Source organism: Patescibacteria group bacterium, from assembly GCA_041651155.1.
GTDB lineage: Bacteria > Patescibacteriota > Patescibacteriia > CAIXNZ01 > CAIXNZ01 > JAPLYF01.
In genome coordinates this window covers 1-57,671 of record JBAZJU010000006.1, presented here as the reverse complement: position 1 = coordinate 57,671, position 57,671 = coordinate 1, and the positions used below count along the sequence as shown (strand labels likewise).

Annotated in this window: 62 protein-coding genes and 1 tRNA gene (1 of these 63 running past the window's edge); 3 read left to right on the top strand and 60 right to left on the bottom strand. The window is 37.2% G+C overall.

Annotation, left to right across the window (positions count from 1 at the left end):
- The 5 genes from WC460_05070 to WC460_05050 all read right to left on the bottom strand — a co-directional run.
- Positions 1-258, bottom strand: partial view of a hypothetical protein gene (locus tag WC460_05070; protein MFA5188704.1) — the beginning only. 450 nt of this gene lie to the left of the window's left edge; 258 of the gene's 708 nt are visible here — the first part of the coding sequence; it begins with the start codon at positions 256-258; its stop codon lies beyond the left edge, outside the window.
- A 182-nt stretch (positions 259-440) separates the two neighbouring features.
- Positions 441-932 carry an HNH endonuclease signature motif containing protein gene (locus WC460_05065; GenBank protein MFA5188703.1) on the bottom strand — a complete coding sequence of 164 codons (492 nt, stop codon included), beginning with the start codon at positions 930-932 and terminating at the stop codon, positions 441-443.
- A 74-nt stretch (positions 933-1,006) separates the two neighbouring features.
- Positions 1,007-1,915: a DMT family transporter gene (locus WC460_05060; GenBank protein ID MFA5188702.1), complete on the bottom strand. Its 909-nt coding sequence runs from the start codon at positions 1,913-1,915 to the stop codon at positions 1,007-1,009.
- A 95-nt stretch (positions 1,916-2,010) separates the two neighbouring features.
- The gene (locus tag WC460_05055; GenBank protein ID MFA5188701.1) at positions 2,011-2,721 is read right to left on the bottom strand and encodes a SurA N-terminal domain-containing protein; all 711 of its coding nucleotides are present in this window, start codon (positions 2,719-2,721) and stop codon (positions 2,011-2,013) included.
- 63 nt (positions 2,722-2,784) lie between these two features.
- The gene (locus WC460_05050; GenBank protein ID MFA5188700.1) at positions 2,785-3,291 is read right to left on the bottom strand and encodes a M15 family metallopeptidase; all 507 of its coding nucleotides are present in this window, start codon (positions 3,289-3,291) and stop codon (positions 2,785-2,787) included.
- A gap of 718 nt (positions 3,292-4,009) precedes the next feature.
- On the opposite strand from WC460_05050, the gene WC460_05045 reads away from it, so the two are divergent.
- Positions 4,010-5,443 (top strand): radical SAM protein, encoded by a 1,434-nt coding sequence (locus tag WC460_05045; protein MFA5188699.1) that lies wholly within the window; start codon positions 4,010-4,012, stop codon positions 5,441-5,443.
- Positions 5,444-5,477: 34 nt separating this feature from the next.
- Here WC460_05045 and WC460_05040 read toward each other — a convergent pair whose 3' ends face one another.
- From WC460_05040 to WC460_04995, 10 genes are all read right to left on the bottom strand, one after another.
- Positions 5,478-6,170, bottom strand: coding sequence for a class I SAM-dependent methyltransferase (locus WC460_05040; protein ID MFA5188698.1), 693 nt, complete (start codon positions 6,168-6,170; stop codon positions 5,478-5,480).
- A gap of 13 nt (positions 6,171-6,183) precedes the next feature.
- Positions 6,184-7,083: a phosphotransferase gene (locus WC460_05035; protein ID MFA5188697.1), complete on the bottom strand. Its 900-nt coding sequence runs from the start codon at positions 7,081-7,083 to the stop codon at positions 6,184-6,186.
- 176 nt (positions 7,084-7,259) lie between these two features.
- Positions 7,260-7,331: transfer RNA gene (locus tag WC460_05030), tRNA-Gln, on the bottom strand.
- 96 nt (positions 7,332-7,427) lie between these two features.
- Positions 7,428-9,101, bottom strand: coding sequence for a DNA polymerase III subunit gamma/tau (dnaX, locus tag WC460_05025; GenBank protein MFA5188696.1), 1,674 nt, complete (start codon positions 9,099-9,101; stop codon positions 7,428-7,430).
- A 209-nt stretch (positions 9,102-9,310) separates the two neighbouring features.
- Positions 9,311-9,931, bottom strand: a complete 621-nt coding sequence (locus tag WC460_05020; protein MFA5188695.1) for an alpha/beta hydrolase — start codon at positions 9,929-9,931, stop codon at positions 9,311-9,313.
- Positions 9,932-10,087: 156 nt separating this feature from the next.
- A complete protein-coding gene (locus WC460_05015; protein MFA5188694.1) occupies positions 10,088-10,843 on the bottom strand; it encodes a DUF5667 domain-containing protein in 756 nt (251 codons plus the stop codon).
- Entirely contained in the window at positions 10,836-11,372 is a 537-nt protein-coding gene (locus WC460_05010) for a sigma-70 family RNA polymerase sigma factor (GenBank protein MFA5188693.1), read from the bottom strand. The genes WC460_05015 and WC460_05010 overlap by 8 nt, the downstream gene beginning before the upstream one ends.
- Before the next feature lie 120 nt (positions 11,373-11,492).
- Positions 11,493-12,077 carry a hypothetical protein gene (locus WC460_05005; GenBank protein MFA5188692.1) on the bottom strand — a complete coding sequence of 195 codons (585 nt, stop codon included), beginning with the start codon at positions 12,075-12,077 and terminating at the stop codon, positions 11,493-11,495.
- A gap of 123 nt (positions 12,078-12,200) precedes the next feature.
- On the bottom strand, positions 12,201-14,756 hold the full coding sequence (locus WC460_05000; protein MFA5188691.1) for a type IV secretion system DNA-binding domain-containing protein: 2,556 nt from the start codon (positions 14,754-14,756) through the stop codon (positions 12,201-12,203).
- A 9-nt stretch (positions 14,757-14,765) separates the two neighbouring features.
- The gene (locus tag WC460_04995) at positions 14,766-15,305 is read right to left on the bottom strand and encodes a hypothetical protein (GenBank protein MFA5188690.1); all 540 of its coding nucleotides are present in this window, start codon (positions 15,303-15,305) and stop codon (positions 14,766-14,768) included.
- A 210-nt stretch (positions 15,306-15,515) separates the two neighbouring features.
- Here WC460_04995 and WC460_04990 point away from each other — a divergent pair, with 210 nt between their 5' ends.
- Positions 15,516-16,451, top strand: a complete 936-nt coding sequence (locus WC460_04990; protein ID MFA5188689.1) for a magnesium transporter CorA family protein — start codon at positions 15,516-15,518, stop codon at positions 16,449-16,451.
- Here the strand turns inward: WC460_04990 and dusB are convergent.
- From dusB to dnaK, 35 genes are all read right to left on the bottom strand, one after another.
- Positions 16,448-17,392, bottom strand: coding sequence for a tRNA dihydrouridine synthase DusB (gene dusB / locus WC460_04985; protein ID MFA5188688.1), 945 nt, complete (start codon positions 17,390-17,392; stop codon positions 16,448-16,450). The genes WC460_04990 and dusB overlap by 4 nt on opposite strands.
- A 120-nt stretch (positions 17,393-17,512) precedes the next feature.
- Positions 17,513-18,673, bottom strand: a complete 1,161-nt coding sequence (locus WC460_04980; GenBank protein ID MFA5188687.1) for a DUF3883 domain-containing protein — start codon at positions 18,671-18,673, stop codon at positions 17,513-17,515.
- A 23-nt stretch (positions 18,674-18,696) separates the two neighbouring features.
- Complete coding sequence (gene cysS, locus WC460_04975) at positions 18,697-20,073, bottom strand: cysteine--tRNA ligase (GenBank protein ID MFA5188686.1); 1,377 nt, start codon at positions 20,071-20,073, stop codon at positions 18,697-18,699.
- Positions 20,074-20,159: 86 nt separating this feature from the next.
- Entirely contained in the window at positions 20,160-20,423 is a 264-nt protein-coding gene (locus tag WC460_04970) for a hypothetical protein (protein ID MFA5188685.1), read from the bottom strand.
- 52 nt (positions 20,424-20,475) lie between these two features.
- Positions 20,476-20,802, bottom strand: a complete 327-nt coding sequence (locus WC460_04965; GenBank protein ID MFA5188684.1) for a hypothetical protein — start codon at positions 20,800-20,802, stop codon at positions 20,476-20,478.
- Positions 20,803-20,859: 57 nt separating this feature from the next.
- Positions 20,860-22,341: a prepilin peptidase gene (locus WC460_04960; protein MFA5188683.1), complete on the bottom strand. Its 1,482-nt coding sequence runs from the start codon at positions 22,339-22,341 to the stop codon at positions 20,860-20,862.
- Positions 22,342-22,343: 2 nt separating this feature from the next.
- Positions 22,344-23,237: a radical SAM protein gene (locus tag WC460_04955; GenBank protein MFA5188682.1), complete on the bottom strand. Its 894-nt coding sequence runs from the start codon at positions 23,235-23,237 to the stop codon at positions 22,344-22,346.
- Between the two features lie 11 nt (positions 23,238-23,248).
- A complete protein-coding gene (locus WC460_04950) occupies positions 23,249-24,097 on the bottom strand; it encodes a radical SAM protein (GenBank protein ID MFA5188681.1) in 849 nt (282 codons plus the stop codon).
- Positions 24,098-24,151: 54 nt separating this feature from the next.
- The gene (locus tag WC460_04945; protein MFA5188680.1) at positions 24,152-25,048 is read right to left on the bottom strand and encodes a radical SAM protein; all 897 of its coding nucleotides are present in this window, start codon (positions 25,046-25,048) and stop codon (positions 24,152-24,154) included.
- A gap of 172 nt (positions 25,049-25,220) precedes the next feature.
- Positions 25,221-26,102 (bottom strand): radical SAM protein, encoded by an 882-nt coding sequence (locus WC460_04940; GenBank protein MFA5188679.1) that lies wholly within the window; start codon positions 26,100-26,102, stop codon positions 25,221-25,223.
- Positions 26,095-27,075 (bottom strand): radical SAM protein, encoded by a 981-nt coding sequence (locus tag WC460_04935; protein MFA5188678.1) that lies wholly within the window; start codon positions 27,073-27,075, stop codon positions 26,095-26,097. Before WC460_04935 ends, WC460_04940 begins: the two co-directional genes overlap by 8 nt.
- A gap of 78 nt (positions 27,076-27,153) precedes the next feature.
- On the bottom strand, positions 27,154-28,293 hold the full coding sequence (locus WC460_04930; GenBank protein MFA5188677.1) for a radical SAM protein: 1,140 nt from the start codon (positions 28,291-28,293) through the stop codon (positions 27,154-27,156).
- Between the two features lie 93 nt (positions 28,294-28,386).
- On the bottom strand, positions 28,387-29,223 hold the full coding sequence (locus tag WC460_04925) for a hypothetical protein (GenBank protein MFA5188676.1): 837 nt from the start codon (positions 29,221-29,223) through the stop codon (positions 28,387-28,389).
- Between the two features lie 10 nt (positions 29,224-29,233).
- Entirely contained in the window at positions 29,234-29,734 is a 501-nt protein-coding gene (locus WC460_04920) for a hypothetical protein (protein ID MFA5188675.1), read from the bottom strand.
- Positions 29,735-29,815: 81 nt separating this feature from the next.
- Positions 29,816-31,297 (bottom strand): His-Xaa-Ser system radical SAM maturase HxsB, encoded by a 1,482-nt coding sequence (gene hxsB, locus WC460_04915; protein MFA5188674.1) that lies wholly within the window; start codon positions 31,295-31,297, stop codon positions 29,816-29,818.
- 101 nt (positions 31,298-31,398) lie between these two features.
- Positions 31,399-31,746 (bottom strand): four helix bundle protein, encoded by a 348-nt coding sequence (locus WC460_04910; GenBank protein ID MFA5188673.1) that lies wholly within the window; start codon positions 31,744-31,746, stop codon positions 31,399-31,401.
- A 122-nt stretch (positions 31,747-31,868) separates the two neighbouring features.
- Positions 31,869-32,069, bottom strand: a complete 201-nt coding sequence (locus WC460_04905; GenBank protein ID MFA5188672.1) for an HxsD-like protein — start codon at positions 32,067-32,069, stop codon at positions 31,869-31,871.
- Entirely contained in the window at positions 32,060-32,533 is a 474-nt protein-coding gene (hxsD, locus tag WC460_04900) for a His-Xaa-Ser system protein HxsD (GenBank protein MFA5188671.1), read from the bottom strand. Before hxsD ends, WC460_04905 begins: the two co-directional genes overlap by 10 nt.
- 17 nt (positions 32,534-32,550) lie before the next feature.
- Positions 32,551-33,369, bottom strand: coding sequence for a hypothetical protein (locus WC460_04895; GenBank protein ID MFA5188670.1), 819 nt, complete (start codon positions 33,367-33,369; stop codon positions 32,551-32,553).
- A 36-nt stretch (positions 33,370-33,405) separates the two neighbouring features.
- Complete coding sequence (locus tag WC460_04890; protein ID MFA5188669.1) at positions 33,406-34,362, bottom strand: hypothetical protein; 957 nt, start codon at positions 34,360-34,362, stop codon at positions 33,406-33,408.
- Positions 34,363-34,370: 8 nt separating this feature from the next.
- Positions 34,371-35,045 (bottom strand): hypothetical protein, encoded by a 675-nt coding sequence (locus WC460_04885; GenBank protein ID MFA5188668.1) that lies wholly within the window; start codon positions 35,043-35,045, stop codon positions 34,371-34,373.
- Between the two features lie 230 nt (positions 35,046-35,275).
- Positions 35,276-35,800: a hypothetical protein gene (locus WC460_04880; GenBank protein MFA5188667.1), complete on the bottom strand. Its 525-nt coding sequence runs from the start codon at positions 35,798-35,800 to the stop codon at positions 35,276-35,278.
- Between the two features lie 156 nt (positions 35,801-35,956).
- The gene (gene dnaJ, locus WC460_04875; protein MFA5188666.1) at positions 35,957-37,093 is read right to left on the bottom strand and encodes a molecular chaperone DnaJ; all 1,137 of its coding nucleotides are present in this window, start codon (positions 37,091-37,093) and stop codon (positions 35,957-35,959) included.
- 121 nt (positions 37,094-37,214) lie between these two features.
- Positions 37,215-38,315, bottom strand: a complete 1,101-nt coding sequence (locus WC460_04870; GenBank protein MFA5188665.1) for a hypothetical protein — start codon at positions 38,313-38,315, stop codon at positions 37,215-37,217.
- A gap of 99 nt (positions 38,316-38,414) precedes the next feature.
- Positions 38,415-38,711, bottom strand: a complete 297-nt coding sequence (locus tag WC460_04865; protein MFA5188664.1) for a DUF3467 domain-containing protein — start codon at positions 38,709-38,711, stop codon at positions 38,415-38,417.
- A 45-nt stretch (positions 38,712-38,756) separates the two neighbouring features.
- Positions 38,757-39,182 carry a hypothetical protein gene (locus tag WC460_04860; protein MFA5188663.1) on the bottom strand — a complete coding sequence of 142 codons (426 nt, stop codon included), beginning with the start codon at positions 39,180-39,182 and terminating at the stop codon, positions 38,757-38,759.
- Between the two features lie 14 nt (positions 39,183-39,196).
- The gene (locus WC460_04855; GenBank protein MFA5188662.1) at positions 39,197-39,889 is read right to left on the bottom strand and encodes a hypothetical protein; all 693 of its coding nucleotides are present in this window, start codon (positions 39,887-39,889) and stop codon (positions 39,197-39,199) included.
- 27 nt (positions 39,890-39,916) lie between these two features.
- Positions 39,917-40,702: a class I SAM-dependent methyltransferase gene (locus WC460_04850; GenBank protein ID MFA5188661.1), complete on the bottom strand. Its 786-nt coding sequence runs from the start codon at positions 40,700-40,702 to the stop codon at positions 39,917-39,919.
- Positions 40,703-40,736: 34 nt separating this feature from the next.
- A complete protein-coding gene (locus WC460_04845) occupies positions 40,737-41,123 on the bottom strand; it encodes a hypothetical protein (protein MFA5188660.1) in 387 nt (128 codons plus the stop codon).
- A gap of 54 nt (positions 41,124-41,177) precedes the next feature.
- Positions 41,178-42,029, bottom strand: coding sequence for a DNA damage-inducible protein D (gene dinD / locus WC460_04840; protein ID MFA5188659.1), 852 nt, complete (start codon positions 42,027-42,029; stop codon positions 41,178-41,180).
- A 54-nt stretch (positions 42,030-42,083) separates the two neighbouring features.
- Positions 42,084-42,293 carry a 4Fe-4S binding protein gene (locus tag WC460_04835; protein MFA5188658.1) on the bottom strand — a complete coding sequence of 70 codons (210 nt, stop codon included), beginning with the start codon at positions 42,291-42,293 and terminating at the stop codon, positions 42,084-42,086.
- 105 nt (positions 42,294-42,398) lie between these two features.
- Positions 42,399-43,112, bottom strand: coding sequence for a serine protease (locus tag WC460_04830; protein MFA5188657.1), 714 nt, complete (start codon positions 43,110-43,112; stop codon positions 42,399-42,401).
- A gap of 26 nt (positions 43,113-43,138) precedes the next feature.
- Positions 43,139-43,624, bottom strand: coding sequence for a hypothetical protein (locus WC460_04825; GenBank protein ID MFA5188656.1), 486 nt, complete (start codon positions 43,622-43,624; stop codon positions 43,139-43,141).
- Positions 43,625-43,646: 22 nt separating this feature from the next.
- A complete protein-coding gene (locus tag WC460_04820; protein ID MFA5188655.1) occupies positions 43,647-44,348 on the bottom strand; it encodes a hypothetical protein in 702 nt (233 codons plus the stop codon).
- Positions 44,349-44,385: 37 nt separating this feature from the next.
- Positions 44,386-46,314, bottom strand: a complete 1,929-nt coding sequence (dnaK, locus tag WC460_04815; protein ID MFA5188654.1) for a molecular chaperone DnaK — start codon at positions 46,312-46,314, stop codon at positions 44,386-44,388.
- Between the two features lie 167 nt (positions 46,315-46,481).
- Here dnaK and WC460_04810 point away from each other — a divergent pair, with 167 nt between their 5' ends.
- Complete coding sequence (locus WC460_04810) at positions 46,482-46,763, top strand: hypothetical protein (protein ID MFA5188653.1); 282 nt, start codon at positions 46,482-46,484, stop codon at positions 46,761-46,763.
- A 176-nt stretch (positions 46,764-46,939) separates the two neighbouring features.
- Here the strand turns inward: WC460_04810 and WC460_04805 are convergent, their stop codons facing one another.
- From WC460_04805 to WC460_04760, 10 genes are all read right to left on the bottom strand, one after another.
- Positions 46,940-47,419 (bottom strand): nucleotide exchange factor GrpE, encoded by a 480-nt coding sequence (locus WC460_04805; protein ID MFA5188652.1) that lies wholly within the window; start codon positions 47,417-47,419, stop codon positions 46,940-46,942.
- 163 nt (positions 47,420-47,582) lie between these two features.
- Complete coding sequence (locus tag WC460_04800; GenBank protein MFA5188651.1) at positions 47,583-48,278, bottom strand: hypothetical protein; 696 nt, start codon at positions 48,276-48,278, stop codon at positions 47,583-47,585.
- Between the two features lie 472 nt (positions 48,279-48,750).
- Positions 48,751-49,581 carry a hypothetical protein gene (locus tag WC460_04795; GenBank protein MFA5188650.1) on the bottom strand — a complete coding sequence of 277 codons (831 nt, stop codon included), beginning with the start codon at positions 49,579-49,581 and terminating at the stop codon, positions 48,751-48,753.
- Between the two features lie 257 nt (positions 49,582-49,838).
- Positions 49,839-51,107, bottom strand: coding sequence for an ABC transporter permease (locus WC460_04790; GenBank protein ID MFA5188649.1), 1,269 nt, complete (start codon positions 51,105-51,107; stop codon positions 49,839-49,841).
- A gap of 106 nt (positions 51,108-51,213) precedes the next feature.
- Positions 51,214-52,455, bottom strand: a complete 1,242-nt coding sequence (locus WC460_04785; protein ID MFA5188648.1) for an ABC transporter permease — start codon at positions 52,453-52,455, stop codon at positions 51,214-51,216.
- 180 nt (positions 52,456-52,635) lie between these two features.
- On the bottom strand, positions 52,636-53,361 hold the full coding sequence (locus WC460_04780) for an ABC transporter ATP-binding protein (GenBank protein MFA5188647.1): 726 nt from the start codon (positions 53,359-53,361) through the stop codon (positions 52,636-52,638).
- Between the two features lie 3 nt (positions 53,362-53,364).
- The gene (locus WC460_04775) at positions 53,365-55,206 is read right to left on the bottom strand and encodes a biotin/lipoyl-binding protein (GenBank protein ID MFA5188646.1); all 1,842 of its coding nucleotides are present in this window, start codon (positions 55,204-55,206) and stop codon (positions 53,365-53,367) included.
- 6 nt (positions 55,207-55,212) lie between these two features.
- Positions 55,213-55,449 carry an AbrB/MazE/SpoVT family DNA-binding domain-containing protein gene (locus tag WC460_04770; GenBank protein MFA5188645.1) on the bottom strand — a complete coding sequence of 79 codons (237 nt, stop codon included), beginning with the start codon at positions 55,447-55,449 and terminating at the stop codon, positions 55,213-55,215.
- A 14-nt stretch (positions 55,450-55,463) separates the two neighbouring features.
- The gene (locus WC460_04765; protein MFA5188644.1) at positions 55,464-56,210 is read right to left on the bottom strand and encodes an ABC transporter permease; all 747 of its coding nucleotides are present in this window, start codon (positions 56,208-56,210) and stop codon (positions 55,464-55,466) included.
- An 11-nt stretch (positions 56,211-56,221) separates the two neighbouring features.
- A complete protein-coding gene (locus tag WC460_04760; protein ID MFA5188643.1) occupies positions 56,222-57,007 on the bottom strand; it encodes an ATP-binding cassette domain-containing protein in 786 nt (261 codons plus the stop codon).
- Positions 57,008-57,671 lie beyond the last annotated feature (664 nt).

The following is a 57,671-nucleotide window of genomic DNA, read 5'->3' as shown; positions in this document are numbered from 1 at the left end:
GCCGACGCCGACAATTTCCTTTTCCTTTTGCAGAACCCAATTGCCTTCGGGAAAAATCTTGATGCGACTGGTCATCATTTCCTCAGTCATGGCCAGATCTTCTGCGCCAAAACTCTTTTTATCCACTTCCACTATGCGGGGGATGTCAGCCAGGGTGGCTTGCCGCAGACTAAAACTGTGGCTGAGCGGAATGGTAATTTGCCTGCAAATTGCGGACAAATCCTGCCTGCTCAAATCTAAGACCTTAAACAACTCCATAATTCCTCCTCTTTTTTGGTTTTTTGCTGTTTTGTCAAAATACAGCCTGTCTTAATAAGATATAAAAAAACTAATTAAATTTTGGTTAAAAATTTATTAAATCTCACTAATTGCCTTCTCAATAATAAATTTTACAATTAAGCAGGTATTAAAAAAAACGCCCCAATGCAGGAGCGTCTGACTTATTTTATGATTTGCTCGTAAACTTCAAGCCAGTTTGTCTGTATTTGTTTTTGCGCTTCAGCCAAAGTCATCTGGCCTGTGCAGACTTGCCTGTGCAAATAATTCTCCACCCTGTCTTTTTCATGAAACCCTGGCCGAGGTTCGGCTGGTTCAGGCCAGAGGTTTTTGAGGTCATTGGATCCGCCTAATTCCAGGGGAATAAAGTGATCAACCTCGTATTCGCCTTTGGCGTGCGTGGTAATGCCATATTCCTGAAAGACCAAGTTTTTTGTTTTGGCAGTCACATTGCGCACTTTTTTAGTGTACCCTTTGACGCAAATATCCTCTTCAGTCACCTGAAAAATCGCACCTGGCGTGCAAACTGGATCAGGCAACCTGTCCTGCATCTGGCAGGTTCCAAAAATAACTGTCGCAGTTGTTTTTGAATAGATGAAGTTTCCCGAAATTAACAAGGTGCTGACCAGCAAACAAACAAAAACTACTTTTTTCATTGGATCCTCCTTGAGGTGAAATTATCAGGTGAAATGGTTAATGTCAATTAACACTTGCATCTCAATCAATAATTCTATACAAAAAGAAAATATACCCCGATAAAAATAACAAAAATCGCAATTAGCTTTTGGACAATCACTTTTTTCGTCAAAGTTTCCTTGCCGATTTTCGGCAAAAAAATCGTAATCAAAATTCCGTAGACAAAAACAAAAAGAGGCTGAAAGCCATTAACCACCAAAACCAGAGTCAGCGGCGCTAAAAGGCTGGCGAAATTGACTAAAAGCTTGGCAATGATATTTAAAAGTTCAGCCAAAAAATTTATGCTAAAAACAACTAGCCTGCCTTTCGCAATCGTGGCTAAAAATTGTTTTCGGTATAAACCAATACAGGTGAACAAAAATAAGCCAAAAAACGCGCCACCGATATATTCCCAAAAAGCAGTCCCCCAGTAATTTTGCTCCAGCGCAATTATTTTAAAAATAAGCGCGCTTAAAGCGCTCATAAATGAAGAAACAACCATCAGCAGAAAAGGCCTTAATTTTAAATTTATTTTTTTTGAAAGATCCAGAGAAATAATAACCGCGCCTAAAAGTATTAGAAGCGAGGCAAAAATTTGCTTAAGGCTTAGTGTTTCATTAAGAAAAAATAAAGCTAAAAAATAACTAAAAACTGGAATCAATTGAAAAAGCGTAGAAACCATGGAAGCCTCTTCTTTTTCCAGGGCATAAAGATATGGGATAAACGAAGCCACTAAAATCGCGCCGCTAATCGCAATAATCACAGCGCTTAAAAAATCAAAAGCCAAAACGCTGCGGTCAAAGAGTAGAATAAAAAGAGCAAAGATAAAGCCGCTTAAACTCGTAAAAATCACAAGCGAGCCAACGCCTTTGCCTACAAAGTATTTGGAGATAATGTATTTGTCAGCATGATTGACTAGCGCCCAAATAGCAGACGCTGCCAAAGAAATCCAAAACCATTGCATAAAAATGTCATTTATAATATAAATCTAACCTAATTATACCATAAAACTAAAAAACCGTTCTGAGTATCAGGACGGTTTTTTATATTATGCTATATCTAGTAATTTACAAAGTATTGGATATTGGCCTTGGCTTTTAATTCTGCAATATAAGTCTCGGCTTCGCTATTAAACTTTTGCGAACTTATTTCACTTTTTATCTGGTCATTGGTAGCTGCTTCCTGCCCTGTTGGAACCGTAATATTATTATCTTTAATGTATTGCGCAATTTCTTCATCAGCCACATTAATTTTGTCTGCCAGCAATTTTTCCAATTCTTTTTGCAAAACAATCCGCTCTTTTAAATCAGCCATGGTCATGCCTTGCGCTGAGAGAGCCTCATCCATCGTGCTGCCCATTGAGGCGACCTGATCTTCTATTTTTTTAATCTCGCCATTGACATCATCATCGCTGACACTGAGCTTATTCGCGCTGGCTGCGTTTTGCACCAGCTTTTGCGTAATCAAAGAATCTAATAAATTTTTGCCTGATTCTTTTTCCAACTTTTGAATCACGGCCAAGCGGCTAATGGGACTGCCATCAACAGTAGCGGCAATAACTAAACCTCTAAAAAAATACGCCAAAATGCCCACAACTACAATCACCGCAATTATAATAACTATTCTCAGGTTATCTTTAATAAATTTTTTTATTGCTTCCCCTTTTTTTATCTGCTTACTGTGAGCTTCTGGCAAAATTGTTATTTTCTCCGCTTCTGGCTGTAAATTTTGAGCATTGCCTGGTTGAGCTTGACTTGTTTCATTATCCATAAAATTAAGGTTAAATTTCCCGCCAAAGACGGAAATTATTAAAAATTATTAAAATATTTATTATTAAAACTTAGGAGCTCCACAATTTTGTAAATCCTTAAGTGTTAGAGGCTGGCCGTCTTTTGCCCGCTTTTGCATTACAGCACATGGCAACATAAGCGGCGAGGGTCGGCTGCCAGTGACAAAATCAGCCGTGGTTAGGCCGCCCCGATATTCGTAATGGGCAAAATCCCAATCATCACCTGCTTCAAGCCCGCAGAATGCTCCAATCTTGGCCAGTCTTTTCCAGTTTATATTGTATTCATGATTGCTATCAACCACGTCTGCGGCATAGCCAAAGTTGTGAATGCTTCTGCCGCCTGGCGCCTCGGTCACAATATCACCATCATCATTTCGTCCTTGATTATATATTTGATTCTGCTCCGCTACTGTCCGAAATCCTGAAGTAATCCGCAAAGAATAGCCATAAACAGCAGCGCTGGGGATGAAACAATCATTTATCTGGGTTAAAAAGTTAGGATTTATTTCTGTCGGTAAAGGAGCAAATGATTGTGTCACTGCATCACACATATTTTTTTGAGCCAAATCTCTATTATCCCGCAGATAATTTACATACAAAAATAAACCTGCAACACAAAATAAAAAAACACCCGCTACAATATAATAGAAATGTTTTGAAAAATAAATTTTGTTAATTTTTTGATAATAAGTAGTGATAGAATCGTAATTAAATCTTGGAGACATTTGCACTCTAGCTATTATAATATATTACGATTAATCTTCTAGATTTGGTGCATTTGGCTGGTCATCACCAGCCGTAGCTCGCCAAGCTTAAATTGAGTAGTGGCTCGCCTATGCAAAAAGTGCGTGAGCACTTTTCGCTTCGGAGAGCGAAGGCTGAACAATCCGGTCTAGGACCTGTGTTATAGGGATATTTTAAGGAATTTTGAGATTCTTTTCAAGAGCTGATTTGAGGCACCTGGGTCGGGCTATTTAAGCACAAAATGAGACACTATAAAAAGCGCTAAAGCGCTTCTTTTGACAACCTAACTAAATTAGTGTTAAGTTATGAATGGATGAAATATGGCAGTAAAGCATATCTCATTACCAAATTCTATGAAAGGAGGTACACATGAAACGATTCCGGATTCTGAATCGCGGCAATTGTGGCGTCATCGTCCTGACCAAAGAATCGCAGGGCGTGATGTACTATCGGGGTCAGTGACTCAATGGCCAGGCAGGGTGGGTTCAACCTCCCTGCCATTTTTTAAAAAAAGGAGAAATATCGATGAGTAAAGTGACAATGTCCGAAGAACCTTCGTGCTATAGCCGAGATGACAATGCTATAGTAATTTTTCCTTCAAGACCTTACTGGTTTTCGGCATCTAATGAAGTCATTGATATCCTCAAAGCTTTTAATCTTGGGGAGTCATCGCAAATCATTGAAAAAATTGCTAGCATTTTGTCTGTTTCAATAATAGATGCGGAAGTTGTCTATTCCGATCTAAAAGATTTGCTTTATTCCTCGGGAGTTTTGGCTATTGACGGCGAAATGGCTCAAGCTAAAGAATATTCCCCCGACTTCCAGGTTAATGAAGTAGAAAATGTATTGGTCATTGCTACTACCCAGCAATGCAATATGACCTGTCCGATGTGCTATGCAATGGCCAGCCAAAAGATGCCAAGTGAAATGACAACTAAACAAATAAAAATGGTTGTCGATCAACTCACTAAAATGCCTTGGCAAAACGGCATTTCACGCGTAGCTCTAACAGGTGGCGAGCTATTTACGCGTCCAGATGCCCTAGACTTAATTGAATATGTCCACAACCAAGGTTTTTTTGTCCAAGTCAATACCAACGCCACACTGCTTACGAAAAACCAAATCGCCAAGCTGGCTGAGTATCCAAGACTAAAGATGTCAATTTCGCTTGATGGCTGCCAAAAAGCCACACATGAGTACATCAGGGGCAAAGATACCTTTAATCTCACCATAAAAAATATAAGAGCACTTTGCCAAAGCGGTGTGTCTGTGGCTATAAATATGTTCGTTCATGCTGAAAACATTGACGACATGAAAGGAACGATGATTTTAGCCAACTCGCTTGGCGTGGAAGGGTTTAATTGCCTAAATATGATGCATGTAGGCCGAGGCAATAGCAAGAAAACCAAACAACTTCTAATTCCAGTGCCTTTAGCCACTTTCTACCGAAAAGTGTTTGAAGCGATTCGCAATGAGCCAAGATTGCAAGAGTTGATGATGTGTTCTACTTTTGCTAATCAAATCATGGGCATTGCGGGAGGAGTGAAAAGCTATAGTTGTGGCATCGGCACGAATCGAGCTGTTTACGTCAAAGCTGATGGAACCCTTTACCCCTGCGCAGACACAGCATTACAGGACTTTAAGCTGGGGAACCTTCTGGATACTAATCTTGCCGATATTTGGGAAACCTCACCCATTTTAAAGGAACTCCGCACTTTAAACATAGATTCTTTAAACCCCAAATGTTCGGCATGCGATGTGCGGTATTTGTGCGCCGGTAATTGTCGCGGAGAAAATTACCAGACGACTGGAGAACTCAAAAGCCCGCACTTTAAATGCGAAGAAATTCACGATTCAATACTGGAATTAATGTGGATACTTACTGAAGAACCTGATCTTTTCAAGTGCAAAGTCAACCAGCTATATGCTACAGTTAATTCCCATGCGACAACAGCATAAAGCTCGCAAACATAAATCGCTTAAGTTCAAGAACCTAAGCGATTTTTTTTGCTAATATTATTAATCTGGGGCTTTTAACCGAATACTTGCTAAATTTATAATCTCCCCAAAAATCTTTAATGAAAAAACCAGATGCCCTCAGCCATTGTTCCCACAAAGGTAAGACGGGGTATTTTATGCGCAAATTGTTTTTTTTAACAATAAGCTCCAAGCGGCTAGCGTCAAAATCAAAACCCGAATCGTGATTTTTAGAAAGGTAGGCAAGGATTCTGAAAATATTATCCGTGTCGAGAAGAACCATTCCCCCTACTTTCATATTATGACTTATAGAGACAATTGCCTTGGGCAAATCAATATCCGCCAAATCAGAAAAAAACCAATAGGCTTTGCTATACTTTTTTTTCAAATTTAGTTGTTCAACATTAGCTTTATAATAATTAGGTCTTCCCCTTGATAATTCTTTTTCCCCTGCCCTTGCCTTATCAAGCAAGTATTGGGAAAAATCAACACCGTCTACTTGATAACCCTTTTCCGCCAAAGCGTTGCTATGACGCCCCTGGCCGCAAGCAATATCTAAAATGACATCACTCTTTTTTATATCAAGCGCCCTAATTAAGAAAAGCAGATCCTTTTTGATATCCGCCGAACGTAAAAATGTGTCATGCTCCCTCAGGTATCCGCCTGTCTCCCCATAGTATTTAGACAAAAGATTTGTAGCTCTAATCATAAAAATAAGTTTATTATTTTACACCGTATTTATTCATAATATCAATAAAGGCATCGAGCCAATTTTTCTCCCAGTCGTGGGGGGAACCCTTCTTTCCCGCCAATTCCGGGATTATTTGCGATACTGTTTGAAGCAAAAAATTATAATCCATCGCCCGAATGTCATTATGACCATTTATTGTCGGATCAAATTTTTCATTAGCAAACATGATTTTTTCAGTATAGAATAACGTTGTTAAATCGTAGTAGTTGTTATTTATCTGACAGTTTTCCCAATCAATAATATATACTCTTCCGTTCGAAACAATCAAATTATTTCTCCAGTAATCTCCATGAACAAAAACCTGGGGTAACTGGCTCAAGTAATCAATTGCTTGAACAAATAAATCCATATTCTCAGAAATTTTATCCGCAGTCGGCTTTAACAAAGGATTCCTCCTAATATCAATAAGCAATTTGTCTATAAAATGGATAATTTTGTCTTTGTCTCTGTATTCCCCCGCAAACATGACCTTGTCCTGTTTTGCAATGCCAATTCTCTGCAATTTCTCGAGCGGACTTAACATCTGCTCAGTGTTAATTTCCATTTCATCTTTTTTTAAAAAAGAAAAAACTTCAAAATCATTAACCCTCCCGAAATACCGCGGTAAATCAAAAGTGACCTCATCTGCCATGACATGATAAAATAGCGCCTCTCTATTGTTAGTATTGTCCCCAAGTAACGGACTGCGATTACGTTGCTTTTTGAAAATAAAATTTTCTTTTTGTCCCAACTTATTCGTCCCATTAACCAATAAGATGTTGGACTGAATTTCTTTTAATTGAATATCAGATAATAAAAGTTTATCGCTTATCGCGCGGAGCAGAACGAAATTTTTGAATTCACTGATATCGGGTCTCTTTATTTCGGGCATAAAATAATTTTACGATTCGGTTAGAATTTTAAATTGATATCAGCGCCATTTCAACATTTAAGTTCCTTATCGATAGACATATATTAATTCGTTTATAAAATATTGTTGAACATAAATCATTCTTGCCAAGAGAAAAAATGTGCGCTTAAGCATACCTTCTGCGGATAAATATAGGACTGGGGAGGTAGGGATCGAACCTACGAATGCCTGCTCCAGAGGCAGGTGCCTTACCACTTGGCTACTCCCCAATATAGAAATATCAAATGACAAATAACAAATGACAAAAAAATTAAAATTTTTAATTTTGAACTGCAAATTTAAACTTTTAACTTTGAATTTTAAACTTATTCCACCACCTTCCCTCCAAACGTCTTAACCAAATTATCAATCATAGCTTGCTGTTCACCGTTAACAGGGCTGGATATTTCTTCCACTAATTCAACCTCATCAGACTTAGTTTCTTCTTTAATAAAATCACTTTCATAATCCTTGGGCAAAAGGCTGGTCGCAACAATAATTTGCTCATTAAAAAATTCTGCTAAAATATTTTCCACTGCGTCTTTAACTTTAGCCTGGTTCACACGCTGTTCATGAAAAGGATATTTAAAGCCGATCTTTAAGATATTACCGTTTAATTCTAAAGGTTCTGATACTTTTAGAATAAAAACTAAAGATGCATTGGTCTCCTGGAGTTTTACTAAAAAATTATGCCATTTATTTTTTATTTTGTCAAGACTTATATTTATCTTTTTGTTTAAGTCGCCTTTATTCACAGAAATTGAATTTTTTAAAGTGGCGCTGTTCGCACCACCTGTATTTTCTTTTCCTTTGTCTGCCAATTTGCTGCCTGAAATTGCTCCTCCGCCCGGCGGGAATTTCCCATCTTTCTTGTCCTCCGAAGCTTCGCCAGAAGCAAAGGAGGAACCTTTGCCGCAATACTCTATCACTGCGATTTCTAAAGGCAGCTGAGGAATAGCCGCTGTTTTTATTTCAAATTTTTTTGAGCTAAATGAATTAATCAAATCAACCAGTTCTGCCGCTTCAAATTTCTGCGAGACCTCCAGTATGGCTTTTTCCATTTTTTCATCCAATTCAAAAGAATACGATTTTAAACTTCCGCTGATTTTTGCCAAAATTATTTTGCGTAAAAATTCCACCAAGTCATCAACAAACTTATTAAGATCAACGCCTTCCTGCACTAATTTATTAATTAAGGTAATGCTGGCTTCCAAATTTTTATAGACTAAATATTCAACAAGCTCTAGAACCAAATTATAATTTGAAGCAGGAATGATTAAGCTGGCTTCTGCCCTGCCAATTTCCTTTTCACCAAGCGAGAGAATTTGTCCGAGCAAGCTCTCAGCATCGCGCAAAGAACCTTCGCTAAAGCGGGCGATATCAGTTAAGACATCACTAGTGACTTTCACGTTTTCCTGCTGGCACATCCAGCTTAAGCGCTTAATTAAATCATCAGCATTAACTTTTTTAAAATCAAATCTCTGGCAGCGGGAAATAATAGTGGCTGGCACTTTATGCACTTCAGTCGTAGCTAAAATAAATATGGCATGAGCCGGCGGTTCTTCCAGGGTTTTTAAAAGCGCATTAAAAGCCGAGATTGACAGCATGTGCACTTCATCAATGATAAACACTTTGAATTTTCTTTTAGCAGGAGTAAAACGCGCGTTGGCAATAATATTCTCGCGCACATTATCAACTCCTGTATGCGAAGCTGCATCTATTTCCAAAATATCCAAATCATTGCCAGCAGTTAATTCCAAGCATGAATCACACTGACCGCAAGGTTCGCTTTCGCCTTCCTGGCGCTTTTCGCAATTAATTGCCTTGGCTAAAAGCCGCGCCGTGGTAGTTTTACCGATCCCGCGCGGGCCAGTAAAAAGATAAGCATGGCTAACTTTGCCAGTTTCAATTTCATGCTGCAAGGTCACTTTAATGTGATTCTGGCCGGTTAATTCCTGCCAGGTCTGCGGCCTGTATTTTCTGTATAAAGCTAAAGACATGTGATAATAGGTTTTAGAGGTTTAAGAGGAGCTAAATGTGTATAAGTTTAGAGATTTTAACGTTTTAGCTCTTAATTGATAACTCTATTTTAAGCGAATTATGGGATAAAAGCAAGGGCGAAAAACCCCAGTTTCCCGGGGTTTTATATATTGTATTATGGCAAATTCCTGGAACCCGATAGAACTTGTTATTTGCTGCAATAAAAACACTACTTTCTTACATCCGCTTTAATAATTTTTATAATTTCTGGAAACTCAGATATTTGAAAATGTCCTGCAATGTGGTCATATATAATAATATTTGCATTTTTTAACTTGGCGGCATATTTTTTAGCTTGAGACGGAGGAACCACGGGGTCGTTCTTTGAAAAAAGCAGATAAAGCTTTTTAGAATTTTTTTCGATTTTTGATATATCTTTTTTCAAAGTAAACCCGCCAACCAAATCTTCGCCCGGAAGCGAGTTGTCAAATGGAGGACAGATTAAATATGTTGCCCTTATCTTTTTGGGAAATGTATTTTCAGATAAATATTTGGCCAAAAATATACCGCCAAGAGATTCGCCAATCAAAATAATATTGTTTTTTAATTTTGGGATATATCTTTCAAAGTGAGTCGCCCAATCGTAATATTTAGCATTATCCTGAAGTGGCATTCTGGGTCTTATAATCTGGAAATTTCTGCCTAGTTTTTTTTCCAAGTAGGCGTCGCTCCACTTCATCTTCTTTTCGATAGTTACATCTCTGTTTTTTAAAAAATGCAAATAATCCCTTTTATTTTTAAAAGTCATTCCTCCATGTATATAAAATATCTGAGTTTCTTTTTTAGGCATATTATTTTGAGTGTTTTTATCTTTGCGTCTAACTCTATTTTAAGCCAAACGGATCAGAAAATCAAGGCGAATAAAAACAAAGAATCCCCGGACATTTGCCAAGGGAATTCTTTGCCATGCTTAAATATTATTATTTTTCGACCTTTTTGCTAAAAATTATTGGGAAATCATCTGGGCTGCCTGCATCATCTGCTTATGTTCAGCCATCTGCGCATTCATTGAATTAACCAAATCTTCAATTTCCTTTTTATCATCCTGCACGGAATTTATGCCTTGTTCAATTTCACTTTCACGATTTTTTAAAAATTGCAGATGCTGGACCATAATCTCATTCATTCTGATAATCTCCTGCTCAAATTGCTGTTTCTCGGTTAATTGGTCAAAATTATCATTAAGATAATTTTGCTTTTGTGCCCGCAACTCATTAATAGTCTGAGCAAAAGCTGCTTTCATGTTTTCCATTGCCAGCTTTTCCTGAGTTGTTAAAACCTGAACATCATTATTGTGGGCTTTTATTTTTTCCCATTCAGTTGCCCGTTTTTGCAAATGAATAATAATAATCTGATGCCTTTGGACCTGATTTCTGGCCAGGGCCAGATTAAAATCCTCTATTTTTCTATTGACCGGATAAAGCATATCGCCGGGCAATGATTGGGTCGCTGCGTAAACACTTGAACCGCCTAAAAGTAGCATGGCAACCAAAACAATTGTGCCAGAGCTTGCCAATCTAAAAATTTTTAATTTAAAAAGCTCTTTGCCTATATTTAATCGATCGGCTGATAAATTTGTTACAGGCTGATTAATTTGCCGCATTAATTTGTCTCTGGTGGCATTCTGCGGCAAATCTAAAACTACAAACTGCTGGTTTGTTTTGGTTAATAAATTTTCAATTTTGGCTTTTTTATTATTCATATATTTTTAATAATTTACCCAATCTTTTTATCGCCCGATGCGCAATCACCCGTACTCCGACTGCAGTTTTGCCTGTAATTTTAGCTATCTGCGCATAATCCAAACCATCAAAATAGCGCAGCGTGATTATATTTTGCCATTCAACAGGCAAATTATGGATGCTCCTTTTAACCTCGGCAATTTCCTGCTCAGCTTGATTAAATTCACTGCCAATATAATTTTCAACTTCAGTCAAAGAAACTTTAGTTTTTGCCTGCCGATAATAATCAATCACTGTGAACCTGGCGATTTGAAATAGCCAAGTGGAAAATTTCGCTGTTTTTTGCTCTTTATATTTAGTCAGATTCTGCCAGACTTTCAGAAAAACGCGGCTGGTCAGATCTTCAGCTTCTTCCCTTATTTTAGTCCTAAAAAAGATGAATTTATACACACGTTCAAAAAACAAATTATAAATTTGCGTAAAAGAACTCTGGTCCCCTTGCTGGGCCTGCAATATTAAATTTTGTATTTCTTTTTCTGAAAGATTCATAATCTTTCGTTATAACTTATTAAACGCCAAAGCCAAATTTTTGTTACAGTTATAAAAATCCCAGTTCCCCGGGATTTAAATGTATCAGTGTTATCTGTGATAAAAAATCTGTGGTTTGACTTACTTTTTTACCACATTTTCCACAGCCGCCCATTTACTGACAGCATCTTTAGGCACCAGAATTACTGCTTCATCGCCAGGCTGGCCTTTAAAATAAGTGACACTGGCTGGCAGTACTTTCCATTTCTTTTTTTCAGCAGCTACAAAATAATCCCCATTTTTATCCAGACCAATCGTACCCAGGATCTTTTTTCTTTCCACCGGGCCTATTTGTTTATAAAGGAAATCCCCCCGGCCATTGATCGTTAATTTTAGAATATCGCCTTCAACTAATTTTGATTTGGAAGCATAATTGGCTGGCACGGCATATTCCTGGCCATCGGGTCCAATCATTTTTTCTCCGTCAAAAACACCTTCAATTACTCTTTCTCCACCCATGACCTCTAAATCTCTTTCAGCCTCTTTTAAAGTCTGAGAAATTCCCTGTAAAGAATTGTCCCAGTCTTCCATTTCTTCCGGGCCTTGTTCTAAAATCTGGATAACCTTGCCCAAATTCTCATGGATGTTCCTTAAAATTTTTTGGATCAGCAGATATTTGCTTTGCGACAAAATAATTGACTCTGAGTTTTGATTTTTGTTTTTCATGGGTTTATTTTTTATTTATATTGTTTAGGTTATATGAGGTTATATAATGTTATATTAAGTTTTATGAGGTTGCTTCTGGTTTTATGCAGCATCATAAACGTCATAAAACTTCATAAAACCTCCTTAAGCGAAGATATCCTCATTTTCTTCTTTAGCCACTGTCTTTTTTGTTCTTTCAATAATTTCCGCTTCCACAATATTTCTGTCTCGGCCGTATTTCAAACGGGAAAGTTCTTTAATGGCCTGGGCTAATTCAGGATTAGCTTTTGGCCTTGTTTCAAACGGCATCAGCTGAAAACTAAAAGGCGGCACAACTTTGCCCAAAATCAGAGGCTTAATAAAGCCGTTTAAATTCGGCACGTTCATCACATCATATTGGTTGAAAACCGGCGCAAATTCTTTGGCAAAAATTTCCGCATCTTCCACGCCTACTCGGAAAGCTACTTTGCTGCCCACATTGCCAAAAATCGCGTCTTTAAATCGCGTGTCATTATTCTTTACCAATTGGCCGATAAATTGATGGGCAATCGTTAAGCACAATCTATACTTCCTGGCTTCTGATAAAATCACCTGAATGCCCTCAGTTAAAAAATTCTGGAACTCATCAATATATAAATAAAAATCTTTTCTTGATGCCTCAGGCTGGTCTACTCGGCTTAAAGCAGCCAAAAGGATTTTCCCCACAATTACCATGCCTAATAAATTAGCATTAATTTCGCCAAGCAAGCCCTTAGACAATTTCACCATAATAATCTTTTGTTCATCCATGGCTTTTCTGAAGCTGAATGCGCTTTTTTGCTGGGCGATAATTGGCCTCATCACGTCATTGGCAATAAATGAAGTTAATTTGGAAGTAATATAAGGCACCATATTAGCTAAAGCAGCTTCACCGCCTGCCTTTTCTGCTTCTTTTTCCCAGAAATCTTTAACTACCTGAGTTTTGGTTTTGGACAATTTATATTTTCTAAAATCTTCATCTGATAAAACTTTGGAAACTTCTAACAAAGTAGAGCCTGATTCAGGATCTTCCATGTTTAAAAGCATGGTGTTTCTCATATACTGTTCAAAAATCGGACCGCCGGTTGTTTTTAAATCATACAATTTATCAAAGACATTCATCATTTCATTTATCACCATTGTCTTTTGTTCAGGATTTTCAAATTCCATCATATTTAAAGCCATTGGCCTTTGCGTATCTGAAGGATCAAAAAGAATTACATCTTCAGCCCTTTCTTTGGGGATATATTGCATGATCGTGTCAATTGTATCACCATGAGGATCAATGAAACAAACGCCTTTGCCATTAGCAATATCCTGGATGATCATATTAATTTGCAACTGCGATTTACCAGTACCAGTTTGACCTATAATATAAACATGGCGGCGGCGATCATCATCTGTTAAGCGTATTTCTCTATTTATGCCGCGAAAATCATTATAGCCGATTAAAAGTCCTTCGCTGGGCAATTCAGCCGGCGGAGCAGCTTTTCTGGCCTGCAACCAGATGATATTCGGCGTTTCAGTGTGACCCAAAGGAAAATGATAAACAGAGGTGATCTCTTCTGTATTCATGATCATCTTAGCTTTATCATCAAACTCACGAAAAATAAAATCTTTGATTAATTTATTTTTATTCGGTGAATATCTTTTAAAAGCATTGCCGTATTCATAAATATTAAACTGGCCGAAACTATTTAAAATATTTTCCAGATACATATTCGCCTTTTCTTGATTTTCTGCGGAGACAATGACCCTGATGTTTGCTTCCAAGCCGCCCTTGGCTGATTTTTCTTCAATGCCTTTCAGAATTTCCTCTTCCAGGGAAGACAACTGGTAAGGTTTGAGCGGCTCCTGACCTGCCACAGGTTTTGGCGGACTGCTCCAGCCCTGAAAAAACTTTAAGATTTTATCTAGTGAGAAAAAACTGCCCCCTGCTTCTGAGATTGCTTCGCTGACTTTTTTGCCCTGATGCGCGATTGAAGCAGCCTGGCGACCCCACCTATGCCATTTGGGGTTGGCTGATCTGAGCACGACCTGAATAGCCGCGCCTGAATTTTTATCCAGTTTGCTTAAGGCGCCGGTTAAAGCATTCAAAGAATCTGTTTCCAATTTTCTATAAGTTTTAATAGGGTAAATATATTCTTTCCTGAATTTGAGCATAGAGCCGGCTATCACGCCCTGCGGGCTAAAAATATTATAATCTTCTACTTCTGCCACAAAAGCCTTGGGGAACTGGGCCATTATCTGCTGTTCAATAAAATCTTTCCAATTTTGCGGCACCACCGCATAAAAATAAATCAAGCCATCTTTCAAAACTATTTCCAAAGATAAATGATCAGTGCGGTTAATAAATTCGTATTTCAAGCCTTTCTGCGCCGGCAAACCTGCGATATTGGCAAAAAAGGCTTCCATGGTCGCAATCTTTTCTGCTAAATCTTCCTGGGTTTTTGGCTGAGTCCGCTCGCCTGTTTCCACGATTTCATATTTTGGCACCTGGATTAAAAGTACTGCCTGCTTAAAGCTGGCTGAATTTTTTAAAATTTTCTTTAATATTTTTTTAATTAAAAAAAACAGCAGCCACAGGATCAAAACACCGACAAATATAACTAAGCCTAAAAGGATGTATAATTTAGGGCCGCTGATTTCAAAATTAGCTAATTGAATGAAAAAATTATCCATTTGTTTTTACTAGATTTTGTTTTGATTTTCAGGACTAATAATCTCTCCCTTATTTCTAAGCTCTATAAGCTTATCAGTCTTAATTTTTGCTTCCTGTTCTAAAAAATATCTATTGACGTGAGGTATAATTCTGAGCCATTTGATAATCAGGCCTAATATTTTAGTGACCTGAATTTTAACTGCGCCCATTAAAACCGCAATTTGTGAGGCGGTTTGTTCGCCTGTTTGCCTGAATTCTTCCTGTTTTTCCGGAGTCAGCTGAAAATAAATATCTTCCAAATCTTCCTGCAAAACATCTTCAATTTTTTCCAGAATGGGGCTTTTTACCGGTTCGGCCGGCGCCTGTCTGATCCCGGCAGAAACAGGCGGTTCTCCCTTTTCTTCTTTTACAATCTGGGTAACCAAAATTTCAGCAGAAGGCGCGGCTTCTATTTTTTTTTCAACTTCAATTATGCGCGGAGCTTCTTGTGTATGCTCTGGCTGGATTTTAACCTCTTTCTCCTGAGGATCTTCAATTTTCTTGGTAATATCTGTTATTTTCTGGGGCATAAACTTGTATTTATAATAGCATATTTTGGGAAAAAAAAGAAAATGGGCTTTGGTTATAAGTCTTAACTGCCAGCTTGGTAAATAGTAGCTGGTCTTTATCAAGAACTTAAGGCATAAGCCGGAAGACTAAACTGGTTGCCCCGACTAAAAACCTATAGCTAATTCCTTTTCTATGCTATAATATATTCAAACAAATATTAAATAAAACCCATGCCTCAAACCCAAATAATCAATGGCTCAAAATCAAGCTGGATTAACATCCTTAATGCTTCAGAAAAAGAAATCTCAAATTTAAAGAAAAAATATAAATTTGACCAGCTTGATCTGGATGATTCATATTCTCATAAACATGCCCAAAGGCCGAAACTAAACGTCAGGCCAAATTATTACTTTTTGGTTTTACTTTTTCCGGTTTATAATCGCAGAACAAGAGAGATAACGCCAGCTGAGATTGATATTTATTTGGCTAAAAATGATCTAATCACCATTCATTATAACCAGCTTCAGCCGCTGCGAGATCTTTTTGATGCCTGCCTGACTGCCAAGGCAACCAGAGAAAAATATCTGAATAATTCGCCGGCCATGCTGCTTTATGAGATTCTGGATCGCATTTATGTTTCCATTTTCCCCATGCTTGATCATATCAGCCTGGACATTAGCAATATTGAAAAAAACATCTTTGCCGGCAAAGAGCGCGAAATGGTCAGTGAAATTTTAGTAGTTAAAAGAAATATTGTTTATTTCCGCAAAATCATGCAAGTCCACCGGGTAGTTTTACAAAAATTGGTAAAGCAGGAAATGAATCTATTCAATGGCCAGGCGGCCAAGATACAATCTTATTACAATGATTTGATTGACCATACCCAGAATATCTGGGACTTACTGGAAAATTATCAACAAACGATTAATGCTTTGGAAGATACTAATAGCTCCTTAGTTACTTTTAAATTAAATGACATCATGAGAACCCTGACTATTTTTTCAGTAATTGTTTTTCCCCTGACTTTAATGGCGGCAATTTTTGGCATGAATGTCAACCATATGCCCATTGCCGGCTCATATCTGGATTTTTGGAAAATATTAAGCTTAATGCTCTTTTTCTCTCTTATGATGTATTTCTATTTTAGAGGTAAAAAATGGATTTAAAGATTGCCTAAAATGTCTTTGACTTCTTTTAAACTATTTACCTGAATTAATTTTTGCCGTAAATCATGGGCTCCGCTAAAACCTTTGAAATACCAAGCCAAATGCTTGCGCATTTCCAAAATCCCTTGTTTGCCTTTTAATTTATAATTCAAAGCCGCGTGTTCCAAAGCGACTTTTTTTATTTGAGCTAATTTAATTTCCTTAAACTTGCCAGTTTTTAAATAATCCTTAATTTGCTTAAACAGCCAGGGTTTACCCAAAATACCTTGAGCCAAACCAAGACCATCAACTTTGGTCTGAACCAACAGTTCTTTGGCCTTGTGTGGATTTATAATTCCCCCATTACCCAAAACAATGTTCCTGAAATTTTCTTTTACTTTCTTGATCATAGCCAAATCAACTTCCCCGCTAAAAACTTGCTCATAACGCCGTCCATGAACCATAATCGCTGCTACTGGTAAGTTCTTAATCTTTTTAACCAAATCCAAAGCCGTGACTTTGCCAACTGAACTTCTAATTTTTATGGAAACCGGAATTTTAACCGCAGAACAAGTTGCCTTAATAATTTCATAACATAAATCCAAATCTTTCATTAAGCTCGCTCCCCCGCCGCATTTAAAAACCTTGGGCGCCGGACAGCCAAAATTAATATCCACCCCGTCAGCTCCGACTTCCTGCACTACTTGGGCTGCTTTGGCGAAAAATTCAGGTTTAGAACCAAATAGCTGAATAACGATTGGCTTTTCTTTTTGCTCAAATTTAAGCAATTCAAAAGTTTTTGCTGACAAATAATTCAAGCCGTCAACGGAAATCATTTCCGAATATACTACGTCTGCGCCAAACTTTTTACAAATCTGCCGAAAAGAAGAATCAGTAATTCCCGCCATTGGCGCCAAAGCAATAATCGGCTTTTTTAAATTGTTCCAGAAATTCTTTTTCATAAACTATAAAATCAAAAAAATGCCACATTGGTCATTCGGCCAGCTCAGAACTTAGTCAAAAGTTTACATTGAGCTTAGTCGAACTAAAGTGCGACATTTTACATAAGTTTTATATTTTTGTCATTCATTTTTAAATTTAACACTATATTGATAAGGTAAAACTTCAAACTTATTCAAAAATTCGTCCTTACTAATAATCGTCAATTCCGCTTCATCCTCATTTTCTAAATTCAAACGATATAAATAATAATTTTGTGTATTATTAATAAAATTCAATTCACCTTCAGAATAATAAAACTGAGTATTCATGCCACTTTTTGTAGTTTTTACTTCTATAAATTTTTCGTTACCATTTTCGTCATAAGAAAGTATGTCGAATCCTACTCCGTCTCCAAGCTCTTGCGATATGTGCCGAACTTTTTCAGCTAAATTGTTAAGACCGCATTGAATTAGATTATCTCTCTCCCAATCCAATACAATTAATTCGCCTTGTAACCCAAGATTAATGTTTTGCAAATTTTTCTTTAAATAATCAATTTTGATCTTTCTACCAGACCTCCAATCCTCTTTTCCGTCTCGAATCTTATACTGCTTATATTTATTTTTAAAACTTTCAATATTTACTAATCTTACTTTTTGTTCAGCATTAAAATTTATTTTTACATCAGATTCATTAGAAATATTTTCATTTTTTATACCAATAAACGTTTTTACCACCCCGATTCTTTTATCTTGATTAAAATTTATTATTCTTTCTTGTAATTGTTTTGAATATTTGTGCAGTAATTCATATTTCCTACGAGTCTCATAATCAAAGTAATAATTATTGGTTGACAAATCTTTATCAATACTAATAAACTCCTCATATTCTTCCAAAGATTCAACGCTTATTCTTCTATTAAAAATTTCTGAATAAACAGTTCTCAATCTTTCAAGCTTCTCAATCCCTTCCTTATTTTTCACTACTTTATTTGTTTCTTCTATTTTTTTTATTTCCTCCTTATAACTTTTTATTTTTTGCAATAATTCCCTATAGCTTTTAAAATACTGCAAAATCCAGTTAAAATCCCATGGAGCCCATAGCATAAAGCCTGGATAGCAAGTATAAATAAAAGCTAATGCAAACTTCCAGCCCAAAGTTTCAGCCCAAGAATATTTATTAGCTAAAATAAACAAAACTATGAATAAAGCAATGAAAAATAATATTCTAATCGAATTTCTTTTTTTCCCAATTTTATCATCTAATTCCTCAACTAATTTCTTATAGCTTTCTAAATCCATACAACTTGTTTACTTCTTTAAATTTACTTTTTCTTAACTAATGAACCATCGGCGGTATCCTCAACCAAATAACCAAAACCTTCAATTTTATCTCTTAATTCATCGGATTTTTTAAAATCTTTCTTTTTGCGCGCAATTTCCCTTTGCTTAACCAATTTCTCAACATCCTTGGTAATATTAATTTTTTCTTTTTTCACTTTGGCTAAATTCAAGCCCAGGACTTTATCAAAATCAAGCAGAGTCGCTTTTTTATCTTCGGCGCTGATATTATTATTTTTAATCATTAGCCAGGCAATGGCTAAAGCCCCTGGCAAATCCAAATCATTATTAATTTTTTCAGTAAATTTTTCCTTGTATTCTTTATTAACTTTGCCTTTAACTTTAATGCTCAAAACAAAATCATTCATTTTCTGGCGCGCGGTTTTGGCTGCTTCTAAACTTGGCCAGGTAAAATTCAGCTGGGAGCGGTAATGAGCAGTTAAAAATAAATAGCGCAAATCCAAAGCAGAAAAACCTTTAGCTTCAAGATCCTTAATCGTAAAAAAATTCTTTAAGGATTTGGACATTTTCTGGCCTTCAATTAATAAAAATCTGGTATGAAACCAATAGTCCACAAATTTCTGGCCAGTTGAGCTTTCTGACTGGGCAATTTCGCATTCATGATGGGGAAAGATATTATCTTCACCGCCAGTGTGCACATCTAAAGATGGGCCTAAATAAGCCATGCTCATGGCAGAACATTCTATATGCCAGCCTGGAAAACCTTTATGCCCAAAAGCCTGCCATTCCATCTGGCGTTTTTGGCTCTGAGATGAGAATTTCCAGACAGCAAAATCAGTCGGGTTTTTCTTTTCTGGGTTGATTTCAACTCTGGCTCCTTCCATTAAACTGGCCAAGGTATTGCCTGATAATTTGCCATAATCTTTAAATTTTGAAGTATCAAAATATATGCCGTCGCTGATTTCATAAGCATAACCCTTATCCAGCAAAACCTGGACTAATTTAATCATTTCTTTGATATGATCTGTGGCCTTGCAAATAATCTCTGGTTTTTCCAGATTTAATTTCTGGCGATTGTCTAAGTAAACTTTAGTAAAAAATTCTGCAATTTCCCAGGCTGTTTTGCCCTGTTCGCGGGCTTTTTTCTCCAGCTTGTCCTCGCCAGTATCAGCATCACTGGTTAAATGCCCGACATCTGTGATATTCAAGGCTTGTTTTACTTTATAGCCATTATATTCAAACATCCGGCGCAATAAATCTGCGTAAGTATAAGTCCAGGCATGGCCAAGGTGATCATAATCATAAACAGTCACGCCACAAGTGTACATGCTCACCTTTTTGTCATTTAGGGCTTTAAATTCTTCAATTTTTTTAGAGTAAGTATTGTATAGCTTTATCATAATACTTTTATCTTAACTTAAATTTTAAAAAAAATCAAAAAGCCTCTATTAAAGAGGCCCTAAAGATACTATGACTAAATAAAAAATCAAGCACTTTGAATTTTAAGCATTTTTACTTGATTTTCTAAGTCGCTGACTCTATCTTTTAATTTCTCAATTTCTTTATAGGCCGCACTAACATCCTCATCTGTCCTTTTATCAATTCTCGCTAATATTATTTTAATATCAGCAATTTCTTCCTCAATAGAATTTAGCCTTTGCATGATAGGATCAAGCTTTTCATCTAATTTTTCATCCAGCTTTCTATCTAAAAGTTGCTCAAGTTGTAATAAATCATTTTTTTCTAACATATATTTTAAATTAATCAAATTTATATCCTTTTTATAGCTTTAAAATACAAGCTTAATGAATCAAAGATTCTAATAATTCAGCTTCCTTTCTATCTGCCAATTTATTTCTTTTAAAAATTTCAACCACTTTTTCTTTAAAACTCCTGTCTCTTTCCTTTTCGCCCTTTATTACCGCTATAATATCGCCTTTTGTATCAGCTAGCTTATCATCAATATAGCTTTTTATTTCATGCTTAAATTCACCAAACTTTGCATTTAGCTTATTTTCTAGTTTTTCCTCGAGCTTATCATCAACAATTTTTTCCACAGCCGGCAATAAAGTTTCTTCAGTAAATTCAGCTAATTCAGTTTTAGTTAAATATTTTTGTTCGTTTTCCATATCTTTAATTAATTTTGATATCTTTATTATAGGCTTAAAACCCATAGATGTAAAGGCCTACTTGTGCAAAATGTAAACGTAAATTAAATGAATTAAAGAACTTTTTGTGACGAGAGTTATAATCACGCCCAAAAGCATAAAAGGCGCAAAAGCAAAGGTTTTATGCAAAATAATTTTATCAATCGGCTGCAAGCCATGGGCTTTAATCTCTTCGTTTCTTTGCATTATCATGGCCTTTAGTTTGTCTGCTTGCTCTGCAGTTAATTTTCCGCGAATTGACTTTAAAAATTTTTTAAATTCATCCGTGTGATTTAAAATATTTTCTAATTCTGATTTTTGTTCTAAATTTAACTTGGCGGAAATTTTTTCCAACAGGTCTTGGCCAGCCTTTTTTTGTTTTCTTATCTGAAAAATTTGCTTGATTAAATACGGCCAACTTTGCGGATTCAAATAAGCAACCAGCTGAATATATTGTTTTTCCTTATGGCTTTTGTCTGATTTTTGCTTAAGCAGGCTCCATAATTGTTCCTTGTCCTCATTAGCCAAAGTTGCATCCAGGCTGTTTTTAAAATTTTCCAGATTAAAACGATTGCCTAAAACATTACTGACATAATCTTTGTTAATGTAAACTCCGGCCTGCAGTTCTTCTACCGGAATCATTCTTACTTCAGCTGAATTATACAAAAACATAATCAGGGCTTTGCCGTATTTGAAGATATAATAATAAGAAAGCATAAAAATTAACTGCACGGCAAATAAATTGTGCAAATCAGCGAAAACCAAATTACGAAAAAATATGATTCCAGCCACAAAGTACGCAATCACTGAAATTAAAGCCAAAATAATTCTTTTTTGCATTAATTTCCGCAAGGGCTGAAAAACTACAAAACCCATAAAAAAGTAAAAAGCAATCATCAGGCTGCCGAGATAAGGATGCAAAAAATCGCCCAACCGCACTCTTATAATTTGAAAAAATATCAAAATTATAACAAAGCTCAAGGCCGCAGCCAAATATTCATTGATTTTTTTCTTATCAAGCTTATTCCTGCTTTTATAATTGCGATAATATTCTTTAAGTAAATGGGGATTTTTTAGATAATTTATCAGCAATTGAAAGGGATAAAGTAAAAATTTAATCAGCAAATAAATAAAAATCGGAATTGTAATATTTATCAATAAATTTAAAGGCGGCCAATAAATAAAATTCCATTCAGAATAGAAGCTGATCGGCAGTAAAAAAACAAAGAGAGTAAATAGTTTCGCATCACCTCCTGACCAAAGCTTAAAATACCAGAGGGTAAACCCCAAAACAAAGGCAATCAAGGTATTTAAAATTATCTGCCAATAATTATGCAATTCAATTGTTTGAGATGAAAAAATTAAATAAATAATCTGCAACAAGTACAAAGCAACGCCGATTATAAAACCCCATTTAATCCATTTATTCCTGATTTTGTCAAACCTAAAATCCTCATAGCAGATTATGATGCCAAAGATAAATAAAAAAGCTAAAAAAATAACTTCAAATGGATTTTGCATATTTATAAGATCGGCTGGAATTCATCCCAGCCAAAAATTTCCGGGTATTCTTTCCAGGGGCCTTCGCAAAGCTTAAAAAATTTACACACCTTGCATTCTTCCCTTTTAACTTTCCCCTGATTCCAACGATAGTCAGCAAAATTTTCAATTACGCCTTCGGCATCAACAATTTTTGTTTCAGGCATTATCCTTTCGGCAATAAAATCTTCATAGCCCTGCATTAAACAAAAAGGGATAGCTTCAGTCATCACAACCTTCCCTGCCTTAATCCCGATCTCCAAGCCTTGTTTTACAAAAGGCATCACTTCACTCATCTTTGGCACAATCCAATCTTTATTTTTTTCTGCCGTACCCAAAATATGGACAAAGGCAAATTGGAATTGGTCAACGCCCAAATCAACAAAAAGCTGGGCCAGCTTTGGCAAATCCTGATAATTTTCAGAATTAATTACTGTATTGGTCAAAACATGCTGCCCCAGTGATTTTAAATTTTTAATCCCCTGCACCACTTGCTGCCACGCGCCAGGACTGCTGGTTAATTCATCATGGATTTCTGGGTTTGAGCCGTGCAAAGCCGGGGAAAATTCATTTGCCCCGGCCAAAACTAACTTTTTGCAAAAATCCAAATAGGCAAACATCCGGCCGTTTGATTGAATCTGGATATTTTTAAAACCCAAATCACGGGCGGATTTTACGGCTGCCAAAATATCAGGATGAATGGTCGGCTCACCTCCGGTAAAAACCACGCCTGCGGCGCCTTGTCCTTTGGCCTCTGCTAAAGCGTTCCTAATCTCATCCAATGTTCTGTTCTCATGTTTATACCTTTTTTCACCCTGGACGCAAAACTGGCAATTGTTATTGCACTTAAAGCCGATTTTTATATCAACTCTGTCCATAAATAATAAAATTAAATAAATTCCTGCTCACCGTGAATTTTAACATAATTTGGCCAAAAGCCCAGACAAAATTCATCAAATTCACAGGTTTTGCATTTAGCAAACTTAATCTTTTCAAAACGATTATCAGAAATTAACCCATTTTCTATTTGTTTTTTTAAAAAATTATATTCCAAACTATTTTCTTTATATTCGGGAATAAAACATAAAGGCAGGCCACAGCCTGGATTAGAAAAACTAATTTTATTTTCCTGGCAATATTTAAAGGCTTTTTTTAAAAATGGTACAACCTCGCTTATTTTTGGCAATAATTCTGGCTGCTTTAAAACTTTTTCAACCGGTACGACAAAAGAATAATCAATACTTTTTATTTGTGGAAATTGGCTGTAAATAAATTTAGTGATTTCTTCTAGATTCTTATAATTTAAAAAATTAATAACAATATTGATTCGCACTTTAACCCCTAAGGAAATTAAATTAGCGATTCCTTGCAAAACTTTTTCAAAACTCCCGGGCACCTGGGTGATTTTTTCAAAAACTTCTTTTTGCTCAGAATGAACTGTAACAAAAACTCCGGTCAAACCCAATGCTTTTAATTCCTTAACCAAATCTAAATTTTCAAGCAAAAAACAATTGCTTTGCAGTTCAATGTTTTTAATCCCTTTTTGCTTGGCATAACTAATTGTCTCTTTAAGAAACGGATGAATCGTTGGCTCACCGCCAGTAAAAGCAACCGAATCATCAGTAATAGTATCAATTTCTTTTTTTGCTTCGTCCAAACTTAAAACTCGGCAATCATCTGGGAAATTGCAGAATAAACATTTTGCATTGCATAAATTTGTTAAGCGGATTAAAGACATAGGATAAAACTTGTCCGAAGAAGCGATTGGCCAATCGCTTCTTCGGATTGATATTTAAAAAAATTCCTTCCAGCCAAAGAAGTTAATATAATCTCTCCATACACCCTCGCAAGAATTATTATAAACGCACTCCAGGCATTTTTCATGCTTAATTTTAAATTCATTGGTCTTCCTTTCCTGCCAATTAAAATTTTCTCTTTCTTTTTGCGGATTATTAAAAGCTACCACTTCTGTTTTTAAATCTCTTAATTCGCCGATGTAATCCAATTTATTGTTATCTTTAATTAAACAAGCGGGTATTCCTTCAAAAGCAATGGTAAGATTTTTCTCTTTTGCCAGATTAATAATTTTATCCACCAAAGGCAAAAAGTCATTAAATTTAAGAAATAAATTTTGGTTAGCTAAAGCCCGGCCATGCAACCAGATAAAATTCAAACGAAAATCAATAATTCCTAGCCCGTTTAAAAAATTTAAAGTTTCCGCAATATCCTGATAATTCAAGTTGTTGATGACTAAATTAGCTGAAACAGGCTGATTCATTTTTACCAAATTTTTCAAGCCCTGAATTTTTTCTGCAAATCCTCCCGGCCTTTGCGTTAAATAATCTTCAACTTCCATCTTATGGCTATGGATTGAAACTGAGAAGCGATTAACGCCATTATTAATTAGTTGTTTGACAAAATTCTCATCTTGATATTTACGGCCATTACTAATGATGTGAATAATCTTAAAACCTAAAATCTTGGCTAGTTTTACAATTTTTAAAACCTCAGGATGCAAGGTAAATTCCCCGCCTAAAAAACCAATGGACTCAAAACCATTTTGTTTTGCCCTGATAATCTCTTTTTCAATTGTTTTATAAGCAACAAAACCACGGCTGGAGTGGTCCACCATACAAAAAAGACATTCATTATTGCAGCTATTGCCAATGTTAATCTCAATGTTTCTCATATCGGTATATTTAACTTTAGGTGGGGTATAAAATGGTTGACTCCTACAAAATTACGAATTTTTATACAAAACATACAAAAAGACTTTTTCTAGTTATTGTTTTGTTAAATTTGTAGCTAATTTGTAATTTTGTCTAGAATCAAAAGGCGGAGATCCAAAAATACAAAAAATTTCATATTACCGAATTCAATTCACAATCCCCAAATAATTTATAATATTCTAAATCAATTCCCATGCATAGATCCTTGAGCTTGCACTCATTACATTTTTCGGTTTTAAGCTTGGGCCGCCAAAAACTTTCCTCTTTATTGGCCGCATTATATTTAACGCGCTCATCGGCAAAAATTTCATTAGTCAGATAATAATTATCCCCCAAAATACAAAAGGGCAAATCAGAAAAACGAAGAACCAAATTATTTTCTTTGGCATAATCTGCGATTTTGGGTATAACTTTTTTTAGTTCGCTCAAAGGCACAACATATTCATTATTGTAACCTTTGAGAGACATATTTGTCAGGCTAATTTCGTGGATGCCGTTAGTACAAATAAACTCAATAATTTCCGGCAGATCTTTATAATTTAATTTATTTATTACGCAATTGGCTTTAAGCAGTCTGCCTTGAAAATATTTTTTTATATTAGCAAAAGCCTCAAGCAAACTTTTAAACAAACCGGGATTTTTTGATTGCTGGCTTATCAGTTCTTCATTGTGGCCATGAATAGAGATAATCAAATCATCAAGCAAAGGCAAATGTGACTTGGCGATTTCTTCATTGCTAAGCAGGCTGCCATTGGTGGTGACTGCGGTGGACAGGCCATTTTGTTTAGCGGCCTGCAAAAAAGGCAAAAAGTTTTTTTCCAAAAATGGCTCCCCGCCCAAAAAATTAATATGGCCATAGCCTTGATTTTTCAAATCCTTAATTTTATTGACAATTGCAGTCAGATCGGAGTATAAAATTTTATCTTTATTTTGCAGGCGGATATTTCTTTCAACGCAAAAAACACAATCATTATTGCATTTAAAACCAATATAAATTTCCACCCGCTTATTCATTTTTAATTTTATTAATAATGAGTTGCTTATCAATCAGCTGCGGCTCCAATTCCCTACTGTCAAAATACGTATCCATGGCATACAGACCCGCGCAAATATCATTCAGGCTGCATTGGCCGCACTGTTTTGCTTTTTTATAATAAAAATTTTTTTGGATGCTATAAGGATCTTTTCTATCATCCAGAAATAAAATGCTTCTTTCTTCATTTTTAACTATTTTTCTGGTTTCGGTGGAAAATTCTCCATATTCAGCCATATAGCATAAAGGCACTCTTTCTGCCCGGAAAGTTTTGCCAAATTTACTTAACGATTCAAAAGCTCTTTTTAAAGATTCCTTGAAATCAATTAATCTTGGCACCACAAATTTATTTTGCTCTACCCGATTCATTTCAGGATCTAGATTATTAAAAACAAAATGATTAATTTCTGGAAATTTAACCAGAAAAAATTTAATATTTTTATCCAGGCTTTTGGCATTAAAACTATTGATCACTGTATTTATATTTACAGGCAAATTCAGGCGCCAAGCATTAACCAAAGTTTTTAGGATATTTTTTAATGAACCTGGATTTTGGCTCAGATAATCCTGGATTTTCGGGTCATAAGACTGCACTGAAACATGAATTAAATCCAAGCCGACATTTTTTAGTTTCTTTAGATATTCTAAGTCAGCTGTTTTTTGGCCATTGGTAATTATCCTTACTTCCAAACCTTTGGACTTGGCATAACTAATTACTTTTTCTAAATCTGCATTTAAAGTCGGCTCGCCGCCGGTTAAAATTACGCCCTGATAATTTTTATTCGCAAAATCATCAATATAAAATTTGACTTGAGCTAAATCCAAAACATTGCCGTTTTCTGGATTAGAACAAAAAAGGCATTTTTGATTACAGGTTCTGTTTAATTGGATGTAGCCTAGATTAGCCATAGAATTAATTGTCGGGCGAAAACGCCCTTTTGTCTTCACTGTCATTCAGAGCGAAGCGAAGAATCCTGGAAGTAATAGATTCCTCACTTCATTCGGAATGACAAAAGGGCGTTCTCGCCCTGGTCATGATATTGGCTTTAAAACTTTAAAACCCTTTTCCTTAATTAAATTAATATTCAATCCGTTACAATCTTTAAATTTATTACAATCATCGCAACGTAAAGATTTAAGGTTGTACAAATTATTAATATAAAAATCCACAAATTTTTCCAAATTGATTCTGCCTTGCGCATTCAAAAAATTAATCTCATAATTATCGCGGGGCAAATCAAGACAAACAGGCGGCATTGTTAATTTCATTAATTTGTCTGACAAATCTCCTTTTGTTAAATTAATTAATTTCTGGCAAAAATCGTTTAGGTTGCACGATTTGCAACGCTCCGGATTAAAACAAGGCATTAATTTATTTTCATTTATAAATTCCGCAAACATTTTTTTGCGTCCCAAAACATCGTCAAAATATTTATACGGATCCTGAATCAAAAATTCATAACCCTCCAGATATTGCGCCGGGAAACGATTGGTCCAGATATGAAATCTCTGGTCATTTTTTGCCAGCTCCCACACTTTGTTCAGATAAGGCAAAGCATCATTAAAATCATAAAATAATTTATCACGATTTTCCCAGGCTTGGCCAAAAGGGACAACTTGTAAAAGATCAAATTCATAGACCCCGAAATTCTGGGCATAAAACTGAATTATGTCATATAACTTTGGGTAATTCAATTTATTAATCACTATATCAATATTAACAATTATTTGCGGATATTTTCTGACATTAGCCAGGCCAGTTAAAGCCTGCTGAAAAGAACCCTTAACTCCGGTAAATTCCTCGTGCAGTTCTTCGTTATGGCCGTGCAGAGAAAAAGTTATTTCAGTCAGACCGGCTTTAATCGCCTCAGCGGCAAATTTGGAATAATAAAAATAGCGGCCATTAGTGATTGTCTGGATTTCTTTAAAGCCTAAATCGTGAGCATATCTGACTATTTTCAAAAAATCAGGATTAATTGAAGCTTCCCCGCCGCTTAAAATCAAACGCTTGTAACCTTCTTTTTTTGCCTGTTCAATCTTATCTTGAACCTCTGCCAATGTAAAAAAACGTCCGTTTACCTGATTTTCCTTATCATGGCAAAAAAGGCACTGATTATTGCATCTGGTGCTGATTGATAGCCAAAATTTATCGTTTTTAAGCGTTTTTGCCATAATTAAACCAAAGGCTTTTTCACCCCATTGTTACTTAATAATAAAAAAAATAAGCCATTTTGGCAATGGCCTATCGGTAAAATTTTACATAATTTACTGGGCAGTTTGTAATTGATATTTTGTCACAAAATCTTGTAATTTTAAATTTTCCACGCTGGCTGTGACTTCTGAGCAAAGATTATTGTCAAATGCGTCAAGGCAAAAGAGCCGAGCCATTAAATTCTTGATGTTCAGACAATCTGATTTTTGGCTGGCTCTTCTAAAGCCGACTTGAGTTTGGCATTGAACCGTTTTAATGCTATCAAGACTGACGGTATCAATCTTTATTTTATTAGGACAATTTTGGTCCTCTGGCAGCAAGATTGCATAGCAATTATCTCCAGCATCACAATATTCGTTATCGCCATATAGCTTATTATCCCAAAGCAAATTACAATCATTATAAAACTGATAAAACCTTTGGGCGTTTAAACTTGTTTTTTCTTGAGAATTATTATTGTAATAGGTATTAAGAGCAGAAATATATTCTTGGCAAATTTTCAAAAAATTGTCTTGTTCTCCTTTTTTGATAAAATCAATTTCAGCAAAATCTCCATCTTTAATGGTGCAATCGGCAGAGCTATTTTTTACGCCATAATATGTTTCATTGGTCTTAATGCATTGCTGATCAAAAGAGATGTTATTATTTTTAAATTCACAAAAACTTAAGTATTCCAATATTGGTGTGAGTGCAACTGGCTGTACTTTTTGTACATTTATTAGCTCATTAAGAAATAATGAAAAATTACCAATAATTTTTTCTTTGGCAACCGCCACTGGCTGATTTACATTTGTTGGCCGCGCTGGTGCTTTGAGATAAATAAAAAAAATAACTACACCAACAATTATTAATAAGGCTATTATCGCTAATATCAAAATTATTTTTTTCATAAAATATAATTTAACCGGCAAACCCATGAGAGCCATGAGAGCCATGAGAGCCGTGTGAGCCGTGAGAGCCATGAGAGCCGTGTGAGCAATGAGAACCGACTACTCCTTCATTATGAACAAAATTATTATGGCCGAAATGAGTATCTCCTATATCCACCCCGCAAATAGCTCCGGGGGTATTAGTGCAAGAACCCAAAGGGTATGACAAATTATTTTGGCATAGATTGGTAGTTGAGCCCGAGCCACCGCCGTTGCAATCATGAGGTCCGCAGCCTGAACTTCCTGCCCAACCTTCATTGCATTGAACATAATTTGGCGGTGAGGTATAAACTCCACCACCTGCGCTACAAGTGGGCGTAGCAGCATGAGCAGCATTGATTCCTTCGGCCATGATGCCAAGCGCGCTTGCGCCAATGCCAAGCATGATAATATCTTTTTTAGTTATCTTGCCTTCTTCATCATTAAGAAATTCCTGAAATTTTTTCTTTAGTTTTGGCAGTTTGTTTAGCATAGTTATCTTTATTATACTATCTTTTTATTAAATTTTAAAGCATTGTGCGATTTTAAACGTAAAATACAACCAAAGTTATAGTTATTCATATTTCGCTCTCGGCCGTGAAGCTTTGCACCATTCCTTAAAAATATCCTTATTTTTTTTATCTTTTAATTTTTCAAAAATATAATCAAGAATTTGCTCATCAATTTGCCATTTAAAATTTTCCTTCATGGCCGGGAATATATTGCCGGAAAGACAATAATTGTAGACCGGACAGGCTCCCCAATATGGCTGGTAAACGCTCTCATTATGGCCAGGCAAGCCATTGGTGCATGAGGCAACGCACATTGATTTGCATAAACTGTTATTTACCAGCTCGCTAAAAGTATTTTGCTTAATATTGCCCAGTTTAAATGTTTCATCACCTAGTCTGGAAAGAGACCTGGAATCATCACAAGTGTACACATCACCATTGTAATTGTAAGATAATTGGCCGATGACCGCGCCGCAGGGCGAACGCATATCCAGATTATGAGGCTCCTCCTGGTCTAAAATCTTGCGCAAATAAGTCGCGGCCATGTTCTCGTAAAAAAGCTGGCCCTGATAATTTTTGGCTAAAATATAATCAAGAGATTTTTTATAAAAGTCAACATACTCATCTACTGTGTACCAAATTTTTTCTTTGGCTTGCCTGGCAAAGCCATAAGGATATAAATAGCGCAGATAAATGCTTTTAAAGCCAAGCTCAAGATAAGTATCTATCACTTCTTTGTAACTAGCCAGTGTTTTTTTGGTCACAGTTATCAAGGCGCCTACTCTATAATAATTTTTTTTCTTGCCCTTATTTACTTCCTCGTATTCGGCGTTTATCTTTTTTATCCAGTTGACCGCGTTCTGATAGCTATTGCCTTCCGTATAAATGCGATTATAATTATGAGTTTCCTCGTCGCCGTCAAGCGAAGTGCAGAAGTAAACTTCATTGTCCATCAGGAACTTCATTTTTTCTTCATCCATCAAGCTAAAATTGGACACGAGCCTAAAAATTAAATTTTTCTTTTCCAGCTTATTTTTTTCCGCTGCGTAAGAAATGATAAATTTAACCACCGGCCAATTTAGAAGCGGCTCTCCGCCCTGGAACTCAATACAAATCGCATCATTGGTAGTGAGAAAAATCGTATCTACTACTTTCTTGGCAGTTGCCAAATCCATGTCTAAACCTTTATCCTCGCTGCTACCGGCGCTGGCATGGCAATAAATACACTTATGATTGCATCTTAAAGTTACAACCACAATATGCAAAGACGGCCCGAATTTTAAAAAATGATAGCGCTCGCGATACTTTAAAACTGCATTCGCCAGATAATTTTTATCTTTAAGGAACGACTTGTTTAGTAACTCCTGAAAATTTTCACTTTTAGAATCTAGCTTTCCAGTTAAAAATTCCTTGAAATTATTTTCAGGTAAAAAAACATACTCCCCAGTTTCATTAGTCAGCAGATATTCATTGCCAAACTGTTTAAATCGAAAATATCCTACTGACTTGGTATCTAAATTGTTGATGGTTTGTAAATCTAACATGAATATTTTAAAAAATTTACCCCCTAAATCTTTGTTTCAAATCCCAAGCACCAAATTGCAAGCTTCAAATAAATAGCAAATCACAGATAGCAAATCACAAACTATTTAGATTTCTCCAAAATTGAACCAAAAATCTTAACTATTTCTCTTGTCTCACTAATCAATTTATCAATCCTGGCAGAAAAATTTTGGTTAGCCTCTTTTATAAGCTCAAGCCAATAAATTGTTTCCCTAGCTTCTCTTAAACAAATTCTAATTTTAAATCTAAAATCTTTCTTTGTGTCAGTTTCATTTGCTTCTCGATAATTGGCGCCAACTGATGTCCCAGAGCGAATAGACTGATCTATTAGCCTAAAGTTTATAGTATTAGCAGGTAAAGTTTTACATAAACGAATTATTTCTTTTCCAAGCTCTAAGGTGCGATCTTCTAAATCGTACTTCTTATCCATATTTTTGTTTTTGTTTTTTATTTGCCTTTGCAAACCGTAGTCCCGCTGGGCGGGACGAAGGTTTGTTATTTGATTTTTGAAATTTATTTGTGATTTGGGATTTGAATTTTGGTGCTTATAGATCAGCTCATCAATCCCAATACATAATTTCCAAATTCATCTTTCAAAACACCTTCATATTCATTATCAATTTTATCAATTTGCACTTCAAAGTAATCAGCCTCATCTTTTATCTTAAATTCAGCTAAATTTTTAAATTCATTAATCGCCTTTTCAATTGCTTCAAGACTATAAATCTTTTTATTAAACTTAATTACTTCCATTTTCCCATTTCTCCCTTCTTACCCTCTTTGCTCTTCTCATTATCCTCCCATGTTTTTGCAATCCCTAAAGGATCTTCCTGCCAATCTTCCTCCTCAACTTCCTGCAAAAGCTTATCCACCTCATTGGGCACAGCGTTATAAAGCGCGGCTGAAACCACATATTCCCTGATTTTTGCATTTGACTCGCTTACTTTTTCCCGCAACAGCTGATTTAAAAGTTCATTATAAAATTCTCCGGCAATCTTTTCCAAGCCTTCTCTCCCATTTTCCTCTTTTTGCCCTTCTTTCCTTTTAAATATTGCGATGATCTCTGCCTTCGGATCGCCATCTAAAAAAACATACGCCTTATCCAAAAATAAATAGGCGGCATTGTAAATCGCTGTCAAAGAATAAATTTCAGTATTTATGGTAAATTCTATGCTTTGAGCTTGCTTGTTAATTTTAAAATTAAAGCCTTGGTCCATTATCTGTTTTTTTATTTTTAAGGTGTTTGCTGGATTTGGCTAAGCTGCAATTGCCCGCTGGCTGCCTGGCAACAGACCATTTTGCCTGCTGAAGCATCCAGATCAAATACAAAATAATTGGGAGGACAATCCGCTGTGATAATAGGAGAATCTGCCACGCCCACGCCCTGCTTTAAAGTATTATCAACAACTGTCCAGGTCTTAACCACGCATAAATCTTTGGCGCCAAAAGTAATTTTATCAGCCGTAACAGCTCCGGCTGTGGCCGGAATATTCAAGACAGTACTATTGGAAATCTGCAAAGGATTATCCGCGGTTAAATTTTGCAGACCAGAGGCCAATACTTTGTCAACATAAATTGTCCTATTTGAAATCTGATTCACGCTCCGGACATCAAAAGCCAAACCGCTCCTGAGCCTAAAATTTTGATTTAATAAAATGCGGTTGGCTTCCAGGCTCAATGATTTCGCGCCGCCAACCGGCTCTAATTGCAAATTTTGGCTGTTGTCAATTGTAATGGCCTGGCTGGAAAAATTATTTTTGCTAACTTGGCGCAAACCGCTGGAGAATTGGCCGCCAATGTTATTCGCATCACCGCTGTTTAAAAATATTAAATTATTGGAAACGGCCAAAAAATTAGTGGAAATGCTATTATCTTGCTTTTTTAAATTTTCATTAAAGGCATTGCCGACCAGCAAATAATTGCCTTCTGTCCTCAAGATTGAATCAAATAAAAAATTATTATTGGCCGAATCATAATTAAAACCTGCCCAGGCAGCTGTAGCTGAGAGTAAAAATAATGAAAGAATTAGGCAGATTTTATAATGATTGGGCATATTTAAGTGTAAATAATATCTTAGCCAAAGGTTGTCTTATTGTGCAGGCGCTACAGGATAAATAATGCTTAAATTGCAGCAAATTTTTTTATTATTATCGCCTTGAAAACCGGCGGGATAAAGCGTGCTGGTGAAATTCCATGAAGGGTTTTGCGCTAAAAACGTGCTGGGGGCAACCACCGCGCCATTTGCAGGTGAAAGGCAATCAGATGATAAGCTGCTTGCCACATAACAAACATTCTGCAAATTTATTTGCGGCGCTGTTGTCTTCTGCTCTCCTGTTTCATCGGGTAAAGTTATATTATTTAATCTTGCAGTACCGATTTCACCTAAATTTAAATCTTCAAAAACGAGCGTGCTTGGATTTAATTTAATTATTGACAGACAAACACTGTTTGGGCAATCAAGATGCTGAATACAAGTTTTACCGCTATTTGTCCCGCCAGCGCAAAACTTATTCAAGCTATTTAAACTATCTACATACATTATGCTGGTCTTGACTTCACCTTGATTACAATCAGCGCTCCCATCAGCGGCTAAACAGCCCGTAACTTTTATCGGACTGGATGAACTGATCTCACTCCCATCAGCTGCAGATAAATTAAGATCTGAATTTATGCCCAAAATTTTATTTGTCTGAATTTTATAAAAATTTGGATCAATGGCCTCTAATGAGAAATCCGGACCACCATGCCAGATCATGGCTTTTTGCGGACAGTCATTAGTAACATTAACGGATTTGCAAAAATAAATATTAGAATTAATATCTGCGTTAAAATCTGCTCCGATCAAAATATCACCGCTTATTCCGCTTATTTTAGAATTATCTTTGGCTGCAGCTAAATAGCCATTGACCTGCAAATTATCATAAATATAAACTTCATTGCCCTTTTCTAAAAAATAACCCTGGCCTGCGGCCAAGACAAAATTACCGATTAAAATGGTTAAAATAAGGGCGCTGGCAATAAGGCAAAATTTATAGATTCTTCTCATATTAAAAATTATTGCAAAGGGGGCGTGTATTGAATCAGCTTATTAGTCAAAAAAAATGAGCCTTGATTTAATTTTAAAAGCGAGACAGCCAAGCCCGAGCCTGGCAAATCAATAATTTCATTAACCTGTAAATTATCGCTAAAAACGCTATTGGGCGTGAGTGTAATGGGATTTGCAGTCATGATTAAATCTTTAGCTGAAGCCAGAATTATTTTGCCTGTTATTTCCAGCGAGGTTCCGCCCAGGCTTATCCCGCTGCTTTGAGATTGCAATACCAGATTCTGGCCGGAGATCTGGCCAATCTGCAAAAATATATTACTGCCCGTATCGCCAATTTGCGTATTGCATTTGGGAGTTGCGGGATAATCAGCGCAATCAAAACCCATAGATTTTTTTATAAAAAGATCGCGTCCATTGCCCAAAAAAACATTACCTGCGCTCACTGCTGAGCCTGAATCAGAAATATTCAAGCCAACCTGGCAGTCATTGCTATTTGGATCGGCTGCGCAATCAACCCTGTTTGATGGCGCGATTTTAACATTATCCCAGAGAATAATTTTTGTTTTTTGCGGATCAGCATTTGGCTCATAGCTGACAAATCCAGCAGCCTTGGCAAGCAAAACTCCGCTCGTTAATAAACCAGCGATTGCCAGACAAATGATGGTAATCCTATTTAATCTCATAAATCCTACGAATTACGGATCAGTACCTGCCTGCCGGCAGGCGAATATACGAATTTTTTGTGATTTAAAATTTGGAATTTGAATTTATTTTGTCCGACTTCGGCTCGGATTTAAAAAAGTTAAATTTCTACTCTTTAAATCTGAAGCCGAGACGAGTCATTTGCCTTTGCAAACCGTAGTTTGCTACGGCAAACGAAGGTTTGGTATTTGTTATTTGTCATTTCCTCATCCTACCCTTCTATACTCTTCTTACTCTTCCTAATCAAAACCATCACCACAATCGGCGCAACCAGCCAGAAAAACTTCGCCGGATCAGAAATAAATAAATTCCTCATGCCCTCAGAAACATTGTTAACTACCTCTTTAGGCAAATAAGCCATCACAATGCTAATCATTAGTCCTACATGGAAAAAAGAAAACAAAATTGACTGCCACCATCGTCCAGGGCTGTCAGAGGCGGCAATAGTGTGGAGTAAAGCGCTGCGCGATAGCAGAAAAAACAAGGCAATAAAAATGCCCAGAAAAATCGTGACTTTAAAAATTGAGGCATTGTTAAAGTTGATCTCAGCGCTAAAATCATTTAAATAAGGAGCTGTGTTAACTATGGCCAAGCCCATATAAATGCTGACCAAAATCACAATCACGCGGTCGCGGCCTAAAGATAGGCCGTATAAAAAGGCAGCCACCACAAAAAACAAGATTATAAATAAATCCCAATTAGGCTGCGCCCAGTTAATATTGGTTAAAAAATCCATACTGTGGATATTTAATTTTCTTGGCTTTATTATAGCATAAAATCACCTGTCAAACAAAATTCTAGGCAAAAAATGCCCTTTATTCCACAACGAAGGCGCGATAACGATATCGCGCCTACAAGAAGAAGAGTTCCGTTGCATTTTTTGCCTAAAAATTTAAATCCCCTCGCCCCTCAATTCCTCCAACAATTCCTTTTGCTTTTTACTCAAATGTTCCGGGGTTTTAATATTAACTGTCACCAATTGATCGCCTTTGCCTGGCTTCGGCCAAGACGAGCCATAATGCTGAAAATGAGGCGCGCCTTTGCCCCGTAAAATAAAAACATTGCCTGACTGGGTTCCAGCAGGAATTTTGAGTTCAACTTCGCCATCAATAGTCTTAACTGGAATTTTTGCGCCTAAGGAAGCAGCGCTAAATGGTATTTCAATTGAGGTTAAAATATTATTATTTTCACGTTTAAAATATGGATCCGGCTTAACATGAATATGAAGGTATAAATCTCCTGCCTTACCGCCTTTAATCCCAGCCTCGCCAGCGCCTGACATTTTCAAACTCATGCCATTATCAATGCCAGCTGGTATTTTTACATTAATATCTGTTTTTTGCTTTGTTCTGCCTGTACCGCCACATTTTGTGCAGGCTTTTTCCGGCTTTTTGCCTTCGCCTCCGCACTCAGGACAATCTCTGACTGTCTGAATATGACCCAAAATCGTGCGCTGGACAGTACGCACATTGCCCTGGCCCTTGCAGGCCTGGCATTCAGAAATCTTGGTGTCTGGCTCAGCGCCATTGCCATTACACCTATCGCAGGCGGTTAATTTGTATAATTCAATTGTTTTATCAGTACCAAAAACAGCTTCTTTAAAATCAAGATTTAAATCAACTTCAATGTCACGGCCGCGCGTGGTCGTCTTGCGTCTGCGCGTATTTCCGCCAAACCCAAAACCACCGCCAAACAAATCACCCAAAATATCACCTAAATCTCCCATATCCACATCAACATTGTTGTAAGTTCCCCCACCTTGCCTGGCTGCGCGCATAAAATCTTCCCAACCCATACCACCGCCAAAACCGCCTTGTTGATCAAAAGTCGCTCCAAACTGGTCATATTGCTGCCTTTTCTGATCATTATTCAAAACCTGGTAAGCCTCATTGATTTCTTTAAATTTCTTTTCATCGCCGCCTGGTTTATCTGGATGAAAAACATGAGCCTTCTCGCGAAAGGCTTTTTTAATCTCGTCTTTGGAAGCGCTTTTTGCCACGCCTAAAATATTGTAGTAATCTTTTCCCATAATAATTCAATTAAAGGCGAAAAGCCCCTTTGTCCTTATGTCATTCAAAGCATAGCGTGGGATACTGGATGTAATAGATTCTTCACTTCGTTCTGAATGACAAATGGGCTTTTCACCCAACCTAATTCCCCCTTTTCCCTTCAAAATATTCCTTAACATCTTGCAAAAAGTCATCATCCTTGGCCAAATCTGTATTTTTCAATATCTCTTTTATAAAATTAACAATGACCTCTGGCTTAAAACAATTTTCCGGGCCGCCAGGCAGCTTGTCATGCTTTTGCCATTTTTTATAATTGCCAAAAATCACATCGTGTTCAACTGGCACTGAAATTAAAACCAAATCATCAATTTCATGCGGTTTTTCAAGCGCCCTGGCTACCTGTCTTTGCTTATGCTTAAAATCTTCTGATTTGGCGCTTTTCAAAGTAAACTGGATGCCTAGTGTTTCTTCCGCGCCTTCTGATTCTTTTATTTCTTCAAAACCAACCCCGCGATTCTTTTTATGTTTGATTATAAAATCAATTTTTTCCTCTACGTCTTCAATAACTGTGGCCGGCTCGATTTTCAAGCCGTATTTTTTCAAATCAATTGCTACTTTGCTTAAAATATTTTTAATCATTTTTTCAAAAAGCAGTCCGGCTGATTCACTGCCTTTGCTTTCCAGATTAACGCCGATTATCTGATACGTCCTGTCCAAAAGATCATCAATCTGATCGCGTTCAAGCTCACGGCGCTGAATAATTAATTGCTGGTCAAATATTTTAGCGATTTCCCGATCATAGACAGCTTCAATGTATTGGTCCTTAAATTCTTTTGGCACATCGTGACTTAATCCATAATACAAACCCCAATTAATATCAGCCAGTAAATCGCCCTGGCTGACTTTTTGTGTAAATCCTTTTTCTGTCGGGTAATCAAAACTTTGTGTATTTTTGTCAAAATCAATCTGCCTTTTATCAACCTTTAATTTAATTTCTCCTTCCCCCAATGATTTTTCCTTTTCCAATTCTAATCTTTGTTTTGCCAATTCCAAATCAAAAATTCTGCGCCCAGCCTGGCCTTCAGCGCCATAAGTTTCTTTGATTTCTCTTTTAACCTGGGCTTTTTTTTGCTTGTCCTGGCTGGTTTCCAATTCAATTTTTTGTCGCGCCAAAAGAGCCGCTTGCTCATAATCAAAGCTGGTTTTTGTTGGTTGTTCAAATTTTGGTTCAAAATTAGGCATAGTTTTTAAATGAATTTCTGAACCACGAAATTAATTCACAAAAAACACAAAATGTTTTTTTAGTGAGTTTTGTGATAAAAATTTAGTGGTTCAGCTCTCCTAAATAATCGGAAATGGCGTGCCTTTAGGCGCCTCAGCCTCATTAATTGAGCCAAATGACTGCTCATATTTTTCCATATTATCCTGTAAGGCTTTAATAATTCTTTTCATGTGGCCCGGGCTGGTAATAACTCTGGCATTTAAAATTCCCTGGGGCGGCAGAATATTCATAAAATCCAGGACAAATTCTTCTTTAGTGTGCGCTACCTGCATCATATTAGTATACTTACCAGCCAGGATTTCGTCAACGGCCTTAACATTGATTTGTTGCTGACCCTGTTGATTAGGTTGATCCATAAATGTTGGTAATTAGTAATAAGTAATTAGTAATAGGTATTAGATTTATTGATTTGGCGGAATTAGGCCAGTACAGCGCCAGTTTATTTCAGCAGTTTTGGTGGTTTCACTGACCACGCAAGCAGGATTGCAGCCTGGCTTGGTAGCATTTAAATTAGCATCAAACCACCAGGTTTTAGTAATGGCATTATAAGTTCCTGCGCTTAATGCCTCACCGCCTTTAATGCAGGCCTTTTCTGCAATAGCGCGGGCTTCTGCTTCAGAAAGTGCAGAATTAACTTCCGGACAAGGCGCAAATTCGCAATTAGAGCCAGTTCGTCCCACAGCTGAACCATCAGGACAAAGTTTAGCTTCCTGAGTGCAGGCGCGTTGATTGGTGTTATTAGGCAACTGATTTGGTTTGGTGATTGGCTGCAAAGAACAGCCGGCTAGCAAAACAATAAAAGCAAAAATGATAAAAAGCTTTTTCATGGATTTAAAATTATTTATTTAAACTGGCAGACTGGCACGCATTGCAGGGTGCACACTTGTGCCTGCGGATCATGACGGCAAGCTGATTCACACTCTTTAAAAACCCCGCCGAATTTTTCACACCATGTCTGGTTAGTATATTCGCATTCCTGATATTGATCCAGCCAGGTACCATTATTTTTAACGCAATCGCCAGCATAATCCCCGGAGACCGGACCGGGTTGTTGTTCAGAGCCCGGCTCAGAAACAATAGAAGCGCATTGATTGTCAACACAAGCGCAAATATAATTTGTCTGTTCATTCCAGCTGGCACAATTACAATCTTTATCAGTCTGACATTTTACCTCCCAGGTATTGGTTTTTTCCGCCCACGAAGGACAGCCCACTGCGCATTTCTGCTTATAACAATAAGCCTTGTACGGACAATTGGAACGAGCAGCATAGTCCATAGGCAACTGGCAATCAGCGCTTTGAATACAACTATCACCCACTTTGGCTAAAATTTCCGTAAAAGTCTGGTCATTAGCGCGGCATTGCCTGGGATAACTTTCCATAACCGGATTACCAGTTGCGGCGCATTCCTTAAAATTTGTGATAAACTGGGGCTGGTTAAGATTGGCAATGGGTTGATTTGGCTTGAAAATAGACTGCAAAGAACAGCCGGCTAGTAAAACAATGAAAGCGAAAATAATAAGAAGCTTTTTCATGGATTTTAAATTATTTATTTATAACATTTATTTCCTTTTTTCTGTGGCTTTAACTTTTCTAATAATCTTCATCTGACGGATATTTTGATAGGCTAATAATCCCTCTTTATTTTTTGGCCGGAAATATTTGGTTGTTTTCTGATAGACATTTTTTGTTTCATATTCTAAAAGTTTTTCCTGGGCCATTTTTTCCAATAATTCATTAAGCGCGACGTTTTTGGCCATAAACTTAACCAAAAATTTTTCTAATTCCTTGGGGATATTTTCTTTTAGAGAAAAATTTTCCTCAACGCTAAAAAATCTGAATTGGCCATTATTTTTTAAAACCCGCAAAATTTCCTGGATTGCCTGCCTGGCCGCTTTTTTTCTTTCAGGTAAAAGGATCAATGGAATGGCATATCTGGAAAGAATCAGATCAAATGATTGGTCTTTAAATGGCAGCTTCTCAGCGTTGGCCTGAACATATTTCTGTTTAACACTTTCTAAAATTTTGGGCGGTATGTTTTCTTTGACTCGCCTAAGATGAGGATATAATTTAGCCTCATGATAATGCAGAGCCTCTGCTTTTTGAATAAGCGGTGTTTTTCTAATATCCAGAGAATAGACATTCTCAAAACCAGCCATGGCAGCCGCGATGGGAAAATACAATTCTAACCCGCTGGCAATATCCAAAATTCTTTTACCCTGCAAATCAGCGGGGGTTAAATCATAAGCCCGCAAATGCCTTTTAAATTCATCTTTATATAATTTTTCAGTTCTTCTTCGGTCAATTATAGGATAATCAGGAGATAGATCCGGATGTTTTAATATCATGTTATTTTAAAAATATTTTTTTTAATATTAATGATTATTTATTGCCTGGTTCTGCTTTAAGCAATTTTTCTAAAAAAGTTATTTTCTCAATCAAATCTGACAATTCTTGATAATCTCTTAAGCTTTCTGCACCTTCTTGCAATAAATCTTCAGCTTCAAGTAGATCATCAAAAATTTTCTTTTCTATATCATTTAATGTCTCAATTTCTTCAGTTAAGTCAGCTATCAAGCCATAATTTATTTTACTTGCAGATTTCATAAACTCTCTATTGTAAAGCGCTTCTTTATCTTCTATCTGTTTAACAATATCTGTATGCATTTCTTCGAGCATTGATGACTTTTCTTTTATAGTATCAATTAGCTTTTGTATATTTATTTCATTTCCGTGCGAGATTGGTATTGGATTTTCTTTGTTATTCATAAATTTAAATAATCATTCGCATATTATTTGATTTGGTTGATCCGTAAAATTAAATTATTTTTTATTACTTAATTTTTTAACATTCTTTGGCAATTTTTTATCTTCAGATTTCAATTTCCGTTCTAATTTTTTAATATCTTCTTCCGGAGGCAAGGCTTCAGGTCTAATTCCGCTTTTGTCTAAAACCTCGCGGATATTTTGGTTATTTTTCACATGTTCAGAGGTAATTGGCGTTTCGCCCTTCAAAGACTTATCTCGTTTAACATTAAAACTGGTAATTTCATTCGCCAAATCCTTGGCTTTAATTGTCACGCGGGGCAAGAAATCAGCTAATGGTCTATTATCCGCAACTCCCAGCTTACTTTTCATCTCTTGAGTCGTGTGACCGCCAAATAATGCCGCGTCTCCTTTACTGCGAATTCGGGCAAACCCGGCGCCATCTACTCCTCGTTCAAACAAAACTCCTGACAATTCTTTTTCAGACAATGAAAGCTTTTCTCGCGCCTGCAATCTTTCCCATTGTTCTATTCTTTGTTCCACAACTTCTTGTTTCCTGGTCTGCACAGCAAAATAGGTCATGGCAAAAGCGATTTCATCTTTCCTTGGGTCACCATTTTGAGCTATAAGATAACATGCATAACGGGTAAGCATAATATCGGGTATTCCCTTGCTCGCTTCTTTGGGCATAGGGATCGTTTTCGTGACGTCACGAAAATGATCAGCAGTATTTTGTTTTGAGTTTTCGCAGGCGATTTTAGCCTTTTTTATGGCATTTTCAAAATTCTCCCAACGATCATAGCCTAGAAGACTTTGTAATTCTCTAGCATACCAAAACTCCACACCGTCATTTTCATGGGAGCAATCCTCAAAATTCTTATGTAATTTAATAATAATTTGCTTTTGCATAATTTGAGTTAGTATTAAAGGCTGATCCGTAAAATTAAATTATTTTGAATTAAATTATTCCATTGACAAGGCGCCATGTTTGCAGGCAGCAATACATGCCCCGCATTCAGTGCAAGCGCTCTTATCAATTTTAACAATATCTTCTCGTGTAATCGCCTGATTCGCGCAGATTTCAACGCAGCCTACACAAGTCCCGCCGCAGCTGCAACCTGTGCATTTGCCGTCTTTCCAGCAGCATTTTTCATAATTTACAATAATTGGCATAAAAATTATTTTATTTTAATATTAATTTAGTTGCGATTTACCTTGGCCCAAGCCAGGTTGGTTTTGTTGGGACAAAAATAAATATAAAAAAATCTAAATTAATTATTATGACTTTGCCAAGGTTGCTATAGCCTTAATATGTTCCCATGAAATCCCAGAAAAAATATTTGCATCACCTGCTTCTTTAGTTGGGCTATTTGCAAGCGCTGCTATAACTTTTTGTGGACTTTCTTTCAATACAATTGGCGAGCCACTAAATCCTCCCGCAACTGGTCCTGTTATCCTAATTTCTTTCCTGATATCTGTCTCGCACAATTTTATACCCACAACCCCTTCTGAATATGTGGGATCGTGTTTTTGATTCAATAATTGAGTACCCATAGGGTAGCCTGCGTAACCAACTTTAGTTGATACATCGGGATATCTATCTGTTAATTCAAGACCAGTGGAGAATTCATTACCTAAAAATTCTTTAAATTTTTCATCTGTTATATTAGGATTTTTCCTAAACCTTAGAATTGCTAAATCGTGGGCAAAATCAGTAGAATCAATCGAAACTGGAAAATAAATTCCTTGTTTCCCTATTACAAGCATTCCGATTATTTCAGTAGGATTATTTACAAAATCTCTTACAACATGCTCGCAAGTGATTATTACCTCATAGCCTTTTAACAGAAAGGCTGTTCCTATTACATCTAATTGAGGCGGTAAAAAACCCTGCTGTATAGGATCAAATCTGGGTCTTACTAATCCTACCGCGCGTACCCCTGCACAAACTGGTAAAATATTAATTTGTTGGATATGGCTTGATTGGTTCATAAATTTAAAATTATCTTAAAAAATTATTATACTTTTTCGGTTTTATTTTTTTGGGATTCATTTTCAGTTTCTTCTTTCGAGGGTCTATGTGAAATTGAAATAAACCTATTGAGTATATTTTGTAAATCTACTTTTGTCCACCTATTTAATGATTTCCTCAGTTCAAAATAAAACTGATTTAAATTTTGAGGAGTAACTGCAGCAGAACCACTTTTTGGAAATAAATTATCTAATTTTTGAAAAATCTTGTCTGGCAAGCCAATCAAGGAAAGGGCCCAAATTTGGTTTAAGAGTGTATCTATCTCTAATTTTGCATTAAATCTATCAGAATCTTTAAAGCCAGGATTATTCAATATTGGAGATAATGTAATAGCTTTTTGTATCCTTAGGGCAATATCATTATAATGTCCTCTTAAAACCTGCTTTTTATAAATTCTGTAAGAAATATAACTTGCTATAAAAGCGCCAATAATCGCGCCTCCTATAGAAGCTAAAATTGTATCCCATGCCATAATTTTAAATTAATTATTAAATTTATTTCGTTTCTTTATTATTATTTATTTTGTTTTTCTTATTACTTCTGTATATCCAATAAACAATGCCCAAGAATAGCGCGCCTATAACGCCTCCAGATGCCTCTGAGCCATCAGTACTAGTAGCAGAATCGGAATTACTGGGATTGCTAGAATAACTTACAGGCACGGTACTATCGCTTTCCGTGGACAAGGTATTTGTTTCCTGTTTCGGAATATTTAAATTCTCTTGATTATTATTTACCGCATTGACATTTACTGAATTATTTTTTACCGAGGCAGTCGGGCATAAACCACAGTCTTTAGAACAAGATAAACAGGTTTCATCATTATTACAGGTTCCATCACCACAATATTGTTCTGGGGTGGGACAGGAACCACAATCTTTAGAGCATAACAGGCATGTCTCATTATTATTACAGACTCCATCGCCACAATATTCTACTGGAGCAGGACAAGAGCCACAATCTTTGGGGCAAGTATTACAAGTTTCGTTATTATTACATAAATAATCGCCACAATAAGCAACTGGGGCAGAATTGCACTCTGGATAATATGGCGCGCATGTTGCTGATAAAGCCGAACCATCACAGCAAGAGCATCCGCAGACACCACCATGATGAGAACAGCAACCAGACCTAGCGTTTACTAAAACTGGGATAGCAACAAACAATATCACGATACTAAAAATAATTTTTTTCATAGTGGTTTATTATGAAGTACCGAAAAATAAATCAATATTATTTCTTTTCGGTAAATTCACCCTCTTCAGGACTCTTCTTTTCTTCATCTTTCTTAGGTTCTTCTGCGCCAGGCTCACCTTGGCCTTGGCCAGGTTGCGTGCCAGCTTTTGCCTGGGCTTCCTGCTGGTTCTTGTACATTTCCGCTCCAACTTTCTGTGCAGATTGCATGACCGCGTCATTAGCTTTTTTAATCACTTCGGCATCATTACCATCTTTCACCTTTTTCAATTCCTCAATCTTATCCAGCACTTCTTTTTTCAAATCAGCATTAACCTTGTCGCCTAATTCATTTAAGGTTTTTTCAGTTGAGTAAATTAAAGTGTCAGCGGAATTTTTGGCTTCAATCAATTCCTTTTTCTTTTTATCTTCTTCAGCATGCAGTTCCGCATCTTTTTGCATTTTGTCAATTTCTTCCTTGGATAAACCGGAAGAAGCAGTAATTGTGATTTTCTGCTCTTTATTAGTGGCTTTATCAACTGCCTTAACATTTAAAATGCCATTAGCATCAAGGTCAAAAGTCACTTCAACTTGTGGCACGCCTCTTGGCGCTGGAGGTATGCCAGACAAAATAAAGCGGCCAAGTGATTTATTATCAGCAGCCATTTCGCGCTCGCCTTGTAAAACATTAACTTCCACTGAAGTCTGCGAATCAGCAGCAGTGGAAAATATCTGAGATTTGGCAGTTGGGATCGTAGTATTTCTGGTTATTAATTTGGTGGCAATCCCGCCCATTGTTTCAATGCCCAATGACAAAGGCGTGACATCAAGCAAAAGCACATCTTTAACTTCGCCCTGCAAAACACCGGCCTGGACAGCAGCGCCAACAGCGACCACTTCATCAGGATTAACTCCCAGATGTGGCTTTCTGCCAAAAAATTCTTCTACTTTTTTCTGGACTAAAGGCATACGAGTCATGCCGCCGACCATAACCACTTCTTCAATTTCGCCTGGCTTTAAACCAGCGTCAGCCAAGGCTTTTTTCACCGGCTCCATTGTTTTGTCCACCAAATCGCCGACTAATTCTTCCAGTTTGGCGCGGGTTATTTTCATGACCAAATGAACAGGACTGCCATCAGAACCCTGAGTAATAAAAGGCTGGTTGATTTCAGTTTCCACGGCAGTAGATAATTCAATCTTGGCTTTTTCACCAGCTTCTTTAATTCTTTGCAAAGCCATGGGATCTTTGGAAATATCAATCCCGCTTTGCCTTTTAAATTCTGCAAGTATCCAATCAATAATTGTTTTATCAAAATCATCACCGCCCAAATGAGTATCGCCATTAGTAGATTTAACTTCCACGGTATTTGCTGAGACATCTAAAATGGAAATATCAAAAGTACCGCCGCCTAAATCATAAACAGCGATCTGCTGATCCTTTTTTTTATCAAAACCATAGGCCAAAGCAGCAGCGGTTGGTTCATTAATAATTCTTTTAACTTCCAGACCAGCGATTCTGCCAGCATCCTTAGTTGCCTGTCTTTGCGAATCATCAAAATAAGCCGGGACAGTAATAATTGCTTCGGTAATTTTTTCACCCAGTTTTTCCTCAGCATCAGCTTTTAATTTCTGCAAAATCATGGCTGAAATTTCCTGAGGCGTAAATTCCTGGCCATTCATGGCCACCTTAACGCCATCACCAGCTTGAATGATTTTGTAAGGCAAAGTTTCTTTATCTTTTTGCACTTCAGGATCTGTCCAGCGCCTGCCAATCAAGCGTTTAATGGAAAAAATTGTGTTAGAGGGATTGGTCACAGCCTGCCTTTTGGCTAACTGGCCGACTAAACGCTCCCCTGTTTTAGAAATCGCCACAATAGAAGGCGTGGTTCTTGAACCTTCTTTATTTTCTAAAACTTTTGGTTCACCCCCTTCAATAATGGCCATACAGGAATTTGTAGTTCCCAGGTCAATACCTAGAATTTTTGACATATTTTTTTTATTAATTATTAATTATGAAAGCTGAAAGCTGAAACACACAGATTTCAGATTTTCCAAATTTATTTATTGACAAATCTATTTCAGCCTGTTATCCTAAAAATGGTATTTTATACTTATCCTATAAAACTACCAAAAAACAAAAAGGAGGAAAAAGGATAATGCCGGGAGAAACAGTAAGAGCTTTGCATTCAAAGGGGTACGTGGGATTGCAAAAACCCGCAACAAAAGGCCGAATGGTTTTCGTTCACCCAGACTTGCTTAAAGGCAAAAAACAAATAAGCGCCAAACAAGAACTGCGGGGTATTCCCAACCATGTGTTCTGCCTTGTACCAGGAGAAGAAAAACAAATTACCTTTCTTGGGCAAGAAGCAATCCTTCAATCACCGGCCGACCTCGTCTCAGTGCTCATTCCCTGGTATAACCAAAAGAAAAACAATTAGTTCAACCTATACGCCAGCTTTATGCCGTAGCCTAAACACTACGGCTTTTTCTTTTTTAATAAAATTTTCATAGTACCAATGCCAAATGGCCAGGCTTCGGCCTAGTTTTAGCTTGTTTTTGTAAAACAACATAATAACCAGCCTAGGCCGAGCTTTATGGCCAATGGCTTCAATTATTATTCTGCCACAATTACTTTGGCCGCAACCAAAACCTTGCCTTTTAATAAATAACCGGAACTTAATTCAACAATAATGGTATCAGCTTCAACGCCTTCCTTTTTTTCTTTGGAAATCGCTTCGTGAAACTCTGGATTAAATTTCTCACCCAAAGTTTTTATTTCCTCAACGCCATGATCTTTTAATAAATCTTCCAGCTGCTTTTTAATTTGTTTAATCCCTTCCAGCCAATTATTTTTTTCTTCCCCAGCGACTAAAATTGCTTTTTTCAAATTATCATAAATCGGCAAAACTTCCATTAATAAAGTGGCATTGGCAAATTCAAAAAGCATTGCCTGTTTATCTTCAGTTTCTTTTTTAAAATTAATATAATCAGCCTTGGCCCTTTTCCAGCCGTTTAAATACTCGTCGCATTGGGCCTGGAGCCTGGCTAATTCGGTTGGCTGATTGTTGTTTGGTTGTTCTTTTTCATCTGTCATATTTTCCTACGAAATTACGAATTAGTACCTGCCTGCCGCCTGCCTGCCGGTAGGCAGGGCAGGCAGGTGAATATACAAATTGTTTTGGGATTTGAAATTTGTTATTTAGTATTTATTTGTTATTTGAATTTTGTCATTTGTCATTTCAATCTATCCAAAAGCATTAAATCTTGATTAGCGAATTGCGTATATATTCCACCAAAGCCAAATTTTTCCCATAATCCATTCTCTTTGGCCCCAGAATTATAAACAAACCTGACTTTTTATCTTTCAACTGATATTTGCCGATGATTGACGAACAATCATTGCCAAATGGATTTTTCTTGCCTATCAAAATTTCAACTTTATTTATTTTATCAAAAATTTTGGCCACTTCCTCATCCAAATGATCAATGACTTCGGAAATATCCTGAATTAAATTCTGCTCGCTAAATTCCGGCTTTTTAAATAAATTGGATAAACCCGTGTAATAAATATTTTCTTTATCAAAAGCCACAATCACTGTGGCATCAGCTAATTCCACCACTTCTTTGGCTAATTGTTTTAAAAGCTGGTCATTCTGCAACTTGCCTTTTAAAACCTGTTCAAATGATTTTAACCAGGTCGCTTTAATTGCCCGCTTTTCCACAAAATTATCAACGAAAAACTGGTAGCCCTTTTCAGTCGGGACGCGGCCGGCTGAAGTGTGCGGCTGATAAATAAAACCTTCTTTTTCCAAATCAGCCATTTCATTTCTGACAGTGGCTGATGACAACTCTAAGCCAGTACTTTCAACCAAAAAACCTGAACCAACGGGCTCGGCTGTATTAATGTGCTCGTTAATGATGAGGTTTAATAACTTTTTTTGACGCTCGTTCATATATAAAAATGCGAATCTACGAATTATGCGAATGACTCGAATATAATTCGTAGCATTAGCATAGATTCGTAACATTTGTATTATACATTAGCCAGTTAGCACTCGTCAAGTGGGACTGCTAATGCTCTACGAATTACGAATAATATACAAATATACGAATTTCCCTAAATTTAAAAAGGCGGCTAAGGGCGAGATTTAAACCCAATTAACTAAATTAATTGAGCGCCCTTAGCCGCCGCATTTAAAATAACTTATTAGTAAATTAGGGGTATCTTTACAGGGGACTTTAATCCCCGTAATTACTCCGTGTACTTCGCGGACTAAAGTCCGCGATAACATAAAAACATTCAAATTCTATATTAGCACCATTAGCATTCAAACATTCGCATTACAAAAAAATCCCCGCCAGATATAAATCCAACGGGGAAAAAATTCAAGGTTCAAAAATTCAAAAAGGTCAAGTGTTCAAGGGTCAATAGTCAAACTTCCAGGCGAGCGCGACACGCAGGTCTTGATTGGAGAAGCCATCCCAGCGGTTGCTGACACCGAGGCCAATGGCAACCAGATCGCCGACGAAGACGCGGTCGCCATCGGAAGCCAACGAAATTCCCCAGTGATACCATTTCTCAGCAATCCGCTCACCATTATAAACCATATAAATGGTCAAAATGGCTTCACTGAAAACTGTTTCATGGCAACGCTCATACTCCTTGCCGAGTTTGGCTATCTCCTGCTCCTGCGACTTCCAGTCCAGATTGCCGAACTGGCCGCAACAATTGATGAGGTAGTATCCGGCTTGGGGCTTATGAGTCGCCCATTTGTCCTCCGAGGCTTTCAGCCACCAAATGCCCTCTTTGTAAAAACAGGGTTGTTTGCCTTGGTCTGTGCCGCGCTTTTCGCGCTGTTCACGCAGGCTCGTACCATGGATATAGATAAGTCGCCAATCAGCTAAGCCCTTTCTGTTTTCTTTGGCTGCCTTGCGCAAGGTTGCCTTGGAATATCTGATCTTCACCAAATTTTCCAATACTTCAACAGGCCAAATTTTTCCTTCAGGGTCCAGTTCCCAAGCAATAGCTGCTTCATTAGAACTGACTACTTTGTTTTCGCCTAAAACTTTGACCGCAAAATCCAACTCAGGATATTCAATTGCGTCAAAAGTATTACGGTGCTCAATCAGTCCTTGTAAATGTTTATCTGTTAAATCACCTGCCAGATACTGGCCGATGATCTCCTTTAGTTGCCGACCAAACTTTTGATCTGCCTGTACAGACAAATCTTCCTGACGATTTTCTCCCATCGCCATTCTCCTTCTTTGGGTTAAAAACCCATTTTTTTGAGTTTTAGCGCCTACTGACGCTTTCAAAGAACTCTTATTAAAGTAAGTTTACATTTTAAAACAAAAAAGTCAATAGGATACTAATCTACAAATCCGCTACAAATAATACGAATTTTCCCTCAAATTTAAAGGCGGCTAAGGGCGAGATTTAAACCCAATTAATTAAATTAATTGAGCGCCCTTAGCCGCCACCCCTTTTACCCTTTTTACTCTTCTTTCCCTTTTTACTCTTGCCGCAAGGCCACAATCGGATCCAATTTAGCCGCGCTCCGCGCGGGATACAAACCAGAGATTACGCCAACCATTATGGAGACTCCGCAGGCCAAAAGCAAATACAATGGCGACATCACAAATTGCCAGCTAAAACCCAAGTAAGTTGAAATTACAGCAATCAGATAAGAAACCAATGAACCAATAATTATGCCCACAATCCCGCCGGAAAAAGTCACAAAAATCGCTTCCATTAAAAATTGCCGCAAAATGTCAGCGCTTTTAGCGCCTACTGCTTTTCGCAAACCAATTTCAAAAGTGCGTTCAGCCACTGACACATACATAATATTCATAATGCCAATGCCGCCCACAACCAGTGAAATGCCGGCAATAGCAATTAATAACAAGGTTATCGCGCCAACTACAGTATTTAACATATCCATAGCCTCGGCTGAAGTGACGACTGCAAAATCATCTTTATTCGGGTCAGTAATTTTGTGCAGATCGCGCATTAAGGAAGTGATATCAGCAGCCGTGATTTCAGCTTGTGAAATATCTTTTAACTGCACGAAAATAAAGGTTACATAATCAACGCCGGTAATTAATTTTTGCACAGTATTAATTGGCAGATACAACATAGAATCAAAGTCAAAAAACGACTGAGAGCCTTTTGGAGCTGTCACGCCAATGACTTTAAAAGTATTTTTGCCGACTTTGATTTGCTTGCCAATCGCATCTTCATCGCCAAACAAAGTTTTTTTCAAATTCGGACCCAAGACAGCCACTTTGGCCATGGCATTATCTTCATCAACAGTAAAAAACCTGCCTTGCTCAATTTTAGTCGGATCAATCTCAATAAATGAAGGACTGACTGCAAAAATAAAGGTCTGTTTATTCTGGCTTTGATAAGAAGTTATCTGCTGAGTTAAAGAACCTGAATAAGCATTTTTAACATTGTCTAATTTTAAAATGGCTTTCATGTCAGAATCTTTCAGAGTTGTAATTTGGATGCCCGTAGCCATGCCAATGGCATTTTCCGTTGAAACATGGCTGGTTGAAGGCACTTTTACTTCAACTTCAACATAATCAGTGCCAAATGTTGTCAGTTGTCCGATTAAAAACCCCTTTATCCCCTGCCCGACCGATAAAACAATAATCACAGCGGCAATGCCAATGACCACGCCTAAAATGGACAGGATTGTTCTGACCTTGTTTCTTAATAGCGCTTGTTTTGCTATCTGAACTGGCGTTTCAAATTGTTCTAACCAGATTGGTATGTTCATAATTACTTTTTGTTAAATTCTACTACAGATTACGGATACGTACAGATTTACAGATTTGATTATCAATTTGTATTCGTATATCTGTAAGAATCTGTAATCTGTAGTATTACTCGTAACGCAAAGCCTCAATCGGATTTAATCTTGCTGCTCTTTGCGCCGGATAAATGCCAAAAATTAAACCAATTATAATAGAAATAGAAGTCGCTAATAAAATAGAAGTGATTGAAATCGCCAGATCCCAATCATAGCCTAAATAACGGGCAACCAAAGCAACTAAAATCGAGAGCGCTGCGCCGGCAATAATTCCAATAATTCCGCCCAGTAAAGTCACAATCACTGATTCAACTAAAAATTGCAGGGAAATCGAGCTGCTTTTTGCGCCTACAGCTTTTCTCAGGCCGATTTCCCGAGTTCGTTCAGAAACCGAGACAAGCATTATATTCATAATGCCCACGCCGCCAACTATCAATGAAATGGCGGCAATGGCTGCCAAAAAAAATTTAATAGCATCTGTCACTGATAGCAGCACATTTAAAGAATCCTGCTGCGACCTGATGGTAAAATCATCATTGGCAGGATCAGTGATGCCATGCCTTTCGCGCAAGGTTAAAGTAATATCATTGATTGTTACATTTAAATTACTTTCACTATCCACTTTGACCCTGGCCAAAGAACTATAATTTATGCCTAATAAAAGTTTTTGCGCCGTATTTTGCGGGACAAATATCAAACTGTCTTGATTTTGAAAGCCTCGCGTGCCCCTGGCCGGCATCACCCCGATAACTGTGAATGAGACCCTTTTCATTTTTATTTCTTGGCCCAATGGATCAGCATCGCCAAAAAGATCAAGCTTAGCCTGGCTGCCGATTATGGCCACTCTGGCCAAAGACATATTTTCTTCTTTTGTAAAAAACCTGCCCTCTGCCACTGGCGCGTCATCCACAATCGGGAAAAAACTGTTCACGCCGTTGAATGTGCCGTCCATTTGCTGGTCGCGCCAGGAAAATGTGGCGCTGCCCGAATTATAGCCTGTAGCTGCTACCACATGCGGAGCATTATTAGGATTCATTAGCGCATCAATATCTTCATTTTTAAGACTAGTATTTACAATCCCCATTACACTCGGCGGCGGTCCTTTTTCATCACTTTTGCCGGGAAAAATAGCAATCAAGTTTGAGCCCTGGCTTTTGATCTGATTTACAATTAAACTTTGCGCGCCTGCGCCGACTGACATAATAATAATCACTGAAGCAATGCCAATAATAATCCCGAGCATTGTTAAAAACGTTCGGGATTTTTTTGACAGCAAGGCTGTGTATGAAATTTTTAGTAAGGATGATAACTGCATAGGTTTTGAGCTTGTTTGTGCTTGGACTTGGTTTGTGTGCTTGGCAAGTTAATGCTCCTACGAAATTACGAATTTGTACCTGCCTACCGCCTGCCTGCCGGTAGGCAGGGCAGGCAGGCGAATATACGAATTGTACTTCTATTACTTCATTCGTAAATTCGCATTATTCGCAGATTCGCATTATTTTGTCAGTTGGTCTTCCATTTTGGCAAAAAGCCTTTCGGCGACCTGAATATCTCCGACAATATCTCCATCTCTGATTCTAATAATCCTTTGCGCATGCTCGGCTGTATATTGTTCATGTGTTACTAAGACAATTGTTTTACCCTCATCGTTTAAATCCTGCAGGATTTCCATGATCTGTTTGCCGGATTTACTGTCCAAATTTCCAGTCGGCTCATCTGCAAAAATAATTGAAGGCTCATTGACCAGGGCTCGGGCAATCGCCACTCTCTGTTTTTCTCCGCCTGACAGCTGGTTTGACAAATTATTGAGCCGATGATAAAGCCCGACTGATTTGATCGCATTGATAACCTTTTCGTTATCCAACTTTTTGTCTCCATAAACTAAAGGCAATTTAACATTATCAAAAACACTAGTGCGCGGCAGCAAATTAAAAGCCTGAAAAACAAAGCCAACTTCTTGATTCCTAATTTCCGCCAGCTGATCATCATTTAAATCACTCACGTCTTTGCTTTTAAAAAAATATTTGCCAGCAGTTAATTTATCTAAAAAACCCATGACATGCATCAGGGTTGATTTGCCCGAACCAGACGGGCCCATTATCGCCACGAATTCGCCTTTATTAATTTCCAGGTTTATATCGTGCAAGACTTTTGTCACTATTTCCTCGTTGACATAATCCTTACTTGCTTTCACCAATTTTATTAGAGTATTTGTTGACATATATTACTGGCTAGAAAAAACTATAATTGATTGGCCTTCACTTAAGCCGCTCGTTATTTCTGTGCCTTGATCGCCTTTTAAGCCTATACTAACATCAATTTTTTGCGGATTGCCGAATTTTAAAACTTCCACATACGGTTTGCCGTCGGTTGTTTGCTTAATCGCACGATTTGGCACATAGAGCGCATCGTCTTTTTGCGCTGTCTGAATATCAACATTGGCCGTCATGCCTGATTTGACTTCTAAATCTGTCTTATCCAAAGCCACAGTCACTTTATAATAAACCACATCAGAAAGCAGGGTCTCTGCCACATCAATATAAATCGCCTTGCCCGTGAATTCTGTAGAGCTGCCGTAAGCATCCAAGGTTATTGTCACCGGATTGTTTATTTTAATTTTAATAATATCAGATTCCGGCACATCAACTTTGATCTGGAAATCATTTTTGCCCAACATGGAAATAGCGGGCTGTGATAAGGTACTATTGCTTGAACCGCCATAACTTACCTGCTCGCCGATTTTATAATTAATAAAAGTAATAATGCCGTCTGTCGGCGCATAAATCGTATAATCATTTAAATTACTCAAAGCCAAATCAACCGCGGCCAGCGCTTGGTTAACTTGTGCCTGATAATATTGAATATCTGTTACGCGCGCCGGCGCTTTTTTTAAATCTAGCTGCGCTTTAGCCAGATTATATGCGCCTAGAGCATTATCAACAGCAGCTTTGGACTGTTGAATCTGCAAATCCTTATTAGCCAAGGCAGAATTAAAATTGTTTTGGTTTGTATTTAGAGTGGCAGTGGCAGCATCAACTGCTGAATTATAAGCTAATTGAACAGACGAAAAATTCTGATATGAGCTCTGCAAAGCGCTGAGATTGGCACTGTCTGTGGTTTGTTCTGCCTTAACCAGGGCTTTGGCATTATCAACTGTAGTCTGAAAAAAACGCGCGTCAACCACGGTTGAACTGATCGTGTTAAACAAGCTATTTAAACTGATATTTATATAGTTATACATTTCAATTGATTTATTAGCCACTGCAATCGTGTCGTCATAGGTCAAGGCTTCATCTGATTTATTAAGCTGGTTAATCAAGTCAGTTAAATCTTCTTTAGCCAGCATATAATAGGTCCAGGTATTATTTTTTGACTGCTCGTCGCCTACATTGCTCAGATTAATAAATTGATAATTAATAAAATCCAAAGAAGTATTAGCGGCATCAGCCTTGCTTCTGATTGTAGTAATCAAATTCTGCCAGGCGTCATTCACGCTTGTTAAATTTGTATCCTGCGCGTTTTGCAAAGCTGTCTGGGCGTCTTTAATATTTTGCTGCAAAGTATCAAGATCCTTGCCTAATTTTGCCACCAGATTATTATAATCCACCTGAGCGCTTTCATAAGCGATTTTGGCATTATTTACGCTTTCCTGGGTAACATTTATATCTTCTTTGCTTGCGCCAGCCAAAAGACGGTTTAAATTAGCGCTGGCAATATCCAAATTGGCCTGAGCTTGTTTGACCTGGATTTCCAGACTGCCAGCATCTAGCCTGGCCAGGGCATCGCCGGCTTTTACATCAGCGCCCTCTTTAACCAAAATTTCTTTAAGCGTGCCTGGATTTTTAAAATTCAAATCAATGGCAGCAGCGGATTCAACTGTGCCTGTTTCTGAAACTGTCTGGGTTAATTTCCCCTTTTTAACAGTATCGGTAACATATTGGATTTTTTTGCTGCTTGAAGAATTAAAAAAAACAATCACGGCAATTATTAATATCACCAGAATAATCCAAAAACTTTTTTTCTTCAGCAATTTTTTAAGAGGATTTGTGAGCCATTGTAGCTTCATATATCATTATCTTTTTACTTTTTTTAAGTTCTCCAGAGTTTTAGTCATCTCATTTATCATTATATCAAAATTTTCAGCTTTAATAAACACGATAACTTTATGCAGCCGCGAAAAAACAAAAAACTTATCTCCGGCCCTGACTTTCATTTCCTTTCTAATTTCCTTAGGGATGACTACCTGGCCTCGCTCGCCTACTGTGGCCGAGCCATAATTTTTTATGCAAGCGACATTTTTCTGAATCATAAATTTTTTTAATCTTAAATTTGAATTTTTTTAAAAAAATAGCTGCCCAAAAATAAGAATATCAGGGTAACAGAGCTAAGAATTAGAATATCAAAGCTTAAACCGTAAAAACTGGCGCCAATAAGAAGATCGCGCAAAGCATCAATCCCATATGAAAGCGGATCTAATTGGGCAATGATTGAGAGCACCTTTGGCAAACCCTGCAGAGGAAATAATGCGCCAGACAGAAAGAATAAGGGCATGACTAAAAAATTCATAATAAGCTGAAAACCCTGCATATCATCAAGAAAAGAAGCAATCATCGTGCCTAAGGCAGTAAAAAGAAGCGCTATGACAAACATGACAGGGATAGAGGCAATAATTAAAAACCAATTATAAGGATGAAAACCAAAAAGCAGAGAAATCAAAAGAACGATTAAGCCTTGAGCAGTGGCCACGGTCGCGCCACCCAATGTTCTGCCAATCATAATGCTGATACGCGACATTGGCGCCACCATCATTTCTTTCAAAAATCCAAATTGGCGGTCCCATATTATTTCAATGCCTGTGAAAATCGCGGTAAAAATAATACTCATGCCTATAATTCCAGGCGCTAAAAAATTAAGATAATTGCCCTCGCCCGCTTTTTGAAAAACCGAACCAAATCCATAACCCAAGGCTAGCAAAAAAAGCAGGGGCTGTCCCAAGGAACCGATAATGCGCGACCTGGAACGCAGATAGCGTTTGATTTGTCTCAACCAAAGAAAATATATCTTTTTCATAAATATAAAGGTTATCTTCTCCAGCTACGACGCGCCAAGCGCATTCGATCGCTAGCGTTCGCTGTTTCCTCACGGATGGTATTTCCGGTTAAGGCCAGAAAAGCTTCTTCTAATGAATTAGTTTTTGTTTGGCTCTTTAATTCCTCTGAGGTGCCGGTCGCAATGATTTTCCCGTGGTCAATAATGGCAATCCTCTGAGCGATTTTTTCCGCTTCTGCCATATAGTGCGTGGTAAAAAAAATTGTTGTCCCTTCATTTTTATTCAATTCTTTCAAATATGTCCACATCAAATTTCTGGTTTGCGGATCAAGGCCAATAGTTGGTTCATCCAAAAAAATAATTTTGGGATGATGCAAAAGGCCGCGGGCGATCTCCAGTCTTCGTTTCATGCCCCCGGAAAATTCTTTGACCAAACTATCTTTGCGTTCCCACAAATCAACAAATTTTAAAAGTTGCTCCGCCCTTTCTTTGCGCAATTTATCAGGCACATCATAAAGCACGCCGTGCAAATCCATATTTTCCCAGGCGGTCAGCTCATCGTCCAAACTTGGGTCTTGAAAGACAATGCCAAAAGAACGGCGAGCCAAATCAGGCTGATGCACTGGATCATGCCCATCAAGTATAATTTTTCCACCCGTAGGTTGGAGCAAAGTTGTCAGCATTTTAATCGTTGTTGATTTGCCGGCGCCATTCGGCCCCAAAAATGCAAAAATTTCTCCTTCATTAATATTAAAGGAGATATCATCAACTGCCACGAAATCATGAAACCTTTTAGTCAGATTATTGACTTCAATCATAAATATAATCCCCTAAGTTTAATAAATTATTTATTAATTATGAAAAGTATGATTTTTCATACTTTTAATTATAGCAGACGTTTTTTAAACTGTCAAAAAACGTCACTCGCAAGCGACGTTTCAAGAAAAAGAAACGGGATACCTATTAAGGTATCCCGCAAAAAAGTGAAAGAATGAGTAAAGGGGTTTAAATTGTTGGCCGAATTTGTAGCCGCAGGCGCAAGTGCCTCCTGACATATTGCCCTGGTAATATTGCCCGCAAATCGGGCATTTTCTCCAGACAACCATGGTGTCCACCCCCTTTGTTTCGCTTGCAGAGCCTAACTGACTCTTAACTTAATTATAAACCTTTTATGAGATAAAATATAACAAAAAAAGCCAGGCATGTGCATAACTTTTTCTGGTAAGGCCGCCTCGGTCTCGGAATTATTGTTTAGAGGAACCTTAGGGCTTATTTGAATGTGTATTTAAGGGGTGCGTGAAGCACTCAGGTCAAAATTACTTTAGACGAGCGATCAATAAAATTTTATCATATGGGGGTAGTATGAATTAATTCTGTTGAAAATTTCTATGGTTGCAAGTCACTGAAGTTCGCACTCTCGTTAAAGTAACCGCTCTTAATTTCAATGCCTGGGAAGTGCGAACATGCTTACAGCGATCACGA

What these genes read in the sequence shown, in the direction of transcription:
- WC460_04995 (MFA5188690.1), bottom strand. Translation starts at nt 15,305, where the DNA reads ATGCCCCAGAAAATAACAGATATTACCAAGAAAATTGAAGATCCTCAG.
- WC460_04905 (MFA5188672.1), bottom strand. Translation starts at nt 32,069, where the DNA reads ATGGAAGTAATTAAGTTTAATAAAAAGATTTATAGTCTTGAAGCAATT.
- WC460_04780 (MFA5188647.1), bottom strand. Translation starts at nt 53,361, where the DNA reads ATGTCAACAAATACTCTAATAAAATTGGTGAAAGCAAGTAAGGATTAT.
- WC460_04895 (MFA5188670.1), bottom strand. Translation starts at nt 33,369, where the DNA reads ATGCCCAATCATTATAAAATCTGCCTAATTCTTTCATTATTTTTACTC.
- WC460_04980 (MFA5188687.1), bottom strand. Translation starts at nt 18,673, where the DNA reads ATGGATTTAGAAAGCTATAAGAAATTAGTTGAGGAATTAGATGATAAA.
- WC460_04850 (MFA5188661.1), bottom strand. Translation starts at nt 40,702, where the DNA reads ATGATATTAAAACATCCGGATCTATCTCCTGATTATCCTATAATTGAC.
- WC460_05005 (MFA5188692.1), bottom strand. Translation starts at nt 12,077, where the DNA reads ATGAAAAACAAAAATCAAAACTCAGAGTCAATTATTTTGTCGCAAAGC.
- WC460_04865 (MFA5188664.1), bottom strand. Translation starts at nt 38,711, where the DNA reads ATGGATCAACCTAATCAACAGGGTCAGCAACAAATCAATGTTAAGGCC.
- WC460_05020 (MFA5188695.1), bottom strand. Translation starts at nt 9,931, where the DNA reads ATGCCTAAAAAAGAAACTCAGATATTTTATATACATGGAGGAATGACT.
- WC460_04930 (MFA5188677.1), bottom strand. Translation starts at nt 28,293, where the DNA reads ATGGCAAAAACGCTTAAAAACGATAAATTTTGGCTATCAATCAGCACC.
- WC460_04940 (MFA5188679.1), bottom strand. Translation starts at nt 26,102, where the DNA reads ATGAATAAGCGGGTGGAAATTTATATTGGTTTTAAATGCAATAATGAT.
- cysS (MFA5188686.1), bottom strand. Translation starts at nt 20,073, where the DNA reads ATGATAAAGCTATACAATACTTACTCTAAAAAAATTGAAGAATTTAAA.
- WC460_04825 (MFA5188656.1), bottom strand. Translation starts at nt 43,624, where the DNA reads ATGGCATGGGATACAATTTTAGCTTCTATAGGAGGCGCGATTATTGGC.
- WC460_04785 (MFA5188648.1), bottom strand. Translation starts at nt 52,455, where the DNA reads ATGCAGTTATCATCCTTACTAAAAATTTCATACACAGCCTTGCTGTCA.
- WC460_04765 (MFA5188644.1), bottom strand. Translation starts at nt 56,210, where the DNA reads ATGAAAAAGATATATTTTCTTTGGTTGAGACAAATCAAACGCTATCTG.
- WC460_04950 (MFA5188681.1), bottom strand. Translation starts at nt 24,097, where the DNA reads ATGTCTTTAATCCGCTTAACAAATTTATGCAATGCAAAATGTTTATTC.
- WC460_04885 (MFA5188668.1), bottom strand. Translation starts at nt 35,045, where the DNA reads ATGAGATTAAATAGGATTACCATCATTTGTCTGGCAATCGCTGGTTTA.
- WC460_04855 (MFA5188662.1), bottom strand. Translation starts at nt 39,889, where the DNA reads ATGAAAAAGCTTCTTATTATTTTCGCTTTCATTGTTTTACTAGCCGGC.
- dnaJ (MFA5188666.1), bottom strand. Translation starts at nt 37,093, where the DNA reads ATGGGAAAAGATTACTACAATATTTTAGGCGTGGCAAAAAGCGCTTCC.
- WC460_04800 (MFA5188651.1), bottom strand. Translation starts at nt 48,278, where the DNA reads ATGAACGAGCGTCAAAAAAAGTTATTAAACCTCATCATTAACGAGCAC.
- WC460_04955 (MFA5188682.1), bottom strand. Translation starts at nt 23,237, where the DNA reads ATGGACAGAGTTGATATAAAAATCGGCTTTAAGTGCAATAACAATTGC.
- WC460_04810 (MFA5188653.1), top strand. Translation starts at nt 46,482, where the DNA reads ATGCCGGGAGAAACAGTAAGAGCTTTGCATTCAAAGGGGTACGTGGGA.
- dnaX (MFA5188696.1), bottom strand. Translation starts at nt 9,101, where the DNA reads ATGTCTTTAGCTTTATACAGAAAATACAGGCCGCAGACCTGGCAGGAA.
- WC460_04890 (MFA5188669.1), bottom strand. Translation starts at nt 34,362, where the DNA reads ATGAGAAGAATCTATAAATTTTGCCTTATTGCCAGCGCCCTTATTTTA.
- dusB (MFA5188688.1), bottom strand. Translation starts at nt 17,392, where the DNA reads ATGAAAAAGAATTTCTGGAACAATTTAAAAAAGCCGATTATTGCTTTG.
- WC460_05055 (MFA5188701.1), bottom strand. Translation starts at nt 2,721, where the DNA reads ATGGATAATGAAACAAGTCAAGCTCAACCAGGCAATGCTCAAAATTTA.
- WC460_05015 (MFA5188694.1), bottom strand. Translation starts at nt 10,843, where the DNA reads ATGAATAATAAAAAAGCCAAAATTGAAAATTTATTAACCAAAACAAAC.
- WC460_05065 (MFA5188703.1), bottom strand. Translation starts at nt 932, where the DNA reads ATGAAAAAAGTAGTTTTTGTTTGTTTGCTGGTCAGCACCTTGTTAATT.
- WC460_04845 (MFA5188660.1), bottom strand. Translation starts at nt 41,123, where the DNA reads ATGAATAACAAAGAAAATCCAATACCAATCTCGCACGGAAATGAAATA.
- WC460_04860 (MFA5188663.1), bottom strand. Translation starts at nt 39,182, where the DNA reads ATGAAAAAGCTTTTTATCATTTTTGCTTTTATTGTTTTGCTAGCCGGC.
- WC460_04795 (MFA5188650.1), bottom strand. Translation starts at nt 49,581, where the DNA reads ATGGCGATGGGAGAAAATCGTCAGGAAGATTTGTCTGTACAGGCAGAT.
- WC460_04910 (MFA5188673.1), bottom strand. Translation starts at nt 31,746, where the DNA reads ATGGATAAGAAGTACGATTTAGAAGATCGCACCTTAGAGCTTGGAAAA.
- WC460_04790 (MFA5188649.1), bottom strand. Translation starts at nt 51,107, where the DNA reads ATGAACATACCAATCTGGTTAGAACAATTTGAAACGCCAGTTCAGATA.
- WC460_04945 (MFA5188680.1), bottom strand. Translation starts at nt 25,048, where the DNA reads ATGAGAAACATTGAGATTAACATTGGCAATAGCTGCAATAATGAATGT.
- WC460_04805 (MFA5188652.1), bottom strand. Translation starts at nt 47,419, where the DNA reads ATGACAGATGAAAAAGAACAACCAAACAACAATCAGCCAACCGAATTA.
- WC460_04775 (MFA5188646.1), bottom strand. Translation starts at nt 55,206, where the DNA reads ATGAAGCTACAATGGCTCACAAATCCTCTTAAAAAATTGCTGAAGAAA.
- WC460_05045 (MFA5188699.1), top strand. Translation starts at nt 4,010, where the DNA reads ATGAGTAAAGTGACAATGTCCGAAGAACCTTCGTGCTATAGCCGAGAT.
- WC460_04835 (MFA5188658.1), bottom strand. Translation starts at nt 42,293, where the DNA reads ATGCCAATTATTGTAAATTATGAAAAATGCTGCTGGAAAGACGGCAAA.
- WC460_04830 (MFA5188657.1), bottom strand. Translation starts at nt 43,112, where the DNA reads ATGAACCAATCAAGCCATATCCAACAAATTAATATTTTACCAGTTTGT.
- WC460_04820 (MFA5188655.1), bottom strand. Translation starts at nt 44,348, where the DNA reads ATGAAAAAAATTATTTTTAGTATCGTGATATTGTTTGTTGCTATCCCA.
- WC460_04920 (MFA5188675.1), bottom strand. Translation starts at nt 29,734, where the DNA reads ATGCTAAACAAACTGCCAAAACTAAAGAAAAAATTTCAGGAATTTCTT.
- hxsB (MFA5188674.1), bottom strand. Translation starts at nt 31,297, where the DNA reads ATGTTAGATTTACAAACCATCAACAATTTAGATACCAAGTCAGTAGGA.
- WC460_04760 (MFA5188643.1), bottom strand. Translation starts at nt 57,007, where the DNA reads ATGATTGAAGTCAATAATCTGACTAAAAGGTTTCATGATTTCGTGGCA.
- WC460_04970 (MFA5188685.1), bottom strand. Translation starts at nt 20,423, where the DNA reads ATGTTAGAAAAAAATGATTTATTACAACTTGAGCAACTTTTAGATAGA.
- hxsD (MFA5188671.1), bottom strand. Translation starts at nt 32,533, where the DNA reads ATGGACCAAGGCTTTAATTTTAAAATTAACAAGCAAGCTCAAAGCATA.
- WC460_04965 (MFA5188684.1), bottom strand. Translation starts at nt 20,802, where the DNA reads ATGGAAAACGAACAAAAATATTTAACTAAAACTGAATTAGCTGAATTT.
- WC460_04925 (MFA5188676.1), bottom strand. Translation starts at nt 29,223, where the DNA reads ATGAAAAAAATAATTTTGATATTAGCGATAATAGCCTTATTAATAATT.
- WC460_04870 (MFA5188665.1), bottom strand. Translation starts at nt 38,315, where the DNA reads ATGCCTAATTTTGAACCAAAATTTGAACAACCAACAAAAACCAGCTTT.
- WC460_04990 (MFA5188689.1), top strand. Translation starts at nt 15,516, where the DNA reads ATGCCTCAAACCCAAATAATCAATGGCTCAAAATCAAGCTGGATTAAC.
- dinD (MFA5188659.1), bottom strand. Translation starts at nt 42,029, where the DNA reads ATGCAAAAGCAAATTATTATTAAATTACATAAGAATTTTGAGGATTGC.
- WC460_04770 (MFA5188645.1), bottom strand. Translation starts at nt 55,449, where the DNA reads ATGATTCAGAAAAATGTCGCTTGCATAAAAAATTATGGCTCGGCCACA.
- WC460_04960 (MFA5188683.1), bottom strand. Translation starts at nt 22,341, where the DNA reads ATGCAAAATCCATTTGAAGTTATTTTTTTAGCTTTTTTATTTATCTTT.
- WC460_05000 (MFA5188691.1), bottom strand. Translation starts at nt 14,756, where the DNA reads ATGGATAATTTTTTCATTCAATTAGCTAATTTTGAAATCAGCGGCCCT.
- WC460_05010 (MFA5188693.1), bottom strand. Translation starts at nt 11,372, where the DNA reads ATGAATCTTTCAGAAAAAGAAATACAAAATTTAATATTGCAGGCCCAG.
- WC460_05040 (MFA5188698.1), bottom strand. Translation starts at nt 6,170, where the DNA reads ATGATTAGAGCTACAAATCTTTTGTCTAAATACTATGGGGAGACAGGC.
- WC460_05060 (MFA5188702.1), bottom strand. Translation starts at nt 1,915, where the DNA reads ATGCAATGGTTTTGGATTTCTTTGGCAGCGTCTGCTATTTGGGCGCTA.
- dnaK (MFA5188654.1), bottom strand. Translation starts at nt 46,314, where the DNA reads ATGTCAAAAATTCTAGGTATTGACCTGGGAACTACAAATTCCTGTATG.
- WC460_04880 (MFA5188667.1), bottom strand. Translation starts at nt 35,800, where the DNA reads ATGGATTTTTTAACCAATATTAACTGGGCGCAGCCTAATTGGGATTTA.
- WC460_05050 (MFA5188700.1), bottom strand. Translation starts at nt 3,291, where the DNA reads ATGTGTGATGCAGTGACACAATCATTTGCTCCTTTACCGACAGAAATA.
- WC460_05035 (MFA5188697.1), bottom strand. Translation starts at nt 7,083, where the DNA reads ATGCCCGAAATAAAGAGACCCGATATCAGTGAATTCAAAAATTTCGTT.
- WC460_04935 (MFA5188678.1), bottom strand. Translation starts at nt 27,075, where the DNA reads ATGACAGTGAAGACAAAAGGGCGTTTTCGCCCGACAATTAATTCTATG.